The organism is Haloterrigena sp. KLK7 (assembly GCF_037914945.1).
Classification (GTDB): domain Archaea; phylum Halobacteriota; class Halobacteria; order Halobacteriales; family Natrialbaceae; genus Haloterrigena; species Haloterrigena salinisoli.
The window spans coordinates 171116-211846 of record NZ_CP149790.1 but is presented as its reverse complement, the minus strand read 5'-3'; the positions used below and the strand labels follow the sequence as shown (position 1 = coordinate 211846).

Annotated in this window: 28 protein-coding genes (1 of these 28 running past the window's edge); 11 read left to right on the top strand and 17 right to left on the bottom strand. The window is 66.8% G+C overall.

Annotation, left to right across the window (positions count from 1 at the left end; all coding sequences use genetic code 11):
- Positions 1-525: 525 nt before the first annotated feature.
- Complete coding sequence (locus WD430_RS22515; protein WP_339106404.1) at positions 526-2490, top strand: helicase HerA domain-containing protein; 1965 nt, start codon at positions 526-528, stop codon at positions 2488-2490.
- Here the strand turns inward: WD430_RS22515 and WD430_RS22510 are convergent.
- Positions 2468-3610, bottom strand: coding sequence for a DegT/DnrJ/EryC1/StrS family aminotransferase (locus WD430_RS22510; RefSeq protein ID WP_339106403.1), 1143 nt, complete (start codon positions 3608-3610; stop codon positions 2468-2470). The genes WD430_RS22515 and WD430_RS22510 overlap by 23 nt on opposite strands.
- A gap of 222 nt (positions 3611-3832) precedes the next feature.
- Here WD430_RS22510 and WD430_RS22505 point away from each other — a divergent pair, with 222 nt between their 5' ends.
- Both WD430_RS22505 and WD430_RS22500 read left to right on the top strand, forming a co-directional pair.
- Entirely contained in the window at positions 3833-5461 is a 1629-nt protein-coding gene (locus WD430_RS22505; protein ID WP_339106402.1) for an alkaline phosphatase family protein, read from the top strand.
- A 2-nt stretch (positions 5462-5463) separates the two neighbouring features.
- On the top strand, positions 5464-6474 hold the full coding sequence (locus tag WD430_RS22500; RefSeq protein ID WP_339106401.1) for a GNAT family N-acetyltransferase: 1011 nt from the start codon (positions 5464-5466) through the stop codon (positions 6472-6474).
- Positions 6475-6501: 27 nt separating this feature from the next.
- On the opposite strand, the gene WD430_RS22495 is transcribed toward WD430_RS22500, so the two are convergent.
- Both WD430_RS22495 and WD430_RS22490 read right to left on the bottom strand, forming a co-directional pair.
- Positions 6502-6768 (bottom strand): MarR family transcriptional regulator, encoded by a 267-nt coding sequence (locus WD430_RS22495; RefSeq protein WP_339106400.1) that lies wholly within the window; start codon positions 6766-6768, stop codon positions 6502-6504.
- 677 nt (positions 6769-7445) lie between these two features.
- Positions 7446-7655 (bottom strand): hypothetical protein, encoded by a 210-nt coding sequence (locus WD430_RS22490; protein WP_008895556.1) that lies wholly within the window; start codon positions 7653-7655, stop codon positions 7446-7448.
- 392 nt (positions 7656-8047) lie between these two features.
- Between WD430_RS22490 and glmU the strand changes: the two genes are divergently transcribed.
- Positions 8048-9229 (top strand): bifunctional sugar-1-phosphate nucleotidylyltransferase/acetyltransferase, encoded by a 1182-nt coding sequence (gene glmU, locus WD430_RS22485; RefSeq protein ID WP_339106399.1) that lies wholly within the window; start codon positions 8048-8050, stop codon positions 9227-9229.
- 422 nt (positions 9230-9651) lie between these two features.
- Here glmU and glmS read toward each other — a convergent pair whose 3' ends face one another.
- Complete coding sequence (gene glmS, locus WD430_RS22480) at positions 9652-11466, bottom strand: glutamine--fructose-6-phosphate transaminase (isomerizing) (RefSeq protein WP_339106398.1); 1815 nt, start codon at positions 11464-11466, stop codon at positions 9652-9654.
- An 881-nt stretch (positions 11467-12347) separates the two neighbouring features.
- On the opposite strand from glmS, the gene WD430_RS22475 reads away from it, so the two are divergent.
- Positions 12348-12539 carry a DUF5786 family protein gene (locus tag WD430_RS22475; protein WP_339106397.1) on the top strand — a complete coding sequence of 64 codons (192 nt, stop codon included), beginning with the start codon at positions 12348-12350 and terminating at the stop codon, positions 12537-12539.
- Between the two features lie 185 nt (positions 12540-12724).
- Here the strand turns inward: WD430_RS22475 and WD430_RS22470 are convergent, their stop codons facing one another.
- The 4 genes from WD430_RS22470 to WD430_RS22455 all read right to left on the bottom strand — a co-directional run bounded on the left by WD430_RS22470 (position 12725) and on the right by WD430_RS22455 (position 18788).
- On the bottom strand, positions 12725-13423 hold the full coding sequence (locus WD430_RS22470; protein WP_339106396.1) for a helix-turn-helix domain-containing protein: 699 nt from the start codon (positions 13421-13423) through the stop codon (positions 12725-12727).
- A 249-nt stretch (positions 13424-13672) separates the two neighbouring features.
- Positions 13673-16888 (bottom strand): bacterio-opsin activator domain-containing protein, encoded by a 3216-nt coding sequence (locus tag WD430_RS22465; protein ID WP_339106395.1) that lies wholly within the window; start codon positions 16886-16888, stop codon positions 13673-13675.
- A 294-nt stretch (positions 16889-17182) separates the two neighbouring features.
- A complete protein-coding gene (locus tag WD430_RS22460; protein ID WP_339106394.1) occupies positions 17183-17602 on the bottom strand; it encodes a universal stress protein in 420 nt (139 codons plus the stop codon).
- A gap of 76 nt (positions 17603-17678) precedes the next feature.
- Entirely contained in the window at positions 17679-18788 is a 1110-nt protein-coding gene (locus tag WD430_RS22455; protein ID WP_339106393.1) for a DUF354 domain-containing protein, read from the bottom strand.
- Between the two features lie 435 nt (positions 18789-19223).
- Here WD430_RS22455 and WD430_RS22450 point away from each other — a divergent pair, with 435 nt between their 5' ends.
- A complete protein-coding gene (locus WD430_RS22450) occupies positions 19224-20195 on the top strand; it encodes a glycosyltransferase (protein ID WP_339106392.1) in 972 nt (323 codons plus the stop codon).
- A gap of 223 nt (positions 20196-20418) precedes the next feature.
- On the opposite strand, the gene WD430_RS22445 is transcribed toward WD430_RS22450, so the two are convergent.
- From WD430_RS22445 to WD430_RS22430, 4 genes are all read right to left on the bottom strand, one after another.
- Entirely contained in the window at positions 20419-21393 is a 975-nt protein-coding gene (locus tag WD430_RS22445) for an NAD-dependent epimerase/dehydratase family protein (RefSeq protein WP_339106391.1), read from the bottom strand.
- The gene (locus WD430_RS22440; RefSeq protein WP_339106390.1) at positions 21390-22331 is read right to left on the bottom strand and encodes a hypothetical protein; all 942 of its coding nucleotides are present in this window, start codon (positions 22329-22331) and stop codon (positions 21390-21392) included. The genes WD430_RS22445 and WD430_RS22440 overlap by 4 nt, the downstream gene beginning before the upstream one ends.
- Positions 22328-23431 carry a Gfo/Idh/MocA family oxidoreductase gene (locus WD430_RS22435; protein WP_339106389.1) on the bottom strand — a complete coding sequence of 368 codons (1104 nt, stop codon included), beginning with the start codon at positions 23429-23431 and terminating at the stop codon, positions 22328-22330. The genes WD430_RS22440 and WD430_RS22435 overlap by 4 nt, the downstream gene beginning before the upstream one ends.
- A 101-nt stretch (positions 23432-23532) precedes the next feature.
- Positions 23533-24504, bottom strand: coding sequence for a polysaccharide deacetylase family protein (locus WD430_RS22430; RefSeq protein WP_407067162.1), 972 nt, complete (start codon positions 24502-24504; stop codon positions 23533-23535).
- Between the two features lie 284 nt (positions 24505-24788).
- Here WD430_RS22430 and WD430_RS22425 point away from each other — a divergent pair, with 284 nt between their 5' ends.
- The 4 genes from WD430_RS22425 (at position 24789) to WD430_RS22410 (ending at position 29384) form a co-directional block, all read left to right on the top strand.
- Entirely contained in the window at positions 24789-26381 is a 1593-nt protein-coding gene (locus WD430_RS22425; RefSeq protein WP_339106387.1) for an alkaline phosphatase family protein, read from the top strand.
- A gap of 207 nt (positions 26382-26588) precedes the next feature.
- On the top strand, positions 26589-26939 hold the full coding sequence (locus WD430_RS22420; RefSeq protein WP_339106386.1) for a hypothetical protein: 351 nt from the start codon (positions 26589-26591) through the stop codon (positions 26937-26939).
- A gap of 365 nt (positions 26940-27304) precedes the next feature.
- Entirely contained in the window at positions 27305-28372 is a 1068-nt protein-coding gene (wecB, locus tag WD430_RS22415) for a non-hydrolyzing UDP-N-acetylglucosamine 2-epimerase (RefSeq protein WP_339106385.1), read from the top strand.
- Positions 28373-28415: 43 nt separating this feature from the next.
- Positions 28416-29384: a polysaccharide deacetylase family protein gene (locus WD430_RS22410; RefSeq protein ID WP_339106384.1), complete on the top strand. Its 969-nt coding sequence runs from the start codon at positions 28416-28418 to the stop codon at positions 29382-29384.
- A gap of 304 nt (positions 29385-29688) precedes the next feature.
- On the opposite strand, the gene WD430_RS22405 is transcribed toward WD430_RS22410, so the two are convergent.
- A complete protein-coding gene (locus WD430_RS22405) occupies positions 29689-30804 on the bottom strand; it encodes a DUF354 domain-containing protein (RefSeq protein WP_339106383.1) in 1116 nt (371 codons plus the stop codon).
- Between the two features lie 264 nt (positions 30805-31068).
- Between WD430_RS22405 and WD430_RS22400 the strand changes: the two genes are divergently transcribed.
- Entirely contained in the window at positions 31069-32106 is a 1038-nt protein-coding gene (locus WD430_RS22400; protein WP_339106382.1) for a GNAT family N-acetyltransferase, read from the top strand.
- Positions 32107-32350: 244 nt separating this feature from the next.
- On the opposite strand, the gene WD430_RS22395 is transcribed toward WD430_RS22400, so the two are convergent.
- From WD430_RS22395 to WD430_RS22380, 4 genes are all read right to left on the bottom strand, one after another.
- Positions 32351-33820, bottom strand: a complete 1470-nt coding sequence (locus WD430_RS22395) for a flippase (protein ID WP_339106381.1) — start codon at positions 33818-33820, stop codon at positions 32351-32353.
- 217 nt (positions 33821-34037) lie between these two features.
- Positions 34038-35828, bottom strand: a complete 1791-nt coding sequence (locus WD430_RS22390) for an asparagine synthase-related protein (protein ID WP_339106380.1) — start codon at positions 35826-35828, stop codon at positions 34038-34040.
- A gap of 123 nt (positions 35829-35951) precedes the next feature.
- The gene (locus WD430_RS22385; RefSeq protein WP_339106379.1) at positions 35952-38129 is read right to left on the bottom strand and encodes a hypothetical protein; all 2178 of its coding nucleotides are present in this window, start codon (positions 38127-38129) and stop codon (positions 35952-35954) included.
- A gap of 815 nt (positions 38130-38944) precedes the next feature.
- On the bottom strand, positions 38945-40731 hold the 3' portion of the coding sequence (locus WD430_RS22380) for a hypothetical protein (RefSeq protein WP_339106378.1). The gene runs 19 nt beyond the window's last position; only the last 1787 of its 1806 coding nucleotides appear in the window; the start codon falls outside the window, past its right edge — the gene reads right to left on this strand; its stop codon occupies positions 38945-38947.

The following is a 40731-nucleotide window of genomic DNA, read 5'->3' as shown; positions in this document are numbered from 1 at the left end:
CCGGCTGTACTGGTATTTCGGCCAGTAGCACTCTCGGCCCCAAGCTCTAGACTGTCTAAACATTGTACACAGTGTAAACGGTAGGGACTTCTCGAAAAGTTCGGGCGGTCCCGACATCGTACGCGGTTCACTGTAGTGACGACTCGAGTACGCGCTCACGACCGACCGGCGATCCCGGTTCCGGAGCCCGCGACGACATCGCATCCGGACGGGGAGTGACACCGTTCACGTAGTGGTGACATTGTACACTGTGTGGACATTCTTCTGATTCCCCGGAGATAGTGCGAGCCGTGAACGGACGGCGGCGACTGCGAGAGCGACCGCCCGAGAGGAACCCGACGTCGAAAGCATTTCAGACGGTGTGAACATTCTACACTGTTTGAACTGTGTTGTACTGGCAGAGGACCGTAGCCGAAACCGGAACGTGGTGCGAGGGAGACCGTCCGACGAGGCCAATATTCAAGGTGCCGTATTCGGAGTGTACCCATATATGACTACGTCGCGCGCGCTCGAGGTGGTGGGTCGGTGAGCGATCAGCGAGAGATCCTGGTCGGCGAGACCGACGACGGATCGGACCTGTGGCTTCCGGTCGTCGAACTGCTGACCGGCCGCGGGTTCGTTACCGGCAAGTCCGGCTCGGGGAAGTCAAACACCGCGTCGGTCATCGCCGAGGAGTTGCTCGAGGCCGGCTTTCCCCTCCTGATCGTCGACACCGACGGCGAGTACTACGGGCTCAAGGAGGAGTACGAGATGCTCCACGCCGGCGCCGACGAGGAGTGTGACATCCAGATCGGACCGGAGCACGCCGAACAGATGGCGAGTCTCGCCCTCGAGGAGAACGTCCCGATCATCTTAGACGTCTCGGGCTACCTCGACGAGGAGGTGGCCGACGAACTGCTGCGCAAGATCGCCCGCCAGCTGTTCGTCAAGGAGAAGAAGATGAAGAAGCCCTTCCTGCTGGTCGTCGAGGAGGTCCACGAGTACATCCCGGAGGGCGGCGGCGTCGGCGAGACGGGGAACCTGCTGATCAAGATCAGCAAGCGCGGCCGCAAGCACGGACTGGGCATTCTGGGGATCAGCCAGCGGCCCGCGGACGTCAAGAAGGACTTCATCACGCAGGCCAACTGGCTCGTCTGGCACCGACTGACCTGGGACAACGACACCAAGGTCGTCGGCCGGATCATCGACACCGAGTACTCGGAACTCGTCTCCGAACTGAACGACGGACAGGCGTTCGTCCAGACCGACTGGACCGAGGTCGACGTCCGGAAGGTCCAGTTCCGTCGCAAGCGGACCTTCGACGCGGGCGCGACCCCCGGACTCGACGACTTCGAGCGACCCGAGCTCAAGTCCGTCTCGGACGCGCTGGTCGGCGACCTCCAGGACATTTCGGAGCGAAAGGAGCGCGAACGGGATCGGATCAACGAACTCGAGAACGAACTCGCGAAGAAGGAAAAACGGATCGAGACCCTGGAGGACGAACTCGAGTCCGCGCGGGACGTCTCGTCGGCGGCCAAACAGATGGCCGACGCGCTGACTCGGAAGGAGACGGTCCAGACGGAACTCGGCGGCGGCAACGACGAGGAACTGCGACGCCTCCACGACGAGATCGTCGACCTCGAGGACGAGCGCGACGAGCTCCGGGAGGAACTCGAGGACCGACGGGAGCGCATCGAAACGCTCGAGACGACGCTCGACTCCCGAACGGAGACGATAGAAACGCTCCGCGAGGAAAACGAGCGGTTGCGGGATCGCATTCGGGAACTCGAGGAGACCGCGTCCGAAGCGAACGAGACGGACGAGACGGCGGGGACGGACGACGAAATCATCCGCGCCGGCGGTGACGCGGTCGAGTTCGGATTCACGTCGATACAGGAGGTCCTCGAGCGTGACGACGGGGACGACGGAAACGGCGGCAATCAGGGGGGGACTGAACGGAATGGCAACGGCGAGCGGAGGAAGAGCGGCCGGAACAACGATAGCGAGCGGAGGAGGAGCGGCCGGAACAGCGACGGCGAGCAGAGAAGGGGCGACTGGACCAGCGACGGCGACCGAAGGAGGAACGACTGGAACGGCAGCGGTGACTGGGGAGCCGCCGAACGGAACGGCGGCGACGATGAACGGGACGGTAGCGACCGAGACGGCGCCGAACGGGTCGGTAAAACGCGTGATCTCGAGACGACCGGGATCGACGAGTCGTCGTTCGAGGACCTGTTCGAGGGCGACTGGATCGACGAGCGTCTCGAGACGGCGGCCGAGCAGTCGCAGTGTACGGCGGCGACGGGACGGCGGACGCTGGCCCTCCTGGCCCGAAACGGGCCGCTCGAGACGGCGACCGTCGCCGAGGCGGTCGATCGATCGACGGTCGCGGTCCAGAGTCTCCTCTCGGAGCTGCGGACCGAGGGGGTCCTCGACCGTCCCACCGAGCGGACCTACACGCTCGGCGACGACGTCCGGGAGGAGTTGACTACCGCGGCACGGGTCGACTAGTCGCCGGCGGCCTCCACCGGAGTCGGTCGCCGACGGCCTCGATCGCGGCCGGGTCGATCCCCTGGTGGACCGGCAGGACGACGGTCTCGCGGGCCAGTTTCCGCGCGACCGCGTAGGCCGGGTCGTCGCTGACGGTCGCGGGGAGTCGCGGCCACGTGTGAGCGGCGACCCCGCAGCGCTCGAGTTCGGCGAGGAGTCGCTGCGGCGCCCTCGTTCGGAGGGGGAAGCCCTGCGGACAGATCCCCTCGGGAAGCGACTCGAAGTAACTCTCGATGCCGGGGCGGGCGTCGAAGAGCCGCCGCCACGCGCGGTAGTTGGTCCGGCGCGCGTTCCGAATCGCCGTCGGGTCGACGGCGTCGACGACGGTCGCAGAGAGTTTCGACATCGGCGCCTTCCCGGCCTCGTAGCGCGTCTTCGGGTCCGGGACCGACACCGAACGGGTGGCCAGCGCCCGCTCGGCCGCTCGACGGACCGTCGCGTTCGTTTCGAGGAGGGTCCCGACGAACGACTCGAGGACGTACCGGCAGTCGTCGACACCGAACCCGTCGCGGACGCCGGCGAACGACGACGGCTCGAACCGCTCGACGACGGACTCGTCGTTGCAGTAGAGGATCGCACCGTCCGGGATCGGGAGCAGCTTTCGGAGGCACGTGATGCCGAGGTGGCCGCGGGTGCCGAGTAACGTGCCGTCGTCGACGCTGAGCGGTGCATGCGCATTGTCGTCGACGTGATAGCAGTCGTAGTCGTCGCACAGCGCCGCGACTGCCTCGAGTCCGGGCTGTGGAAACCCGAAGTAGTCGACCGTCAGGACCGCGGCCGTCTCGTCGTCGAGCCGTCGGTCGAGGTCCGCGCGGTCCGGTGCGAGGCGCTCCCGAACCCGATAGTACCGGGGTTCGAGTCCGAGGTCGTGAAACGGTTCGACGACCGCGTCCGGCAGGTACGCGGGAACGAGGACGTTCTCGCCGGGCGCGACGAGTCCGGCGAGCCCGTCGCGGAGGGCCACCTTTCCGGAGCCGTAGAACGCGAAGTCGGAAGCGTGCCGCTCGAGAAACGGCCGGATTCCGGCCCCACGCGTGCCGGACAGTACCCTGTCGGACAGCGACGGATGCTCACTGATCATGGCGATATCGCGAGAGGGTAGCGCTCTGGATCGATGCGACCATCCGGACGGTATCACCGCGATCCGCGATATAGTATGGGGATGATATCACACCACAAGTGTTAAGAAACCAATGGTTACTCGGAGACGCGATTTCGGATACGTCCCGTTGTCACGAGCAGTCGGAACATACGAGAACCAAACAATCGGATAACAAAACAGGGGTGGATCCCTTCCGTGTCTATGGGAGCTTCGGCAACCGAAACCGATCTCGGGCTGCTGGTGGTCGGCCTCGACGGCTGCTGTCGGTCGGTGCTCGAGCCGCTGTTCGAAGCGGACGAGATTCCGACGATCGAGCGACTGGTCGAGACCGGAACCAGCGGTCCACTGGAGTCACAGATCCCGCCGTGGACGGCGAGCGCCTGGCCGTCGATCTACACGGGAAAGAACCCGGGCAAACACGGCGTCTACGATTTCCTCGCGTTCGACGGCTACGAGTGGGACGTCGTGAACGCGACCCACGTCCGGGAACGACCGGTCTGGGAGTTGTTGAGCGAGTACGGACTCTCGAGCGTCGTCGTCAACGTTCCCGTCACCCATCCGCCGCGGGCGTTCGACGGCGCGCTGATTCCGGGCATGACCGCGCCGGAAGATCCGCCGTGTCATCCCGAAGGGATTCTCGAGGACGTGAAACTGGCCGGCGACGGCTATCACGTCTATCCGCAGGGGACCGACGCGCCGGACCAGTCGATCGAGGGCTACGAGCGCACGATCGAAGACCGCGGGACGGCGTTTCGCTACCTCTCTCGGCGGATCGAGCCCGCGTTCGGGTTCCTCCAGTTCCAGGCGACCGACACCGTCTTCCACGAGCGGCCGGGGGACAAGGCGGCCATCGAGGCCGTCTACCGCGCGGTCGATCGGCAGCTTCGAGAGACGATCGCGGAAACCGACCCGGAGAACGTCCTGCTCGTCAGCGACCACGGGATCGGCAAAGTGACGGGCCACGAGTTCCGGATCAACGAGTTCCTGCGCGAGCAGGGGTACGTCACGGTCCAGCGCGGCGGCGGCATGCCGAACTGGTCGACGACGTGGGAGAACGAACTGCTCGAGGGGACGGACGCCGCCGCCGGGAAAGCCGAGCCGAGCGCGCTCGAGCGAGCGATGAACGCCGCCGCGAACGTCGGAATCACCACCCAGCGGATCGCCGGGGTACTCGACCGAGTCGGACTGAAGGAGCCGATCGGGAAGCGGATTCCGAACGGGATGATTCAGGCGGCGAGCGAGCGGGTCGATTTCCCCGACTCGTCGGCGTACGTCCGGTCGAAGAGCGAACTCGGCGTGCGGATCAATCTCGAGGGGCGCGAACCGAACGGACGGGTGCCCGAATCCGACTACGAGGCGGTCAGATCGGAGCTGATCGATCGGCTCTCGGCCGTCCGAACGCCCGACGGCGAGCCGATGTTCGAAGCCGTCGAGCCGCGGGAGACGTACTTCGACGGGCCGTACGTCGACGAGGCGCCGGATATCCTGACGGTCCCCGCGGGCTTCGACAACGCACTCGTCGCCGACGTCGGCACCGACCAGTTCGGCGAACCGATGGAGCCGTGGAACCACAAGCGAACCGGCATCGTCGCGGCCGCGGGAAGCGACGTCGACGAGACGGCCTCGCTCGAGGGAGCGACGATCTTCGACGTCGCGCCGACGATCTGCGCGCTGTTCGACGTCCCGATCGACGCCGAGATGGACGGCTCGACGCTCCCGATCGTCGACGCCGGACGGGAAACGACGTACCCGGACTACGAACCCGATCCGATCCGCGCGACCGACGACGGGGCCGTCGAAAATCACCTCTCGGATCTGGGCTATCTCTAACGATGAGTATCGAAGTAACCACGCTCGATCCGCGGGCCGACGCCGACGAGTGGAATCGATACGTCGATCGTTCGGACGGGACGAACCCGTTCTATCGGGCCGAAGCGCTCCGCCTGCAGGCGACGGATACCGGGTCGACGCCCCACCTGCTCGCCGGATTCAAGGGACAGGAGCCGATCGGGATCTTTCCCGTCTTCGAGTACGGGAAGGGACCGATCACCGGCGCGTTCTCGCCGGCGCCGTTCTCGTGGTCCTGTTACCTCGGGCCGGCGCTGCTGAACGTCGACAAACTCAAACAGCGCAAGGCCGACCGACGGACGCGGCGGTTCCTCGAGGGCTGTCTGGCCTACATCGATCGAACGATATCGCCAGTGTACGCCAAGTTCATCACCGCCGAGTTCGACGACCTCCGGACGTTCGTCTGGAACGAGTACACCGTCGAGCCGGGCTACACCTACGTCGTCGACCTCGAGGGGAGCGAGGACGAGCTGTTGAAGCGGTTCAGCAGCGACGCGCGGAGCAACGTTCGGAACGCCGATCCGGACGCCTACCTCATCGAAGAGGGCGACGGCGACGACGTCGAGCGAATCGTCGAACAGGTCGCGGCCCGCTACGAGAGCCAGGGACAGCCGTTCCAGTTGAGCACCGAGTTCGCCCGCTCGATGTACGAACGGCTGCCCGACGGCGCGATCCGGCCGTACGTCTGTCGCGTCGACGGGGCGTTCGTCGGCGGCATCCTCGTCGTCGAAACCGACCGGACACGCTATCGGTGGCAGGGCGGCGTCAAACCCGATACCGACGTCGACGTCTCGATCAACGACCTCCTCGATTGGCACGTCATGCGCGACGGACTGCGGGACGGACTCGAGCGGTACGACCTCGTCGGGGCCGGCGTCCCGAGCATCAACCGGTACAAGGCGAAGTTCAACCCGCGCCTCGAGACCCACTACGAGATCACGGCGGGATCGTACGGGATCGACCTGCTGGTCGACCGCTACCGAAAACACAGCTGACGACCTACCCCGTTTCCCGGACGGGGCTCAGTCGGTGAGCCGATACTTCGACTGGCGGGCGTCCTCGAGGTGGACGCGGCTGGTGACCAGGTCCTCGTCCTCGAGTTTGCCGAGCGCGTAGCGGACGGTCCGGGCACAGAGTCGGGACTCGACGGCGATCTCCTCCTGGGTCATCGAGCCCTCGTACTCGAGGACCTTGTAGACGAGTTTCGAACTCGGCGGGAGGTCGATCAACGACTCGGTCGGGTCCGGGTCGTCGGTGTCGACCTCGGAGTCGGGCTCCGTCGCACTCATCGCTGGCCCCGGTCGGTCGACTCGCGTCGCGTTGTGCGGACGGTTCCCGGACCGAAAGCCGATTCGGCCGACCGACGGTCCGCGACTGCACCGGTCCGATCGGACCGACGGCCGTAGAAGGGACGAACTGTCTCCATTCGTACCCGGATCAATACGGGCGGTTCGTATATACGATATCGACAGTTCAGAAATCTAGGTGGCGGCTAATCCGGATATCGAACCGATAACCGAGACGGGAGAGACCGGTCGGCCGGGACTCCGAAAGCCGATCGATCGTCCTCCGGGGAGGGCGAGGGGACAGCGACGGTGACCGGGATCGAGACGAAACCGTCGCACAGCCACGTGATGTGAGATCCCGGACAGCACGTCGGATAACGAACGGATGACGCCACGGAAGCGGCGCAGGGGCAACGCAGAGACGACGCGGGGTCGGCGTCCGGACGGCCGACCCGAGACGACCGTCTCGAAGTGGCGGCGGTAGGTCCCGGTTTCGACGCGGACCGTGGATCGCCGAACGGCCACTCGCTGCTTCGATGCTTCCGGTCGACGCTCGAGGGCTCGCCGCGGTCCGATCGCGGTCGGCGTTGACTGCGGGGCGACGGCTGTCGGTCGTACCGATCGCGGAGACGGTCGAGCGCTCGAGAACGGACGCGGCACCTGACGAGTATCGAACGAAATTATCGGGCTTCCTTCGGGATGAAATCCGAGGTTTTCATCTCGCGGTACGTCGCACAGTCGGGACAGGCGTGAACGACGTCGCGGTTGTCACCGAAGACGCGGGCGAACTGTCGCGTCACCTGGTTCCCACAGTTGACACAGCGAGGGGCAGTCGTTTCCTGACCGGACGTCATCGGCGTCCACTTCGCGTCGGTTGGTTCCGTCGACATCAACAACTCGTAGCCACAGAACGGTATTTACTATAGACTGCATAACCGCGGCTGTCGGCCGTGCATACGGACGGCGGTCGGGAAAATCGTCTTTTCGAGACAGTTCGACGAACGGCAGTGTTATCGTCTCCTACGGCAGAAATTCAATATTTCTTTGGCTTAACGGACTGTTTTACCCGGTGTGAATGCCGATTCAGTGGCCGGTCTCGGTGACGTGCCGACCGAGCGGTCGAGACTGACCTCGAGGAGGGCCCGACTGCCGACGGATCGTGTACTCGCAATCGCCCGTCCGACGGTCTCGCTGGACCGGAATCGGGCAGAACCGACCGGAAAATCGGCCGACGGGAGTAGCATCTGTATAATTATCCGGCGAATCCGGGTAGGAGACGGCAATGCAAGCCGTTGTTCTTGCGGCGGGTGAGGGAACGCGAATCAGACCGCTCTCCGCGGAGCTGCCGAAGCCGATGCTCCCGGTCGCGGAGCGACCGCTGGCCGCACACACCGTCGACGCGGCCGTGGACGCCGGGGCGGACGAAATCGTCCTCGTGATCGGGTACGAGGGCGAGACCGTTCGAGACTACTTCGGCGACGAATACCGGGGCGTTCCGGTCTCCTACGCCGTCCAGACCGAACAGGCCGGGACGGCTCACGCCGTCGCTACCGCCCGCGAACACATCGACGGTCCCTTCGCCGTGCTGAACGGCGACAACCTCTACGATCCGGCGGCGATCGACCGACTGTTCGCGAACTGCCCGGCCGTCGGCGCCGTCGAAGTCGCCGACCCGCGAAACTACGGCGTCCTCAGCACCGATGACGGGGTCGTCGACGACATCACCGAGAAACCGTCGGAACCGGCGACGAACCTCGCGAACGCCGGCGCCTACGCCTTCCCCGAACGGGCCTGCGAGTGGCTCGAGGTCCCCGAGAGCGAGCGCGGCGAACACGAGATCACCGACGTCCTCGCGACGGTGCTCGATCAGTTCGCGGTGACGCCGATCGGCCTCGACCGCTGGCTCGACGTCGGTCGCCCCTGGGAGTTGCTGGAGGCCAACGAGTGGAAGCTCGCCGAGCTCGATCGCCGGATCGACGGCCGGGTCAGCGACGACGCCCACCTCGAGGGCGACGTGGTCGTCGAGGACGGCGCGACGGTGAAACCGGGCACCGTCATCGAGGGACCGGTGCTGATCCGCTCGGGCGCGACCGTCGGGCCGAACGCCTACGTCCGCGGTGCGACGCTGATCGGCGAGGACGCGTCGGTCGGAAACGGCGTAGAGATAGCGAACAGCGTTCTCTCTCGCGCAGCGTCCGTTAGTCACCTCTCGTACGTCGGCGACAGCGTCCTCGGACGGAGGGTCAACTTCGGTGCCGGAACGACGGTCGCGAACCGCCGCCACGACGAGGCGCTCGTCGAGACCACCGTCAAGGGCGAGCGCGTCTCGACGGGTCGGCGGGAGTTCGGCGTCGTCGCCGGCGACGGCGCCAAGACCGGCATCAACTCGAGTCTGACGCCCGGCCTGAAACTGGCAGCGGGAGCGACGACGCGTCCCGGCGAGGTCGTCGAACGCGACAGGTAGCCAGAACCCGACGTCTCGGTCGAACCAACGGGACCCCTGGTGACAGCGCGGCGGGGCGGACGTCGGGCCATCGGTAGCAAGTGGGGGCTTTATACCACGGCGAATTGCTAGAGCAGTTGGAGGGCAGTCGATCAGACCCGATACGATCGCGGCAGTCCCCTCCAGCGCGACTGCGACGGTTCGAGTGCGGGTCGCGGGCTTGACCCGACGGCGCCGTGCGGAGCCGGAACTATGGGGGTGGTTGCGGTTCCCGCGGCATCGTCGACTCGTACTCGGCACTCACGCGTTCGAACCGGTAGCGACAAGCACGAACGGAGGTCGCAATCGACCGATTTCGATTCTCGCGTGATCGTTCTCGAGTGATCGAACGGACAAAACGAGCGATTGACGGCGGAAAACGACGGTGAGTGGAATTCGGCGGGCTACTCGACGGTGACGCTTTTGGCCAGGTTGCGGGGCTTGTCGATCGGCCGGTCGAGGAGGTCGGCCGCGTAGTAGGAGACGAGCTGCAGCTGAACGTTCGCGAGCAGCCCCGCGAGGTCGGCGTCGGTCTCGGGAATCTCGAGGTGCGCGTCCGCGACGTCGACCGCTCGGTGGCCCTCCGGACAGACGGCGATCACGGGCGCGCCGCGGGTCTGGGCCTCTTCGGCGTTTTTCAGCGTCTTCTCGTCCTCCTGGCCGGTGAAGACCGCGAAGACCGGCGTGTCGGGCGTGACCAGCGCCAGCGGGCCGTGTTTGAGCTCGCCCGAGGCGAAGCCCTCGGCGTGCTCGTAGGTGATCTCCTTGAACTTCAGGGCCCCCTCGAGCGCCACCGGGAAGCCGAGCCCGCGACCGATGAAGAAGTACGACCGGCTGTCGTGGTACCGCTCGGCGATGGCCTCGGCGTCGGTCTCAGCGAGCAGGTCGTCGATGGCGTCGGGCATCTCGGCCAGCTCCGGCAGCAGCGAGTCGAGGTCGGCCGGCGGTTCGCCGTGCTGGTCGGCGGCGATGCGCTGGCCCAGCAGCGTCAGCATGACGGCCTGGGAGGAGAAGGTCTTCGTCGCCGCGACGCCGATCTCGGGACCGGCCCGGATGAACAGCGCCTCGTCGGCCTCTCGAGCGGCGGTCGAGCCGACGACGTTCGTGACCGTGACGGTCATCGCCCCCTCGGCCTTGGCCCGGCGCAGGGCGTTCAGCGTGTCCGCCGTCTCGCCGCTCTGGGTGACCGCGACCACGAGCGTGTCGTCGTCGACCGGCGGCGCCGAGACGCTGTACTCGTTGGCCAGCAGGGCGGTCGACTCGATACCGGCCTGTTTCAGCGCGAGCGAGCCGTACAGCGCAGCGTGGTAGGAGGTTCCACAGGCGATGAACTGGACGCTATCGATATCCGTGAACGTCCCGGGCTCGAAGTCCGCGAGCGCGATCCGGCCGTTCTGGGTGTCGATCCGCCCCTCCAGCGCCTGACTGAGGGCGGTCGGCTGCTCGTGGATCTCCTTCAGCATGAAGTGATCGTACTCGCCCTTGCCGGCCTGTTCGGGGTCCCACTCGACCGTCTCGGGTTCGCGCACGACCGGGTTCCCGTCGAGGTCGGTGAACTCGACGCCGTCGTCGTCGACGATGACGACGTCGCCGTCCTCGAGGTAGACGACGCTGTCGGTGTACTCGAGGAACGCGGGGACGTCGCTGGCGAGGAAGTACTCGCCGTCCTTCATGCCGACGACCAGCGGCGATCCCTGTCGAGCGGCGTAGAGAACGTCGTCACCGGAGAACATCGCCGTGACGGCGTAACTCCCCTCGAGTTCGTCGATCGCGCGGCGGAACGCCGCCTCGTCGTCCATTCCCTCGTCGAGATAGAACTGGATGAGATGCGGAATGACCTCGGTGTCGGTATCGCTGGTGAACTCGTGGCCGTAGTCGGCCAGTTCGGACTTGAGTTCGGCGTAGTTCTCGATGATGCCGTTGTGAACGACGGCGACGTCTTTGGTCTCGTCCGTGTGCGGGTGGGCGTTCTCGTCGGTCGGCGGCCCGTGCGTGCTCCAGCGGGTGTGTCCGATCCCGACGGAGCCCTCGAGGGGCGTGTCGTCGATCGACTCTCGGAGCTCGTCGACCTTCCCGGAGCGCTTCTCGACGTTGATTCCCGACCCGTTCTGGACGGCGATACCGGCCGAATCGTAGCCGCGGTACTCGAGATTCTCGAGGCCGGTCAACAGCGGTTCGAAGGCGTTTCCGTCGCCAACGCGGCCGATAATTCCACACATCGTCGATCACCCACCGTACGGCTGTTCGGGAAGGCGGCCTCCCCGGAACACCATAGTAGTTATCGAACGAGACGTCGCGGCTGCGGGGACGGCAGATCGAACGGCCACTCGTGATCGCGCCATCGATTGGTGCGCTCCCGTGGCGACTGTTCGAGATGACGGGCGGTACACGGACATATTGCTACCCTTCCCAGCAGCACCCATTACTATAGACGGGCTACTAGAATCGGTAGTTGACGGGTAACAGTCGGCCTCCGTTCCCCCTCACCGATAATCGAATTCGAGACACTCATCCGTGAAATCACAGTTTCAACATACTCGTACAATTCACGCCCCGATACTGACGAGAGTTCGTCCAGGTCGGGGTTTGAAACCGAGTATGTCAACCAAACACTGGACAGCAACTGCGTACGGGTCACGGCCCATCGAGATCGGTCGATACCGGCGGAGTCCGCGCGAAACCCTCCAACAGTGGCGATTCCGAGCCACGTACTCGCGTGTGCTCCGAACGAGCGTGATCGGCACCCCTACTGATAGCGGGGGCCGTAAACGGATCACTATCGAGAATGAATCGGGCAATCGGTGCGGCCGGTCGCCGAGATGCCGCCGGATCAGCCGGACGTCGCGGGCGCCGTTCGGCCACCGGCACCGAACTCGCAGCGAGACGCTGTGGAATCCCCGGAACGCGACTCGAGGCCAGGTGGCCGACGACACACCGGGGTTCCGGTCGAAACCGCCGGCAAGCGCGCGGCCGATGGCGGTCCGGAAACCCGGTCAGCCGAGCCGACGGGGCGGTCACGTCGGCGGCGCTAGATGTGCGGACCGGCTGCAGGGACGCGCCGAACCGGCACACCTTTGACAGTCGCTGGTGAAGTGCGTGTATGGGTTTTGGTAGCTACGACGAATCCGAACAACAGCAGCAGACGGCGGACGACGAGGACGACGTCGAAGCCGTCAACGTCCACGAAAACGATCACGACGGACAGCTGTCATTCGAGTCCGACGCCTCGACCGACGAGCTCGTCTCGCAGCTCGGCTCGATGAAAGACGACGAGGACGAGGCCGAGGAATAACGCTCGAGGCCGGCGACGACACCGCCTCGTGATCGGTGGGAGGTGACGACGAGCGGGTCCAGATCGGCGAGCGGAACCCGGCTCGGAGAATTTTGTTCCTTTTCGCGCGCGAACAGCGACGATCGGTTCGCCGGCTCAGTACGGTGAGGAATTCGCTCGTTCAGCGAGAGGCGTCGACCGACGGGTCAGCACAGCTTCGACGCGCAGAGTTCGCCGATCGCGCGCCGGAGCCGCTGGGAGACCGCCGACTTCGAGACGCCGAGTCGGTCGGCCAGTTCGTCCTGCGAGATGCCGCGGGGGACGTCGAAGTAGCCCTCCTCGTGGGCGACGGCGAGGAGTTCCTCCTGCTTTTCCGTCAGGGCGACGACGCAGTCGTCCTCGTCGTCGGAGAGTCGCAGATGGTCGACCGTGACCGAGATACCGCGGTCGCGGCAGCGGTCGTTGAACGAGACGAGATCGTCTCGGCTCGGGAACTGGAGCTGGACGCGCCAGCCGTCGCGGGAACTCGAGAGGTCCAGCAGTCGGCCGCCGACCTCGGCGGTCGCCGCGATGAACGTCACCGCTCGGTCGGTGAGTTCGACGCGGTAGACGCGCCGGTCGGGGTAGCGGTCCGCGAGCACCGGATCGGTGACCGTCGGGTCCAGCTCGAGCGCCGATTCGAAGTCCTCGAACGAGTCGCCGGAGACGCTACAGAAGACGAGCGTCCGGCCCGTGCCGACGGTGGTCCAGTACTCGGGTTCGACGGTGACGTCGGTCGCTCGACGGAGGGTCGGCCGCAGGAACAGCGACGAGTGGTCGAGTCGAAGCTGGGTGACGATGCCGCCGTCGGCCTGCGATCGAATCCCCGTGCGGTCGTCCTCGTACTCGGTGACATCGATGCTCACAGGTCGATCCCTCCGGCCGGATACCGGCCGTAATTCCTCGTTACCGCGAACTCGCTCATCGAATACTGAATTCGGCCGCGAGTACATGGTGGTAGACGCTATACACGGAACCGACGCCGGCGGCCACCGCTATATCTATTCACGCGTCGTCGTTCCTGAACGTCGATACGCGGAAGAAATAGGGCGTTACAGGACGATTCGTCGATCTCGAACCGCGGTAAGCCGCTAATACTGGCGCGAGAACTGATGCTATTCCCCGCTGACGCCGGTTCCCTCGTCGAAGAGCAGCGCGAAGACCTTCCGCTGGGCCAGCCGCAGGTGCCGGCTGAACGTCGGCTGTGAGACGCCCAGCGAGTCGGCCACGTCCTCCCCGGTGCTCTCGCGGGGCCACTCGAAGAAGCCGCCGTAGTAGGCCGTCTCGAGGGTCCGGAGCTGTCGCTCCGAGAGTCGACGGCGGAGTTCGGTGTCGAACGCGCGGGCGGGCTGGACCGACCGGTCGCGCTCGCGACGGGCGACCAGTTTCGCCCCCGGCTGGCGGCGCTCGATCAGTTGAACGAACGACCGGACGTCGACCGTACTCGAGAGGTCGACGACGAGCCGGGTTCGATCGTCGACCGGGACGACGGATCGCAACACCCCGCCGTGATCGGCGAGCGTCGTCGCGAGCGTCGACGTCGCGAGGACGAGTTCGAGCAGCGACGCGCCCGGTCGGTCACCGACGAGGCGAGCCGATTCGACTCCCGGCACCGGTTCGATGGCCTCCCGGAGCGCGTCCTCGGTGACGTCGGCCGCGGTACAGAACACCGTCGATCCCCCCGACGATCGCGGGACGACGGTCTCGACGTCGAGTCGGCGATCGAGTCGGTCGGCGACCGCCGCCAGCGGCTCGTCGGTCCCCTGCAGGACGATCTCGAGTTCGGTGACGCGCTCGGACAGCAGCGCCCGTTTCCGCTCGACGGCGGCGATCGCGTGGCTGGCGACCGCCGCGAGGTGGGTGCAGACCGCCCGCGTGACGTCGTCGAACGCCGCCGACCGTTCCGCGTAGACGGTGAGGGTCCCGTAACAGAACTCGTCGATCGCCAGCGGGACGCTCAGCGCGGATCGGAACTCGCGTTCTGCGGCCCGGCGGTCCCACGCGTCGGTTGCACCGTCGGTATCGGCGTCCGCAGCGAGGGCGGGTTCGAGTGTCGTCGCCGCTCTCGCGGTCGGATGCGTCGGCTCGTCGTCCCCGTCCATCGGAACCGAAATCGACTCGATCGCGTCGGCGTGCCGCCCGGCCAGGGCGTCGGGCGTGATGCGTTCGGAGCCGGCCGAGACGTCGCCGATCCAGGCCAGATCGATCGTCCCGGGAGCGTCGTCGAACGGCAGGGAGACGAGCGCCTCGCAGAGCGACGCCTCGATCTCGGCGCGCGTCTCGCCGGCGAGCAGCGTCCGTTCGATCCCTCGGAGCCGGTGGCAGCGGTCGACGACGGACTCGAGGCGCTCGAGATCGGCCCGGCACGACCGCATCACCGCCGCGCCCTCGAGAGCCTCGAGCGCGATCGCGGCCGCGTCGACGACGGTCTCGAGCGGGAGTCGGTCGCGCTCCCCGAAGGCCATCGGCTCGGTGCTCGTCGCGAGCACCACGCCGCGATCGTCGACCGGCACGGCGACGACCCGTTCGGCCCGGATTCCGGCGTTCGCGAGCACGGACTCGAGGTCCGAACGGTCGAAGACGACGGCCGTTCCCCGTCCCGTCGCGGCGGTCTCGGTCTCGGTCTCCGTCTCGAGTTCGGGCTCGGGCTCGGTCGCGGCCTCGAGGCGCTCGAGCAGGTCGGTCTCGGCGGGATCGATCGGCGGCAGGTCGACAGAGCCGGCGGCAGTCGTCTCGACCGCCGCCGGCCTGAGGCGGTCCCCCTCGCGGAGGTACCAGGCCGCGAGATCGGCGCCCGCACAGGAAAGCGCCGCGTCGACGGTCGCCCGCCGAACGGCGGCCGGCGAGTCGGCGGTCCGTATCGTCGCGATCGTCTCCCCGACGGTCGACAGGGCGGCCGCCGCCGAACGGCGCCTGTCGCGGACGACGCAGAGGGTCCGGTCGTCGGAAAGCGGCGTCACGAACACGTCGACGGCCCGCCCGTCGGTGACGAGCGTTCCCGACAGCGGCTCCATCCACCTGGCGACCGTCGCCGACGCCCGCTCGCGAACCGCCGCGGCGAGGTCGTCGTCGAAGAGCGCGTCCAGTTCCCGGCCGACCGGCGGCTCCGCGTCGGCCGACTCGACCAACCCGGCGTTGGCGAAGCGGATCGTCGACCCCTCGAGCACGACGAGTCCGTCCTCGACGGCGTCGACGACCGACTCGAGCAGGTCGAGCCGATCGCGGTCGACGGCGGCGGCCGCGGCGTCGGCCTCGCGTGCGTACACGGTGATACCGTTCGCGCCGGGATGGACGGACACCGACAATCGGGTCTCGAGCGACGGATACGGGGTCTCGAACGTGACGACTCGCTCCGTCGCGGCCGCCTCCTGGAGCCGTTCGGCGAACCGACCGCGGACGGCGTCGTCGAGGAGGTCCCAGACGACGGTCCCGGGCTCGATCGACCCGTCGGCGTCGAACAGGCGATCCGCGGCCGCGTTGGCGTAGCGGAGCTCCCAGGCCGGTCCGAGAGCGAACGCCGGATCGTCGATCCGGTCGAACGCCCGTCGGGCGGGGCCGTCTGGCTCGCGGGCCGACGCGGTCTCGAGCGTGCACACGAGTCCGTCGACGTCGCGATCGCCGAGCCGGTTGGTACAGCGCAGGTCGTAGACGTGCCAGGTCCCGTCGGCGTGGCCGATTCGGACGGTTCCGCGCTCGGTCGCCCCGAACGCGGCCGCCGCCGCGGTCTCGAGGACGTCGGTCGCCGACTCGCGGTCGTCGGGATGGACGAGTCGCGTCAGCGGCGTCCGCTCGAGTTCGGTCGGCGTGTACCCCATCCGCGGTTCGACCGCCGAACTGACGGTCTCGAGGTCGCCGTCCGCGTCGACCACCCAGACGAGCGCGTCGGAGCGCTCGAGCAGCGATTCGTCGCGGCGACCCGAGGCGGTCTCGAGGCGGTGGCGATCGGCCGCGTTCCTGACCCGCGTCGCGACGAGCGACGGCGGGTCGTCAGCGTCGACGACGTCGGTCGCGCCCGCCTCGAGCGCCGCCTCGGCGGCGACTCCGTCGGCGGCCGAGTCGTCGACGACGGCGACGATCGGCAACTCGCCGTCCCGATCGCGAACGGACGCGAGCGGCGACGGACCGTCTCCCGCCTCGAACGGGCAGACGACGCAGTGGATCTCGAGCTGTGCGAGTCGCTCGAGGGCGGTCTCGAGCGTCCGCTCCCTGACGATCGAGATCGACTCGAGCTGCGAGGAGAGCGCGTCCGTCGCGACGTCGATCCGCCGCGCGTCGCCGACGACGAGCACCCTGAGAACGTCGCTCGCGACGGTCGCGGTCCCGTCGCTCATCGCCCGACCGCCTCCGCTCGCGAGCGCCGGGTACTCGGTCGACGTCGGACTACCCGGAGCGGCCGGCGGCTCGATCGATCGGCCGCCGATCGCCCGCGGACCGTCGGAAAACGCGCGGCCACGATAGCGCGGGATTCGGAATTGCGCGGGTTAATTATCGATTCCGTATGCGGGGGTAATGGGTTATTATCGCGAGCTCTGCCGTCCAGCGCGCCGAGAAATGACAGTCAGCGAACGGCAGAGCGCGCCGTCTCGGAACGAGGCTCCTCGAGCGATCGGAACCGCTGCCGAACGCTACTGCGCTCGGACGGTGACGACCGGAACCGTGGCGTTCCGAACGACCTCCTCGGCGACGCTGCCGGTGACCAGGTGATCGAGGCCCTCGCGGCCGTGGGTCCCCATGACGATCAGATCGATCGCGTTCGTCTCGGCGACGTCGACGATCTGCTCCTGGGGGACGCCGTGGCGGACGACCGTGGAGGTATCGACCCCGCGCGAGGAGGCGCTCCGTTCGGCCTCCTCGACGGCCTGGCTGGCCTCCGCTTCGTGGTCCGTTCGCATCTCGTCCTGTTTGTCCGTGGCCTGGGGTCCGTCCTCGGACACCGAGAGGAGGTGGAGCTTCGCTCCGAGCTGGTCGGCGAGCTCGATCGCGTGGTCGGTCGCCTGTCGAGCGCTCTCGCTCCCGTCGGTCGCGAGCAGGATGTTCTGATACATCGTGTAACTGAACGGTCGACGGACGAGCGGTTACATATCGCACTTGCCGTTGCCGGCCGCGGACCCCGTGACCGAGTCAGAGCCGCGGCTGCTCGCGTCGTTTCGGCTGTAACGCGCCGCGAGTCGGCGAGCTGAGCCGGTCGACGGCGCCGCGGGACTGGGCGACCTCGACGAGCAGATCGGACAGGTTCACCAGGTCGGAGACGTACTCCCGACGGCGCCGCTGCCAGCGCTCGCCGACGCCGTCGTCCGTGAGGATCTCGAGCGAGCGGTCGCGAACCGCGGCGTAGTCGTCGAACTGCTCGGCGAGGCCGGCGCGCTCGAGTTCCCGGAACTCGCCGTACTCGTGGTCGTCGGTGCCCCGGTAGCGGAACGCGGGGGTTCCCAGGAGCGCGGCCTCGTTGACCATCGTCCCCGTGTCCGCGACCAGCAGGTCGGCCTCGGCCATCGCGTCGTGGATCATCGCTGGGTGGAGGTCGTACGGCCGCGCGGGGAGCTCGCTGAGGTCCATCTCGTCGCCCTCGTCGGAGACGAAGACGGTCGCGTGCTCGCTCAGACGCTCGATCAGGTCTCGGCGCTGCTCGGGTCGGAACCCCTCGAGGTCGGTGTCGTGGAGGGCGTCGAGGGCGTTGAACCGGACGAGGACGTACGGCTCGTCCGGGTCGACGCCGAGGAACTCGCGGACGTTCTCGTCGGGCTCGAACACGTCGGGGTGGAGGTACGCACACTCTTTGAATCCCTGGAAGGTGTAGTGGTCGGCGCCGAGATCGCGCCGCGTGACCGCCGGGGAGAGGATACAGTCGGCGAAGGGGCGAGAGACGGTGTGGTTGAAATCGCCCGGTTCGTCGTCGAGGACGAGGACGACCGGCGACCTGGTCAGCGTCCCCGCGTAGGCGGCGTAGGGGCCGCGACCGAAGACGACGTCGGGATCGAACCGACGCGCCTCGCGGCCGATCGTGTAGAACTGGCCGCCGAGTTCGCGGGCGAACCGGGCCGTCGAGTAGCCGTCGGTCTCGTGCTTGCCGTACACCCGATACGGCATGCCGAAGAAATCGAGTAAGTCCGTCGTACAGGCGTACTCCCGGGTCAACACGAGCACGTCGTGTCCCGCGTCCTCGAGGCGGTCGACGGCGTGACGATACAGATGGACGTGGGCGGGCGTATTCGCGAAGACGAGGATCCGCATCGATAGAGCGTAGCCCGGAGCGACGTTTTGTAATAGGACGGCTACACCGGTCGGGTCGGCGAGAGCGGCCGTCGGCGCCGCGGGAGCGCCGTCTCCCGCTCGTCCCGCCGGAACGCGACACATGGGTTCGGGATCGCTGGGAGAGCGTGGGAAGCGCGCGCGAGATCAGTGGGCGACTACCGACTCGACGTCGTTCCCGAGACCCGTCTACAGCTCGATTCTAACGGATCTAACGGGCTATCTCGGATACCAGCGAAGTCGCGTATTCATATAAGAGTAGGTGAAGATGACTCGAGCGCTAGCGATCGTTTCGCTATTGGTCGCGGAAGGTTCAACCAGGTCACAGGACGTATACCGCGATTGATCGAATCGATAGCGCGGCTGTTCGCTCTATAACAAAACGCCGACGAGCGGTAGGGTCGGGCAGAGTCGGTAATGGAGGTCCTCACCCTCACGGCGAACGCCGACGCACCGTTCATGAACCAGCAGATGGCCGTCCTCGAGGAGCGCGGCGTCTCCTTTACGACGCTGCCGGTGGCGGGGGAGGTCGCCGCCGACGTCGACCGAAATCCGATCGACTACCTCCGGACCATTCCGGGCGTGATCCGTGAGGCGAGTACCGGCTACGACCTGATCCACGCCCACTACGGGCTGACGGCGCCGATAGCCCTCGCCCAGCTGCGCACGCCGGTGGTGCTCTCGCTGTGGGGATCGGACGTCCACGGGCCCGTCAAACCGATCAGCAGCGTCTGCGCGCCGCTGTGCGACGAGGTCGTCGTCATGTCCGAGGAGATGCGCGCGGAGCTCGGCCGCGACTGCCGGGTCATCCCTGACGGCGTCGATCTGGACCGGTTCCAGCCGGAACCCCGAGAACGGGCCCGCGAGAAGGTCGGGTGGGACGACGTCGGCGACGCCTATCAGGTGCTGTTCCCCTATCCGCCCGAACGGGGGGTCAAGAACTACCCGCGGGCGAAGCGGATCGTCAGCGCGGCCGACGACCTGCTCGAGCGGCCGGTCGAGCTCCGGACCGTCTACGGCGTCGACCACGACGCGGTCCCCGACTACATGAACGCGGCCGACGCCCTCCTGCTGACCTCCGACAGCGAGGGGTCGCCGAACTCGGTCAAGGAGGCGATGGCCTGCGACCTGCCCGTCGTCTCCCTCGACGTCGGCGACGTCCGGCAACGGCTGGCCGGCGTCGATCCGTCCCGCGTCGCCACCACCGACGCCGAACTGGTCGAGGGACTGGTGGACGTCCTGCGACGCGAGGAGCGCTCGAACGGCCGCGAGGCCGCCCGCGAGGTGAGCATCGAGCGGACCGCCGAACGGATGCTCGACGTCTACGAGGACGTCGCCGGCGAGACGGTGCCGACGCGGCCCGCTCGGGAGGCGGCGAAACTCGAGTGAGTCGGCCGACGATTCCAGCGAGTCGATAGCTCAGAGAGCGATAGCAGTGCTGATCGGAATCTTCGAGGGCTCGTTCCGTCTCCTCGAGAGCGGCCTCGCGAAGTTCGTCCAGAGGCGCAGTTCTCAGTTCTTCGTCGACGGCGGTCCGAAGCGGGACGGCCGTCAAATACGCCGTGAACCGCCAGTACCGACGGACGTCGTCGAGTAGTCCGGGCCGACGCGACTACGCTTCCTCCCGGTACCACGCCATCGTCTCCGGCAGGTGCGCCTCGATCGGCTGGTACTCGTAGCCCAGTTCCGCCTGGGCCTTCCGCGAGGTGTAGAAGAGCCGCTCGGTCGCCAGCCGGGCCATCTGCCGGTCGAAGGGGAACATCCGCACGTCGGCGACGGCGCTGGCGGCCTCGGCGACCGGGCCGGCGGCGCGGATCGCCGTCGCGGGCACCTGAATCCGCGCCGGAGAGCCGTCGGTGGCGTGAGCGATCCGCGAGACCGCCTGGCGGTAGGTGAGGTTCTCGCCGCCGAGGATGTAGTGATCCCCGCTGGCGCCGCGCTCGGCGGCCAGCAGCAGGCCGTCGACGACGTCCGAGACGCCGACGATGCTCAGCCCGCCCGGGAGGTAGGCCGGCATCGTCGGCTCGAGGCCCATCGAGAGCAACTGGACGGTGAACTCCTCGTCGCCGGGACCGAAGATCGACGTCGGGTGGACCGTGACGGCCTCGCCGCCGTCGGCCGCGTAGTCGTCGACCAGCCGCTCGGCCGCCGCCTTCGACTCCTGGTAGGCGCCGAGCGGTCGGGCGACGTCGCTCTCGTCGGCGAACTCCGCGTCGCCGTCGGGCCGGCGCGTGCCGGACGTGCTCGTGAAGACGAGTCGCCCGCAGTCGACGTCTCGGCAGGCCTCGAGGACGTTCTCGGTGCCGTCGGCGTTGACCCGGTAGACCGTCTCGGGGCCGGCGGTCCAGAGGCCGATGCCGGCGAGGTGGAAGACGACGTCGGCGCCGTCGACGAGGTCGCGCAGCGTCTCGCCGTCGAAGAGGTCGCCGACGTACCAGTCGATATCGGTGCCCTCGAGGTCGCCGCGGTCCGACGAGGGACGGCTCAGGCCGCGGACGTCCCAGCCGTCCGCGAGCAGCCGCTCGCAGAGGTGCGAGCCGAGAAAGCCCGTCGCGCCGGTGACGGCCGCGATTTTGCCCCCCGTCATCGTTGCTCGAGCTGTGGCGGGACGGCGTCGCCGGCCACTGCGGCGTACAGTCGGTACGCGGTCGTAACGGCGGGGTGGGTGTCGTCCGGCGGCGGTAACTCGCCGTCGGGCAGGCGACGTCTGATCGCCGCGAGGTCGACGTCGGAATCGGGACCGTCCGCGGCGCTTTCGATAGGGATCGACCCTTCATCGGCGCCGAGCGTCCACCGAAGCACGGGATCCTCCTCGATCGATCGCTCGAGCAGCGACGAGCCGATCGCGTCGACCTCCGGCATCGGGCCCGCGAACAGCGCGTCGGTCGCGACGGGATCGCCGCTGTAGACCGTCATCGCGTCCAGGACGGAGAGGGCCGGCTGAACGGCCTGCGCCGCCGCGACGGCGGTCGGATCGTCGTCGGCGACGCTGCTCACGAGCCGGCCGAGCGCGCGGATGCCGCCGGCGACCGGTCCCGCTTCGGTCGGCCGCAGCGTCGGCACGACGACGACGGTGCTCTCGAGGAGTTGTTCGGGCACCGACACCGAGACCTGCTCGCCGTCGACGGTGACGACCGTGTTGCGTCGGCCGCCGTTCGCGAGGTCGACGAGGTCGGCCTCGAATCGCTCGGCGACGCCCGGGTAGTCCAGGTACGCGGCGGTCCGGTCGAACGCGATCCGCTCGTCGCTCGCGCCCGCGATGGCGACGTCGGCGTCGGTCCAGGTATCGAGCCGGCCGGCGATCGAGCCGACGACGGCGGGGTCGGTGACCATCCCCGACGACGGGTGGAACGGGTAGTGGGCGTCGGGGACGAGCGTGATCCGATCGGCCGCCGTCAGCGAGCTCAGGTAGGGTTCGAGGACGGCGCGGACCGGCGACTCGAGCGCCGTCAGCCGGCGGTCCGTGTCGGGCGTCCAGCCGCCGCGTCGCTCGGGGTCGTCGACGCCGATCGCGTGGACGCTCACGGCATCACCTCCGGCGTCTCGAGGTCGGCGTCGTCGCTCTCGGCGGCCAGTTCGTAGGCGGTCTCGGCGAGTTCCAGGGTCCGCCGACCGTCGGCGCCGTCGACCGGCGGGCGCTCGTCGTTGCGGACGGCCTCGCAGAAGTCCGCCAGCGCGTCGTAGTGGGCCCGCAGGTAGAAGGTGGGGCCGAAGACGTCGGGGTCGTCGCCGGTCACGCGGCTCGCGACGTTCGACAGCGCGGACGTGGCCGCGCCCGCGTAGAAGTTATCCGGGATGTGATCCTTGTTGCTGATCGTCCCCGTCACGCCCTCGAGGCGCAGCCGGGTGTTGACCTCGGGGAGTTGCTCCCACTGGTAGGTGCCACAGTGGAGCGTGATCGTCGTCTCCGTCTCCGGCGCCCGGAGCATGACCGTCGCGGCGTCCTCGGCCGGGATGTCGAGGGTCCGGCCCATCGTCGCGTCCCGAACCTCGAGGTCGCCGAACAGCCACTCGAGGACGTCGAAACAGTGGACGCCGAGTTCGATCAGCGAGCCGCCGCCGGCGGCGTCGGGGTCCATCGGCCACTCCGGGGGCGCCTCGTCGGCCGGCGGCTTTCCGAGCGGGTGGTCGTTGAGCCGCGTGATCGAAGCGTAGGGGACGTGGCCGACGCTGCCGTCGTCGTAATCGTCCTTTACGCCGACCATATCGGGCTGATAACGGAGCGTGTGATCGACGCCGACGGCGATCCCCGCCTCGCGAGCCGTCTCGAGCATCTGGTCGGCCTCCTCGGTCGAGCGGGCCAGCGGTTTCTCGACGAAGACGTCGACGCCCGCCTCGGCGGCGCGTTCGACCGCGTCGGCGTGGAGGAACGGCGGGAGTGCGACGACCGCCGCGTCGAGGTCCTCGTGTTCGAGGAGCGTCGTGTAGTCGTCGTAGGTCCGCGCGACGCCGGCGCGGTCGGCCCGATCGCGGTTTTCCGGGACCGCGTCGGCCGCCGCGACGACCTCCACGTCGGGCAGCGAAAGCGCCGACTTCAGGTGTACCATGCCGATGTTGCCGACGCCGAGCACGCCGAGTTCGAACGCGCTCGAGTCGGTCCATCGACTCAGAACTGTCGGTGGCATCTGCCCGAAACCGGACCGGGAGCGGGCTTTGTTATCGTCGCCATATCCACGGCTCGACGGCGGTAGCAGTCCCCTTCAGGAGACGGATCGATCGGTTCCGGTCAGTTCGACCGCACCGTGGCCTGGCCGTCGACGCCGTCAGTGGTGCCGTCGATTCCCGTATCGCGCGATCGACGGACGCGGCGCGCGACGTCGCCCATCGTTTCGACGGTGAGGTCGGTCTCCGAGCGGCGGCGCTCGAGGTACGAGAGGATCGACCGCATCCGTTGGTCGTCACGCTCGCCCGTGAGGTTGTTCGGGTGGAGCCACATGTGGAAGACGCCGTCCGATCGGACCGCCTCGTCGATCCCCCGGCGGGCCAGTTCGAGCATGGGGTCGGTCCAGATCGACTCCGCGACGGTCCGGGCGGGGCCCTCGAAGCCGAAGAGGAACAGCGAGGCCGGCACGTTGACCAGCCCGTACTCGTCGGTCCGGGGGTCGGTCACCAGCGACTGGTCGCGGACCGTCGAGTCGAAGACGCCGCGAACGCCGTCCCGGGTCGGCGACCGACCGCGGTACGCCGAGACGTCGTACTCGGCCAGCACGTCCCGGTGACCGACGTCGTTGCGCGGATAGATGAACGAGTCGATCGATTCGCCCCACTCGGCGGCGATTTCGGTGGCCCGATCGAGCTCCGCGGCGGCGAGTTCCCGATCCGTCTTCGGATCCCCGAAGAGGACGTGCGAGAAGGTGTGGCTGGCGAGTTCGTGGTCGACGTCGGCCTCGAGGACGCCGTCGACGAGGTCGGGCCCGAACCGGAGGTCCTCGCGGTCGGCCCACGCGCCGCGTTCGCGGTCGAACCAGCCCGGCGGCGCGGGATGTCCCTCGTGGGCGCCGTCGCAGGACTCGAGCATGAGGTGGCCGACGACGGCCCACGTCGCCGGAACGTCGAACTCGTCGAGCAACTCGAGCATTACCGACCAGCCGCGGCGGCCGGACTCGACGCGGTCGGCCGGCGGGTCCGGGAGATCGTGGAAGCCCCAACCGAGCTCGGCGTCGAGGGAGACGACGACGCTACCCACGACACCCACCACCAGCGGCCACTCGGATGCGTCTCATATACGATTCCTGATGAACGAACCGTTTTGTTATGGATCACCTGTTCGCACCGCGACGGAGCATAACGACGCGTGTATGGTCAGAGTACACAATCCACATGTGAGAGGCTAATATCGAACCCGATACCGGAAAATTCGACAGCACACCGACCGTATTACCCGAGTATTAGCCCGAATAACGGTGAAATCTCCCCATAACAAAGCACTGATCGCGTCACTTCCAGGACAGCAGGCGTCTCCGACGCCACACCTATCCAATCATGAGCAGCCCTTCCCCGACAGCCGAGCGCGCGTTCGTGCTCGGGTTCGACGGCGTGCCGTGGAGACTCATCGACCAATGGAGCGACGAGGGCGAGCTCCCGAACTTCGCCCGAATGCGCGAGGAGGGCGCCGCCGGAACCCTCGAGAGCACCCAGCCCGCGACGACACCGCTGGCGTGGCCGTCGATCGCGACCGGGGTCTGGCCGGACAAACACGGCGTCTACGGCTTCCAGAATCTCTCGTCGGACTACACCCACGAGATGTACACCAGCCACGACATCCAGCAGCCGACTCTCTGGGAGCAAGTCACGCCGGCCCACGTCGGCAACGTCCCGATGACGTATCCGGCCCAGGAGATCGACGGCACGATGGTCACCGGCATGATGACGCCCTCGACGGACAAGGAGTACACCCATCCGCCCGACCTCGGGGACGAGATCGAATCGCGGATCCCCGAGTATGAGATCAGCCTCGACTACCCCGACTACGCCGACCGACTCGACGAGTTCGAGGTGGCCGTCGACGAGATGCTCGAGACGCGACGCGATCTGATGCACCTCCAGATGGACCGCGCCAGCGACGACTGGCGGCTGTTCTTCTTCGTCTTCACCGCTCCCGACCGCTTCCAGCACCTCATCTGGGACATGGATCGGTTGCTGGCCCACTACAAGAAACTCGACGCGATCCTCGGCGAGGTGATGGAGTACACCGACGAACACGAGGCCGACCTCTACGTCGTCTCCGACCACGGGTTCGGACCGATCGAGGAACTGGTCTACGTTAACCACATCTTGGAGCGGGACGGGTACCTCTTCGAACAGGAGGACGAGGGCACCCGCGGCGCGCTCGCGAGCCTGGGGATCTCCCGGGAACGCATCACGGACGCCCTCAGGCGGGTCGGAATCTCCGAAGAGAAGATCGTCTCGACGCTCCCGCGGTCGATCGTCGACACGGTCGCCGAGCAGATTCCCGGCGAGCACGCCCTCTACGACGTCGATTACGACCGAACCGTCGCGTTCGTCCACGGCCCCGGCTGCCTGTACGTCAACGACACCGAGCGCTTCGAGAAGGGCGTCGTCGATCCGAGCCAGATCCCGGAGCTCAAGGCGGAGCTCACCGATCTCTTCGAGTCCGTCACCGACGACGACGGCGATCGGATGCTGAACGTGTTCGACGGCGACGAACTGTTCCCGACCGACGACGCGGCGCCCGATCTGATCGTCAAGGGCCGGGGCGTCTACGAGTCGCGCAACGCGCTCACCGAGACGGCGACCGGAGACACCGGCAATTACGACGCGAGCCACCGCGCGGAGGGAATCGTTCTCTGTCGCGGCCCCTCTATCGACGCCGGCGCGACGCTACGGGGCGCTCGCGTCGTCGACATCGCACCGACTCTGCTCCACGGAATCGGCGAACCCGTGCCGAAGAACGCCGACGGCCGCGTCCTCTTCGACGCCTTCGACGAGGACGCGAACCCCGCATCGACGAAGGTCGAACGGACCGGCGTCTCGAAAGCGGACCGCGACGGCGACGTCGACGATGACTTCGACGACGTCGAAGACCGGCTGAAGGGACTCGGGTACATGGAGTGACGATCGGCAGCCGATCGGACCGGGCGGGGCGATCCGCTCGGGAGGTCACACCGGGCCGCCGATCGAGGACGAAGTCGACGCCGATCCGCCGAACGTAACGGGTCGGAACGGAACGGATCGGATCGTTCGGGACACTGTAAGGTTCGGTTCTCTCGTGTGAAGGAGTGTATAATTAAGAGCGGGACTGAAATTCGGGTATTCGTACCAATGCTGGGAGTTCGGCCCGACCCTGAACGACCGACGGCCAGTGATCAGACCGGGCGCGCTCGAGCGGACCCGACCGACCGATCCGCGGTACTGATCGGCGTCGCGAGCGCGGCGATCAGCGCGAACACGCTCGTCGGCCTGTTGCTCTCGTCGACCGAGACCCGACGAACCGACCGATCCGCGTCGTCCGCGACCGGGACCGTCACCCGCGACGACGCGACCGCGACCGTCAGCTACGACGACGCGACCGCGTCCGCCGGTCGAGCGCGCCGGCTCCGGCGTCGGCTCGAGACGGCGGTGAAGCGGTACGTCGATCCCCTGTTCCGTATGCCGCGCATAACGGACCAGTGAATCGGACCGACCGGAGCGGTGTCGCGTGGCGGCGGCGGAGACCGTCGTCCCGGTCGCCCCGTCCGAACGGACGGGTGTCCTGTCGGAATCGCCCCGCGTTCGTCTCCAAACCGCGATCTATAGGGTTCGGAGACTCTCCGTTACGAGATTATTTACTAATGTCGTATCTGCGGTGTGATCGGAACAGTCAACCAACTCATGACGCAGACCAGTAGCGGTCCCGGCTCGACTGACACCGAAGCGAAGCGCGGCGACGAGGATGCCCGATCGATACCGGCTACCGATCGTCGGTCACGACGGGAGGACCGAGCGTCCGACCGCGGTCGCCGAGCCGCCGTCGCTCGAGCGAGCGAGGTGACCGCCCGATGAACGTCCTCTCGGTCGTCGGCGCCCGACCCCAGTTCATCAAGGCGGCCGCCGTCTCGCAGGAACTGCGGCGCGACCACGACGAGTACCTCGTTCACACCGGCCAACACTACGACCACGAGCTCTCCGAGATCTTCTTCGACGAGCTCGAGCTCCCAGAGCCGGACGCCCAGCTCGGCGTCGGCTCCGGGTCCCACGCCGGCCAGACCGCCGAGATGATGACCGAGTTAGAACGGCTCGTCGAGGAGCGCTCGCCGGACGTCGTGCTCGTCTACGGCGATACCAACTCGACGCTCGCGGGCGCGCTCGTGGCCGCGAAGACGTCGCCGCTGCTGGCCCACGTCGAGGCGGGACTCCGGTCGGGCGACTGGTCGATGCCCGAAGAGGTCAACCGGAAACTCACCGATCACTCCTCGGACCTGCTGTTCGCGCCGGGACGGAACGCGACGGAGACCCTCGAGGGTGAGGGGATCTCGGAGGACGTCCACGCCGCGGGCGACGTGATGTACGACACGCTCCTGCAGATCCGCGACGGGCTCGACGACGTCGAGTTCGACGGCCTCACCGTTCCCGAGGAGTACGTCCTCGCGACGGTCCACCGCGCGAAGAACACTGACGATCCGGACCGGCTCGAGGGGATCATCGACGCGTTCGCGCGGCTCTCGAAGCCGGTCATCTTCCCGGCCCACCCCCGAACGGTCGAGGCGCTACGGGAGAACGACCTCTGGGAGCGGGCGACCGAGGAGATCGACGTCGTCGACCCCGTCGGGTACGGGCAGTTCATCAAACTCATCGAGGGCGCGGACTGCGTCGCGACGGACTCCGGGGGCGTCCAGAAAGAGGCGTTCTATCTGGACACCCCCTGCGTGACCCTTCGCGAAACGACCGAGTGGATCGAGACGGTCGACGCCGGCTGGAACGTGCTCGTCGGTGCCGAGACGGACCGAATCGTCGAGGCCGTTCGAAACGCCGACGACCCGGCGTCCAAACCCGATCTCTACGGAACCGGGAACGCGGCGTCTCGAATCGTCAGCCACCTCGAACGAGCGGTCGATCGCGACGGATGACGTCGCCGATCGCGGACCGCGATAGCGACACCACGGATATCCAATGACCGACCAGAACGACGATGACTTCCCGCGCGAGCGCGCTCCGCTCCCCGACGACGCGGAGTTCGCGCTCTGTCTGACCCACGACGTCGATCGACCGTACAAGGGCTTCCGGTCGTTCTACTACGCCGCACAGGAGCGACCGCGATATCACCTCCGAACTGCCCTCTCGGACGACAACCCCTATTGGCAGTTCGAGGAGATCTCGTCGCTCGAGGACGAGCTGGGCGTCCGATCGGCGTTTTACTTTCTCAACGAACAGCACCTGCTGGCCGATCGACCGGTTCGGGACTGGCTCTCGCCGGCGAACTGGGTCCAGCATCTGGGCCGGTACGACGTCACCGATCCCGAAATCGTCGACGTCATCCGCGATCTCGACGCCGGCGGCTGGGAGGTCGGTCTGCACGGCTCCTATCACTCCGCGGACGATCCGGAGCGACTCCACGAGGAGAAAGCGGTCCTCGAGGACGTGCTCGGCCACCCCGTGAGCGGGGGTCGGCAACACTACCTGAACCTGACGATCCCCGAGACGTGGGAGTATCACCGAACGATCGGTCTCGAGTACGACGCGAGTCTCGGCTCGAGCACGCGCTGTGGCTTCCAGGACGGCTACCGGCCCGCGCGACCGTTCGACGACGAGTTCCTGGTCTTTCCGCTGACGATCATGGAGCAGGCGCTGCCCGATCCGGACGCCGAGTTCGAGGCCGCCCGACAGACGTGCGAGCGGCTCTTGCGCGAAGCCGCGGCCAACGACGCCGTGATGACCGTGCTCTGGCATCCGCGGTACTTCAACGAACGGGAGTTCCCGGGCTACCGGCGGCTCTATCGGTGGCTCGTCGAGTGGGCGCTCGATCACGACGCATGGGTCGGCCCGCCTCGAGACCTCTGTGCGGCGCTGCAACGCGATCGCTCGACGGACTCCGGATCGTCGCTGCACTCGGCGTCGAGCGTGTCGGGGCCCGGCGACTGAGTCGGAGCGGGTCGATCGCGATCGACGACCGTCACCGAACGACCGGTCCGATCGCGTCCGAGCGACTCGAGCGGGGACGAACCGCCGCCGGCGAGCGAGCGGAGCGAGCGGCTATCGAGCTTCTGTCGACCGATCCGAATCGGATTCGAGAGAAAACGGAATTCGAGACGCGTATCGACGCGATCCGAAACCGCAGTCAGTGACCGTTCGGTCGCGTCTCACGGGTCAATACCGACGCGACCGTCGAGGACGAGGGGCGGAGAGGGTTCTCTCGAGCGGCGCCCGAACGCTCGAGCGAGGGGCGTCAATCGCTACCCACGTGGACGGGCGGCTTCGAGTCTGCGACCGGCTTGTGATCGAACTCGTGTACCGACTCGAGGCCGGTAACGCAGCCGCGGGACGTCGCGACGTCGACGATCACGTCGGTGAGGTTCACCTTGTCCGAGAGGAACTCGCGGCGACGGCGTTGCCACGTTTCTTCGATACTGTCGTCGCGAAGCACCGTCGTCGCCAGTTCGAGGATGCCCTCGAACTCGGCGACGTTGTAGATCAGTTCCTGCTCCTCGAGTTCGAGGAAGTTCCCCATGTCGTCGTCCCCGACGAACGAGTTCGACCGGATCGCCGGGGTGCCGAGCAGCGCGGCCTCGGTGACCATCGTCTGCGTGTCGGCGATCAGGAGCTTCGCTTCGGCGAGGGCGTCGTGCATCAGGGCGGGGTGGAGGTCGAACTCCTGTGCCGGGAGCCCCGCGAGGTCGACGCCGCTGCCCTCGTCGGAGACGAGGACGGTCGCGTCGTCGCTGAGTTCCCTGACGAGACGCCGACAGTCCTCGTTCGTGAGGCCGTCCTTGCCGACGTCGTGTTGCGAGCCGAAGGCGTTGAGACGGAGGATCACGTACGGGTCGTCGTCGACGCCGAGCTGGTCCCGGATCGACAGGTTCGGCGAGTAGATCTCCGGATGGAGATACGCGCACTCCTTGAATCCGGGGAACGTGTAGTGATCCTCGCCGAGGTCCTTCCGGAACGTGTCCGGCGTCAGGATAGTGCGCGCGAACGGGGTCGAGATCGTGTGGTCGAACGACGCCGGCTCGGAGTCGATGAGCAGGACGGTCGGCGCTCGAACCACGGCACCCGTGTGCGCCGCGTAGCCGCCCATTCCGAAGACGAGATCGGGATCGAACCGGCGAGCGTGCCGGATGGCGCGAACGTAGTGGACGGGCAGGCGGCTCAACAGCGAGCCCTTCGACGTATCGCAGTAGCCGTAGATCTCGTAGGGCAGGTCGTACCACTCGAGCAGATCGACCGTACAGGTGTAGTCCCGGGCGAGGACGAGTACCTCGTGTCCTCGGTTGCGGAGCTGTTGGACGGCGTGTTTATACAGATGCACGTGGGCCGGCGTATTCGTGAAAAACAGGTATTTCATCTTGAATTGAACCCTCTTCTAAACGGAACGTAGACAAGTGTCGGAGTTTGTTATGTTCCTCGTACCGATAGCTTCCGGCGTCCTACCGGCCGAATCGTCGTACCGAGATGCGGCGCCGAGCAGCAGTTCGGACCCCCACATCGGTCGACGCATCCGGGTCGGAGAACGGCCTCGTTCGTCCGTCATCCGGTCGGAACCGAAGACTCTCACCGCAGGCGTAACGAGCGCATAACAAGGACTCTCGTTGACACACGCGAAAGTAGTATGGACGTCAACCGTATCGGGCTCGAGGAGTGGCGCGACGCGCTCCCCGCGTCCGGATACGAAGTGTTTCACGAACCCGAGGCGCTCTCGGTGCTCGAAGACCACACGAACGCCGAACTGCGACTGTACGGCGCCTACAAGGGCCAGCAGTCTGTCGGCCTCTTTCCGGCCTTCGTCACCGATCGACCGATCGGACGGACGGTACTCTCGCCGCCGATCTCGTTCAGCGTGCCCCGACTCGGCCCGATCGTCGACCCGAACAGCCCGAAGCGGCGAAAGCGAGAGCGGATTAACCGCGAGCTGGCCGAGGCCGTCATCGACGACACCGACGTCGACAATCGGACGACGCTGTTCCGGATGACCACGCCCCTCGAGTACACCGATCCCCGGCCGTTCGGCTGGAACGACTTCTCGCTGGAGCCGCGGTTCACCTACCTGGTCGACCTGGAGAACACGACCATGGAGGCCGTCATGAAGGGGTTCAGCAAGAGCCTCCGGCGAGAGATGCGCAAACTCGACGAGCTGGATCTCTCGATCGAGACGGAGGGGATCGACTCGGCGCTGCGGATCTACGAGGACGTCGTCGAACAGTACCGCGCACACGACGATTCGCCGCCGATCTCGCGGTCGTTCCTGCGCGACCTCCTCACGTCGCTCCCCGACGAGCTGTGGCGCGTGTACGTCGCGCGAACGCCGGACGGCCGGTACAAGAGCGGCGTCGTCGTGCTCTACGGCCCCGACCAGGCGTACTTCTGGCAGGGCGGCGTCACCGAGACCTACGAGGGCGTCAGCGTCAACAGCCTGCTCCACCGGGTCATCATGGAGGACGTCCTCACCGACCCGGAACTCGAGTCGGTCACCGGCTACGATCTCGTCGGCGCGAACACCGAACGGCTCTGTGAGTACAAGGCCAAGTTCAACAGCGACCTGCGCCAGTACTACGTGGTCGAGTCGTCCGGCCTCGAGATGGAACTCGCGAAGTCGACCTACCAGAAGCTGGCCGGATCGCTGAGCAAGGCCAGTTCGCTGGGCAACTAACGGTGTGGGATCGATTCTTCTGCAGTCCGACGTTCGTGGATAGACGTCGTCGTTTCGCGGCCGGACTACGCCGTTTCAGTTCGAGACTCGTCTGACGCCCGTGTCCGCCTATCGGCGGCAGCGTTGTCGTCGCGGCAGACTAGACGAGCGGAACCCGCAAGGACGGCCACCTCGCGGGGAGACATCGCGGTACGTTCGGGCGACGGACCGAACAGGTGACTGCTGACCGCCCGCTCGTCGACGGTCAAGTCAACATCGAGAGGGTTTCCTCGGGATCGAGGAGCCCGCTGGCCGTCGCCAGGCCCGCCCAGACCGCGGCGCCGAGGAGGATCACGCCGACCAGCGAGGCGAGACCGCCGACGTGCGGTGCCAGCATCACGACGCACACGCCCATCACGGCCGAGATCGCGGTCGTACCGGCGACGATCCGGAGGATGTGGCCGATCCGGAGATCGAGTTCGGAGTGAACGATGTAGAGGTTGGCCAGGGCGTAAGCGCTGTAGGTCGCCACCGTCGCCCCGGCCGCGCCGGTGACGCCGTAGATCGGGATGAGGACGATGTTCAGTCCGAAGTTGGCGATCGAGCTGAGACCCTTCGCGATCGCCCGCGTCCGGGCCCGGCCGAGGAAGTCGAGCACGTCGGTCGTGACGAGCGTGATCGACTGGACGAAGACGAAGAGCGCGAGGACCTGAACCACGGGCACCGCGCCGGCGTACTCCTGGCCGAACACCAGCAGGATGGCCGGTTCCGCGATCACGAGGATGCCGATCGTCGCGGGGACGTACAGCAGGAGGACGTACTGAACCGTCGTCTCGTAGAGCCGCGCGGCGCGGTCCAGTTCGTCGTTTGCCTTGTCCTCCCCGAACGTCGGCGAGACGGCGAATCCGATCGAGCCCGCTGGCGCCAGCACGAACTCCGAGATCTGCTTCCCCAGCGTGTAGAACCCCACGGCGACCGGGTTCATGAAGAACCCGATCAGAATGGTGTCGATCCGTGCGGCGATGATGCCCGCGCTCCGCGAGACCGTCAGGGGAACGCTGTACTCGAGAATGCGGCGTCGAAGCCCCGCCTCGGGCGCGTCGCTGACCTCGTGCTCGCGGTAGAACCGCGTGTACAGGAGGAACAGCCCGAGGACGGTCGCGATGGCCGCCCCGACCACGTAGCCGAGCAGCGCGCCGGCGACGCCCCACCCGAGCACGACGAACCCGACGACGAGCGCGAGCCGTCCGAGGTAGTTGACGATATTGACGACCGCGCTGTACTCCACGGCGTTGAACCCCTGGAAGGCGACGGTATTGAACGTGTGCAGCGACCTGAACGCGAGCAGCCCCGCCCCGATGAGTAGCAGCGTTCCGATACGGGGTTCGTCGAGCGTGCTCGCGATGACGTCTCGCGTGAGGACGATCGCCAGCACGGTTCCTCCGATCAGGAGCAGCCGATACCGCAGCGAGATCGAGAGGACGTGGGGTACCTGGCTCGGGTCCGACTCCTTGAACTCGGCGATGTACCGCGCCGCGGACCGCGCGAGGCCGAGATCGCCGAACAGTTGGGCCACGCCGATGATCGAGATGGCGAGGAAGAGCAGCCCGTAGCCGCCGGGGTCGAGCAATACGCTCGAGAGGAGAAAGATGAGGAGGCCGTTGACGCCCATGTTCACCGCGCGGGAGAGGAACGTCACCTTGACCCCGGCGGCGATCTTCTCAGTGACGGACATTGAGTGCCTGGAGGCGACGGTCTTCGAACGGGTTCCGTCGACGAGCGATGCGCGAGGACCGTGCGCGAGAACGTCGATGATGCGGCTGTCTCATTATCTCTATCGCAAGGAAGGCCCGTACGACGCATTGTTATGGCCCTATTTAATCCCTACAGCCTCGTTACCGGCCAGATGTGGAACCGTAGCGGGGTCCTACGATCGGCGGAGAACCCGGCGCTCACCGGGTCGATGCAGGGACCGACTGCGACGCCGCGGAGCGCTCGAGCGGGTCGACGTGGCGCTGGAGCCAGAGTTCGAGCCCGACCACCGCCGCCAGCGGCGTCAAATTGGCCGACTCACCGGCGGAGAGCTGTTCTCGAAGCTCGAGGAGTTCGTCGCCGTCGAAGAACGGCCGGTCGCGAGCGTCGTCGACGAGGCCGTCGATGAACGACCGAATTCGCTCGTTTCGCCGGTAGCGGGCGACGTAGGGCCCGGGCGAGTCGTCGGTGAAGCGGTTCGCGAGTTGTTTACCCACGAAGCCGGCGGCGTGGAGCCAGTACGACCGCGCCGGCGCGACGCCGGTCCGCTCGTATTCGATCTCGTCGAGCCCCATGTCGAGCGCCCGAGTGACGTGCAGTTTGATCGGCGGAACGCCGAGCGGTACCCGGCCATCGGTCCCCGGGACGGTCTGCATCCGGAGTTCGGCGGGCATATCGACCGCGTGGGACAGCACCGCGCCGTCGCTGATCGACCGCGTACCGACCTGGCTGCGCTGGATCACGTTACTGCGGCGGTGGAGGTACGAGTAGAACCGGCGCATGGCGTCGCACGAGCGGCGCGCGTCGTCGTCGCCGCTGGTCCGGGCGGCCTCCGCGCGAAGGGACCGGCGCGGATCGTCGATCGCCGGAACGATCGAGGCGACCCGTTCCGCCGAGAGCTGCTTTCGCTTGCGGTACAGCGTCTCTTCCGGCGAGACGTCGTTCTCGAGGTAGTGCGACCAGACGTCTTCGCCGAGGAACGTGCCGCCCTCCATGACGACGTCGGCGGTGTCCGCGAGGCCGTGGAACATGAACGACAGCGCCGGGACGTACGCCCACGACTGCATCGCGTCGTTACAGTCGACGCAGCGCTCGATGCTCTCGATGAACTCGTCGGGCGATCCCATCCCGTCCGTGATCTGTCGGTGTCGGACGCTGAGGCGGTCGGCGACGCGCGGCGCGACCTCGTTGTCCCCCTGGAGCCCGTTGTCGTAGGTGAGCGTCTCGAAGTCGGCGTCGAGGCGCCGCAGCGTCGCGCCGGCGACCCGGCTGTCCAGCCCGCCGGACAGCCAGAGCCCGGTCGGACCGTCGACGGTCCCGATCAGATCGTCCATCGCGTCCTCGAATCGGCGAATCCATCCGCGGACGTACTCCTCGCCGCGATCCTCCCGAGCCTCGGGGGTCCAGTAGCGCGTCGTCTCGACCGTCCCGTCGGCGTAGGTGAGATACGTCGCAGGCGGGAGGTTGGCGACGTCCTCGAGGATCGTCTTCTCGCCGATCACCGTCCCCAGCAGTAACAGGTCGCTCACCGCTTGGCGGTCGACCGTCGGCGAGGAAACGCCCTCGAGCAGCGGCTTGAGTTCGGAGCCGAAGTGAAATCCATCGCCGTCGGTGTAGTAACACGGCCGGCTCCCGGCCTTGTCGGTCGCGACGCGGATCGTCCCCGTCTCGCGGTCCATCGCCGCGATGAGGAACGGTCCCTCGAGTTTCGGAAGGACTGCATCGGGCGAGTCGACGACGCCGCGCAGCAGTTCGGCCGACGTCCACGGGAGGGCCGCCGCGTTGGAGACGACGCCGTAAATCGCTCCGAGAACGCGGTCGCCGCAGTGAATCGTCCCGCTCTGAGGATCCTTTCGACCGTGGTGAGCGACGCCGAGACCGAACGCGTCCGACGAACGACGCTCGAGGGAATACCAGTCCTCTCGATAGAGCGAGTCGAGCATCCCGTCGATCGTCGGTTTCGACGCCGTCCCGCCGACAATACCAGTCATCGACGGATGTGACGCCGATGCGCGGCATTGTAATGGACGATGTTACGCCGCGGCACCGCCGGAATTCGGTGCATAACCTCGTCGATCGGAGCCGTAAAACAGTCGCAACCCGTCGCCGGACAGTTACTGGCTGCGAACGTCGTACTCGACGTCGACATCGGCGTCGCCGGCGAGGCGGAAGTCGACGATATCACCGTCGAACCAGTAGGCGTCCAGTCCGCTGTCGACGGCGGCAGTGACGGACGTCCCCTCGATGGCGTCGTCCTCGTCGACCGTGGCGTCGCGGTAGTTCGACGCGATCACGTCACCGGTGATTTCGAACGAGTACGTCGACTCGCCGTCGGCCTCGGTGCCGTCGATAACGATCGCGTGCGGCAGCAGATCGGCGTCACCGATCTCGTCCGGATCGAGACGCTCCGCGTCGACGTAGACGTGCGCCGAGCCCTCGACGAACGTGAAGTCGCTGATCGTCCCGGAGAACCGGAACCGCTGGACGCCGCGTTCGATCGAGCCCTCGGCCACGGTCTCCGAGCGGATCGCGGTCTCGTCGGAACCGTCGCCGAGCGCTTTATCGATCGTCCCGTCGACGGTCACCTCGTAGTTCGCGGGCGAACCGTTGCCGACGACGGTCAGCACGTGGGGTCGCTCCGCGCCGTAGTCGCTCGGATCGACCTGCTCGCCGTTGACGTAGACGCGCGCCGAACCGTCGACGGTGAGATCCTCGAGGTCACCGCTAAAGCGGAAGGCGTCGCGCCAGCCGGCGACGGAGCCCGTGACGGTGCCGCTGTCGATGACGTCCGCGTCGTCGATCGTCGCACCCTTCTCGTCGGACTTCTCGGCCGCACCGCTCACGGCGAACTCGTAGCGCGTGCCGCCGGAGGTGCCGACGCCGTCGACCAGCAGGAGGTTGTCGAGCGCCGCTTCTCCGTTGTAGTCGGCGGGATCGATCTCCTCGCCGTCGAGTTCGACGGTCGCCGCGCCCTGCTCGAAGCCGACCTCGAGCAGGTCGCCGTCGAACCGGTAGCCGTCGACGTTGTTCGTTCGCGTCACCCAGCCGCTGGCGGTCGTGTCGTCGATGGTGTCGTGGCGCTGCAGGTCGCCGCGCTCGGGATTGCGTTCGATCGTGCCGGAGGTCTCGAAGTGATACCTCGTCGGTTCGCCCTGGCCAGTGATCGTCAGCGTGTGATCGGCCTCGGGCTCCGAATCGGCTTCGCTGGCGTCGACGCCGTAGTCGGCGGGATCGACCTCCTGACCGTTGACTGTGACGGTCGCCACGCCCTGATCGAAGCCGAGGTCGACCAGTTCGCCGTCGAACCGGTAGCCGTCGACGTTGTTCGTTCGCGTCACCCAGCCGCTGGCGGTCGTGCCGTCGATGGCGTCGTGGCGCTGCAGATCGCCGCGCTCGGGATTTTGCGCGAGCTCGCCGGAGGTCTCGAAGTGATACTTCGTCGGTTCGCCCTGTCCGGTGATCGTCAGCGTGTTTTCGGGGAGGTCCTCGAGGTTCACGGGTTGGCCGCCGCTCGCCGCCGCTTCCGCCGTCTCGGGACAACCCTCAGGGATTCGCTCCTCCGGAGTGCCGGCCGAACTCCCGTTCAGACTCCCGTTGGCCTCGATGACCGACCCGAAGCACGTGGTTCCGTCGAGGGTGACCGTCGACGACTGGCTGTAGCCCGACTGCCCGACGACGATGTCGGTGTTGTTGTCGCCGAAGTCACAGCCGCGGGCCTCGGTGTTCGCCCACCGCGACCACAGGCCGCGGACGGTCCTGAACGAGACGCAGTTGTCGACGTACGAACCGTCCGATCCGATACGGAACCCGGAGTTTTCGGTGTCCGCGACGTACGAATCGTGGATACGAACCGTTCCGCCGTTCCCGTTGTTGTTCCGATTCCCGGGGTCGCTCCCGTAGATCCCGTGCGAGGGGAGGTTCGCGGCGTAGTAGTTCCTGACCTCGAGGTCGCCCGCGTGGTTGAAGTGCACGTAGATCCCCGAGGGGAACGGCGACGTGGACCGCGAGTACGACGTTCCCGGCAGGTAGACGTTCTCGATGAGACCGCTCGCACCGCTGCTGGGGACGGAGACGACGAAGTTCTGCGAACCGGGCGTCGAGTCGAGTTGCCCGCGGATACCGACGTTCCGGATCGCCCAGTTGTCGGCCGTCGCCGTGATTCGGTAGCTGGCGCCCTGCGCCGTAATGTCGATGAGGACGTTCTCCCACGTCTCGCCGCTGGAGAGGTCCTTCCGGAACGTCTCGCCGGCGCCGACTTCGATCACGTCGTAGTCGTTAGCCGCGCTGGTCATGCCGGTCGCCGCCACGGCCGAGGCGGCGGTCGCTCCAGTCAGTTTGAGATACGACCGTCGGTCCAGTAACGGACTCTTACCGTCGTCTTCCGCACCAGTAGTTCTCTTGTCAGTGGAATTTAAGATTCCCTGATCTTCAGGTTCGCGTGCCATGTATCACGTTAAGCTGAAGTTAACCATTATAAGTTTTCCGTCTCGTTTCCGGGAAATATAATTTTCTGTGAATGGGTATTCCGCATACATCAAGATTCCCTGAATGGATAGGCACGAACATAATACAATCACAGAAACTAGAGCGTGTCGGGATCGCGATCGACCGGCGACCGCTCGCCGTTCCTTCGGGGCAGAGATCCGGTTCCCAGCGTCACGAAACGTCGACAGTCAGGATCCGGGAACGGACTCGGACCGAGTGTGCCCGACCGTCGACCGCGAGTCGACGACGGTCGGTACGACGGTGCAGTGGACGCGCGACGATGCCGCCTCACCCGCGCGGGTCGCGAACGGCCGTCGAACCGATCGGGACGCCCAGCGCCCGTCCACCGAGTCGCGTCGGGCGCCCGCGAGGCGGCGACCCGATCGTCCCGCAGCACCGGGATGTCGCGCGACGCTGCAGTCGGGCGATCGGAGGCGGCACCAGGCTAGAGCATCACGTGACGAGACCGAGGAGCCGACGCCATCGGACGGGCGAGTCAGCGTCGCGAGTCCGCCGTATCGGTTCGACCGCCGGCCACGACGGACTCGAGTCCGAGAGAACGAGGTCGTTCGAAGCGCAGTCACCGCCGCGTCGGTCGCGGAAACGCGCGCGGTGGCCCCGTCTAGCTGTCCGAGGAGCCGTTGGCCGTCCCGTGGACGTAGTACAGCTCGAACTCGCCGTTCGACTGGACCCGATTGACGCCGGGCTGGGACGAGATCGACTCGAGTTGGTCCTCCGTGTACCGCAGCTCCTTATACGAGACCACCTCTCGTTCCCGGTCGGACTGCGTCACCGTGAGATATCTGTCGCTCTCGTACTGTCGTGATATTCCCTCCTCGATCTCCTCGCCCGAAATGCCGGCATATGGAAGCGTGCGATCGTACTTCGCGTGCGTGACGTCCTCGTAGCGATGCGGCCCCGAGCGGATACCGACGAACGGAACCTCCTCGTCGTTGTGCTCGAACATGGTCTCGTGACCTTCGAGCGACGCGTCGGTGATGTGCGGCGAGGCCTGATAGATAAACGGCGACGGGTACACGACCAGCAACGAGAGCAGTAACACGACTCCGAAGCCGACGACCACGACGCTGTAGACGGCGGTCATCGAGTAGTTCTCGGAAACGGACTGCATCCCGTACGCGATCGCGGCCGCCCCCGCGATCGTGGTCAACAGCATCATCAGCCCGAAGACGCGGAAGTACATCGCCGAGTACGAGCCGAAGAAGTACAGTCCGAAGAGGCCCGCGAGGCCGATCATACTGACGACGAAGTACGGGAGCACGCCGTCGGTCCGGCGAGTGAGGTCGTCGTTCAGGAGCGCCGCCAGCACGAGGAGCGACGCGAGGAGGCCGAAGAGCAGACTCGGCCCGAGCAGTTTCACGACCATCTCGAGGAGCGTGGCGCCGATCTCGCTGAGCGACGAGCTCTGGGAGTCGACGGACGACGCGGCGTCTCCGCCCCCGAAGAAGTACGCCGCCGCGCTCGAGATGGCGTATCCGACGACGTCGCCGAAGAAGCCGTGGTTCGCGATCCAGACGAGAAAGGCGGTGAGGAGCACGACGCTCTGTCCGACGATCGACTGATGCTCCGCGATCGGGTGGTCGGGACGATACCGTCGGTACAGATACTGGACCGCGACGATCCCGATGAACATCACCAGGAAGTGCGCCGCGAGCTGGGGGTGGTAGACGACCATCGCCACCGACGTGATCGCGAGCAGCCACCCGACGCCGGAAGACCCGTCGGGCGAGTGATCGTTCCGGACGTACTTCAGGAGCAGATAGACCGAGACCGACGAGAACAGGATCGCCTGCGTCATCGCGTGCAGGACGATGAACGTACTGAGATTCGTGACCGGCAACAGGAGAAACGCCCCGAAGGCACCGGCTACCGCGCTGAACCGATTCTCGAACAGGACCGACGTCGCGAGCGCCACGAAGAGGGCGAACAGACACGACAGGAGAACGATCAGCAGCAGCGACGCCTGCGCGAGGTCGATCCCGAGCGTGACCGAGATGAGATTCGAAACCGTGTGTATCGCCGGATACCGCAACTCGAGCGGCTCGAACGTCCCCCACTTGATTCCGCGTATCCATCCGAGGTGCGTGAGCGCGTCACCGGCCCCGTAAAACCGATAGCCGCGGAGGATCGGGAGGCCGACGAAGACCGCGAGCGCGCCGCCGGTGAGAACGAGCGCGATCCGCCGGCTCCAGACGGTGGCCGCCCGGAACCCGACGGCCAGCGCGATCGAGACGGCGCAGCCGAACAGCAGCCAGAACGACAGTGGTGTCCCCGAGTACAGCGAGAGCTCGTACCCCGTGGCCGGCGACGAGTGGGCCGCGAGAACGGCTCCGGCGAGGGCGAGAAAGCCGATCGCGAGCAGTCCGCTGTCTTCCAACGCTATCGGGC

What these genes read in the sequence shown, in the direction of transcription:
- WD430_RS22435 (WP_339106389.1), bottom strand. Translation starts at nt 23,431, where the DNA reads ATGCCACCGACAGTTCTGAGTCGATGGACCGACTCGAGCGCGTTCGAA.
- glmS (WP_339106398.1), bottom strand. Translation starts at nt 11,466, where the DNA reads ATGTGTGGAATTATCGGCCGCGTTGGCGACGGAAACGCCTTCGAACCG.
- WD430_RS22420 (WP_339106386.1), top strand. Translation starts at nt 26,589, where the DNA reads ATGCTGGGAGTTCGGCCCGACCCTGAACGACCGACGGCCAGTGATCAG.
- WD430_RS22395 (WP_339106381.1), bottom strand. Translation starts at nt 33,820, where the DNA reads ATGTCCGTCACTGAGAAGATCGCCGCCGGGGTCAAGGTGACGTTCCTC.
- WD430_RS22500 (WP_339106401.1), top strand. Translation starts at nt 5,464, where the DNA reads ATGAGTATCGAAGTAACCACGCTCGATCCGCGGGCCGACGCCGACGAG.
- WD430_RS22445 (WP_339106391.1), bottom strand. Translation starts at nt 21,393, where the DNA reads ATGACGGGGGGCAAAATCGCGGCCGTCACCGGCGCGACGGGCTTTCTC.
- WD430_RS22425 (WP_339106387.1), top strand. Translation starts at nt 24,789, where the DNA reads ATGAGCAGCCCTTCCCCGACAGCCGAGCGCGCGTTCGTGCTCGGGTTC.
- wecB (WP_339106385.1), top strand. Translation starts at nt 27,305, where the DNA reads ATGAACGTCCTCTCGGTCGTCGGCGCCCGACCCCAGTTCATCAAGGCG.
- WD430_RS22455 (WP_339106393.1), bottom strand. Translation starts at nt 18,788, where the DNA reads ATGCGGATCCTCGTCTTCGCGAATACGCCCGCCCACGTCCATCTGTAT.
- WD430_RS22465 (WP_339106395.1), bottom strand. Translation starts at nt 16,888, where the DNA reads ATGAGCGACGGGACCGCGACCGTCGCGAGCGACGTTCTCAGGGTGCTC.
- WD430_RS22505 (WP_339106402.1), top strand. Translation starts at nt 3,833, where the DNA reads ATGGGAGCTTCGGCAACCGAAACCGATCTCGGGCTGCTGGTGGTCGGC.
- WD430_RS22390 (WP_339106380.1), bottom strand. Translation starts at nt 35,828, where the DNA reads ATGACTGGTATTGTCGGCGGGACGGCGTCGAAACCGACGATCGACGGG.
- WD430_RS22385 (WP_339106379.1), bottom strand. Translation starts at nt 38,129, where the DNA reads ATGACCAGCGCGGCTAACGACTACGACGTGATCGAAGTCGGCGCCGGC.
- WD430_RS22495 (WP_339106400.1), bottom strand. Translation starts at nt 6,768, where the DNA reads ATGAGTGCGACGGAGCCCGACTCCGAGGTCGACACCGACGACCCGGAC.
- WD430_RS22405 (WP_339106383.1), bottom strand. Translation starts at nt 30,804, where the DNA reads ATGAAATACCTGTTTTTCACGAATACGCCGGCCCACGTGCATCTGTAT.
- WD430_RS22490 (WP_008895556.1), bottom strand. Translation starts at nt 7,655, where the DNA reads ATGTCGACGGAACCAACCGACGCGAAGTGGACGCCGATGACGTCCGGT.
- glmU (WP_339106399.1), top strand. Translation starts at nt 8,048, where the DNA reads ATGCAAGCCGTTGTTCTTGCGGCGGGTGAGGGAACGCGAATCAGACCG.
- WD430_RS22460 (WP_339106394.1), bottom strand. Translation starts at nt 17,602, where the DNA reads ATGTATCAGAACATCCTGCTCGCGACCGACGGGAGCGAGAGCGCTCGA.
- WD430_RS22510 (WP_339106403.1), bottom strand. Translation starts at nt 3,610, where the DNA reads ATGATCAGTGAGCATCCGTCGCTGTCCGACAGGGTACTGTCCGGCACG.
- WD430_RS22400 (WP_339106382.1), top strand. Translation starts at nt 31,069, where the DNA reads ATGGACGTCAACCGTATCGGGCTCGAGGAGTGGCGCGACGCGCTCCCC.
- WD430_RS22410 (WP_339106384.1), top strand. Translation starts at nt 28,416, where the DNA reads ATGACCGACCAGAACGACGATGACTTCCCGCGCGAGCGCGCTCCGCTC.
- WD430_RS22450 (WP_339106392.1), top strand. Translation starts at nt 19,224, where the DNA reads ATGGAGGTCCTCACCCTCACGGCGAACGCCGACGCACCGTTCATGAAC.
- WD430_RS22475 (WP_339106397.1), top strand. Translation starts at nt 12,348, where the DNA reads ATGGGTTTTGGTAGCTACGACGAATCCGAACAACAGCAGCAGACGGCG.